Below are 57,671 nucleotides of genomic sequence, written 5' to 3'. Positions count from 1 at the left end.
CGTGGTTCATTATGTCGCGCGGACCGCGGAGAGCGTCGTCATCGACGATGCCCCGAGCCATCCGTCCTTCGCCTCCGACCCGTATGTCAGGGCCGCTCAGCCGAGGTCGATCCTCGCCTCGCCCATCTTTCATCAGGGGCGCGTGCTCGGGATCCTCTACCTGGAGAACGCGGTGGCCAGCGCTGCCTTCACGCGCGACCGCGTCGAGCTCCTCGGCCTCCTGTCGACCCAGATCGCCGTGTCGCTGGAGAACGCCCGCCTCTTCGCCCAGCTCGAGGACAAGGTGGAGGCCCGCACCGCCGAGCTCAGCGAGGCGCACGCCCAGCTCGGGGAGCTCTATGCGGCGCGGGAGCGCGAGCAGGAGGAGAGGATGCTGGAGCAGCGCGCCCTCATCGAGCAGCAGCGCGAGGTCATCCACGCCCTCTCCGCCCCCATCCTCCAGGTCTGGGACGGCGTGCTCGCCGTGCCGCTCGTCGGCGCGCTCGACAAGGAGCGCGCCGACGAGCTGATGCATAGCCTGCTGCTGGCGGTCTCGCGCGGCGACGCGCGCTTCGCCATCCTCGACACAACCGGCGTCGAGGCCATCGACGAGGCCGTCGCCGATCACCTCGTCCGCATCGTGCGCGCCGTCCAGCTCCTCGGCGTCCGGGCGATCGTGACCGGGATCCGCCCCGCTGTCGCGCGGACGATGACCTCTCTGGACATCGACATGCGCGCCCTGGGCACGCACGCCACGCTGCGCGAAGCCCTCAAGTTCTGCATGCGGAGCCTCACCGCCGCGCGGCGCGCGCCGCGCTGACCCCGCTCATCAGGGCGGGGAGGCGTCGGACGTGCCGGTGAGCTTCGCCTTCGCGAGATTGCTCGCCTCGAGCTTGGTCTCCGCGTCCTTCACCGCGGCCGTGCCGGAACCCGTGATCGTCACCGACTCCTCGCCGAGCGCGTAGATCGTGAACTCGTAGGTGTCGGTGTTGGCGTTCCCGCCGCCGAAGTTCGGGCAAGGCCCGAGGTAGTTGCTGTTCTGCATGGCGCCGATGGACGCCGCGTTCTTGAACTCCTCGGGCAGCGAGGTGACGTCGGCTGGAATGTTGTAGATGACCCAGTGATAGCCGTTCATGTTGGGCGGCGTCTTGGTCGTCAGGGTGACGTCGATGAAGGTGATGGCGTAGCTCTTCGTGCCCGGAGGCCCTGCGGTCCAGTGGAGCTCCGGCAGGAGGCTGCCGTTGAAGCCGGCGGCCGCGCAGGTGTACTTGTCGGCGAACTCCGCGCCTTCCGTGTGATTGGGGCTCGTGAGCGTGAATTCACCGGAGGACGTGTCGCCGCCGCCGCCGCCGTCGCCCGTCGAGCCGCCCGCGCCGCCGCTCCCCGACGCCGCCGTCGTCGAGCCATCCGCGCCGCCGCTGCCCGACGTCGCCGTCGAGGTGCTCGTGGGGCCGGCCGAGGTCGTGCTGCCGCTGGTGGTGCTCCCGCTGCTCGTCGCGCCGCTCCCGCCGTCCCCCGACGGATCGGGATCGCTGCTGGAGCAAGCCAGTGTGGCGAATGGCACGCCTGCCAGGACGAGGACTCGAACGGTACGAATGATCCTGTTCGTGATGGTCTGCATTGGCGGACTATGTCACGTTCGCGTTCTGGCAGCGATGACAGCGCGCCTCGCTTCACGATAAATATCCGCAAATCCGCGGCATATTTCCCGGAACAGCGCACAGTGGGTGTCGTTCGGTATTGCGTTCGGTATTGTGAACGTTCACTCGGTGCTGACCGGCCTCATCGACGACGCCAGAGAGCATGTTCGGCTGCGGAGGAGATTTGCAGAGACAGCCTTCGAAGCCGGGTGCCCTCGCTGGCGCCACGGTGCTTGTCACCGCGGGCGCCGGCGGCGTGGGGCACCTCGAGGTGCAGCTCGCGCGGCACCTCGGGCTGCGGGTCGTGGGCCGCACGATCGGCGAGATCGCGATCCGCGTGGCCGACGGGTGGTGAACCGCGGGGCGCGAGGGCCCGCCCGGCGGGCCCGGGATCAATCCGCCGGCGGGATGAAGAGGCCCGGGCACGGCTCGTCGCCGAAGACCCGCACGCCGAGCCGGTACATCGTGATCTTCGGGTTCGGCGCCCAGTTCCAGCTCAACCCGCCGTAGGAGCGGTCGTTCGACTGGTTGAACGCTTGCCAGCTCGACGCGTGGAACGCGACGCGGAACTGGTCGGTGGTGGACGACGGATCCACCGAGATCGAGGGGAGCTCCACGTCGAGGTAATGGGTCGCGCCCGCGCACCCTCCGCCGGGCACCTCATGAAAGCTCATCGTCGGCGTGCTCGAGCAACCCCAGCACTCGGCCGCGAGGGAGCCGGGCGGCTCCTGGGTGAAATAGTACCGTATGGTCGAACCCCAGAGGTACACGCTCTCGGTGCCGGTATTGCGCACCTGGATGCCCGGCGTCACCCAGTTCGGCTGCGGCGTGTGCTCGTCGTACAGCACCTCGAGCTGGCAGTCCGCCGGGCAAGAGGCCGTGTTCTCGCCGCTGCTGCAGATGCCGTCGCCGCAGGAGCAGTCGCCCGGGCACGAGGTCGGATTCTCGAGCGGGCCGCAGGCGCCGTCGCCGCAGGAGCACACGTCGGACACCGTCTTCTCGCACATGGCCTGGACCGCCTGGAAGGCATAGGTCGCGTCCTCGCCGCGGCAGGCGTTGTTGGCGCACGTGTTCGGGCGCGCGCAGCCGTCGTCCTCGTCCATCACGAAGTCCGCCGCGCCGCGGGACAGGACGCCCACGAGCTCGTGCGTGTCGAGATCGAACACGCCGGAGCCGGAGTTGCCCACGAACGTGTCCAGGTTGCTGACGAAGAACTCGAGATCCCCGTCGTTGCTGCGGACCGCGGCGCCGTCGGCCAGCTTGAGCGGCAGCCCGCGGGGGAAGCCGTGCACCACGAGCGGGGTGCCGACGGCCAGCGGCGCGCTCGACACGCGCACCGCGGCGGGCGTCCGCCCGACGACGGGCCGGTCGAGGCGCACGACCGTGTAGTCGGCGCCGCTCGGGTCCCGGTACCAGGTGATGAAATCCACGCAGCGATAGACGTCGTCGCTGGTGATCTGGCCGAGCTCGCCGGCCGGGGTCATCGCGTAATCGAAGACGAAGCGGCTGTCGCCGCAGTTGTTGATGCAATGCCCGGCCGTCAGCACCAGGTCCTCGTCGATCAGCGTGCCGCTGCAGTCGGCGAGCGCCGGCTGCGTGGCGAAGCGCTCGTCGGGGCACACGCCGTCGCGCTCGATCCACGTGGGCCCGGCGATCTGGATGTCGTTCGGGTCCGAGTCGTCGACGGCCGAGGCGGGGACCAGGGCCACGGTGAAGTCCCGCGCGCGCTGGGCCCACGTCGGATCCGAGTACGTGAACGGCTCTTCCCTGTCGTCGTCACCGTAGATGACCTCGGAGCGGATCTGGCCGGTGGTCTCGTCCTCGACGGGCACGGAGCACGCCGCGCCGGCCCCCGCGAAGATCAAGCCAGCGTGAACGAACAAACGGAATGTCTTCATGGCAAACTCCTGGTAGGCAATGCAAGGACGCTCGGGCCCGTCTCGCGCACGAATTCGACACCCGAAGAATGCTGACCTGCACAGGGCGCGTACGGCGCATCCGAGCAGGTCAGTCGGGGAGTCTATGGGGCCGCGCGTATCGCTCCAATGATCATGCGACATGGGCCTCATGCACACCGTGCATCGGATGAAGTCCGCCGACGCCCTCGAGCGGCCTCGACCGCAGCGCGGCGTGGCCTGCGCGAGCGCGCGGCGCTAGGCCCGTCGCGCGGCCGCCGCGGCGGCGCGAGGAGGGACGCCGATGCTCGTGCTGATCTCGATCGACCTGGAGGGGTGCGCGGGGGTGGTGCATGTCGACCAGACGCGCCGGGGCGGAGGCGACTACGAGCGCGCCCGGCGGTGGATGAGCCGCGAGGCGAACGCCGCCGCGCTCGGCGCTTTCGAGGCGGGGGCCACGCGGGTCGTCATCAACGACAGCCACGCGGACATGCGCAACCTCCTCTTCGAGGAGCTGGACCCCCGCGTCGAGGTGATCTCGGGCGCGTTGAAGCCGCTGTCGATGGTGCAGGGCCTGGACGCGGGGCAGCCCGTCGCCGCGTTCTTCGTCGGCTACCACGGCGGCGCGGGGCTGCGCGCCAGCGTGCTCGATCACACCTACCACGGCGCGGTCGTCGGCGAGATCCGCCTGCACCCCGCGAACAGCGCGGCGGACGACCCCGGGCTGTGGGTCGACGAGGCCGCCATCAACGCGCTCGTCGTGGGGGAGGCGGGGGTCCCGGTGGCGCTGGTCACGGGGGACGAGGCCGTGACCGCGCTCGCGCGCGAGCGGTTCCAGGGCGTGACGACCGTGGCGGTGAAGGCGTCGATCACGCGCTACAGCGCGCGGTCGATCCACCCCGACGAGGCGTGCCGGCGCATCCGCGCCGCGGCGAGCGAGGCGCTGCGCGGGCTCGCGCGCGTCGCGCCGTACACGCTCCCGCTGCCGATCGGCGTGACGCTCTCGCTGCTCACGACCGCGTACGCCGACGCCGCGGAGCTCGTGCCCGGGGTCGCCCGCCTGGACGCGCGCCGCGTGCGCTACGTCGCCCCGAGCGCGCGCGAGGTGCTCCGCGCCGTCCTCGCGATCACGAAGATCGCCGGCACCGTGGTGGTCTGACGGCGCGGCGCCCAGGAGGCGCGGCGCTGACGCGGACGCCACGGCATGATCGAAATCGAGACTTGCGGGAATGTATCTCTGCCACCCTTGCGACGTTGATGAGACCCCGTGAGCGATGCGCGTACTTGTGCACCGCATCACTGTCTTTTGCCGCATGCACGGGACGTCCATGTGATCTGAGGACTGCAGACCGAGACGGAAGTCGGCCCGTTTTCGGCTAGGATGGGCCCCATGATGAAGCAACGAACGACCCTGGCTTTCTGGCTGGCTCTCGCGCTCGTGAACGGCGCCTGTGGCGACGATGGCTCCTCCTCCAGCAGCGGCGATTCCTCGCAGGGCTCGGCGAGCTCCGGTACGGGTGTGCAGCCGGGGAGCAGCAGCTCCTCGGGCGGTGGAGGTTCACCGGCGGGCGGGACGAGTGGCACGAGCACAGGGACTGGAACGGAGGCGGGCACGACCGGGAGCGGCGGCGCGCCGCCGGCCGGCACGGGAGGCGGCGGAGGCGACGAGCCGCCGGTGTGCAACGCGACCGCGGCGCCCGACGTCGGGAAGCTCGCGCTCGCGCCGGTGGTCACCGGCGTCGACAGGCTGGTCTACGCTGCCCAGCCGAAGGGGTCGAGCGACTGGTACCTCGTGCAGCAGACGGGCAAGATCCGCGTGTTCACGGGCGGCGCGCTGCGCGAGGACAACTTCCTCGACGTGAGCAGCCAGATCCAGCTCAGCACGGGCGCCTTCGACGACGAGCGCGGACTCCTCAGCATCGCGTTCCCGCCCGACTACGCGACGAGCGGGAAGTTCTACATCGCCATGACGCCGACCACCGGCTCCAACATGAACCGCGATGTGGTGCTCGAGTACCAGCGCTCGGCGGGCAATCCTTACGTGGCGAGCGAGACGCCCACGAAGACGATCCTGCGGCTCGACGCCTCGGCGGTCAACCACAACGGCGGCCACGTCATGTTCGGGCCCGACGGCATGCTCTACGTCGGCACGGGCGACGGAGGCGGGAGCTGCAACAGCGACAAGCCCGGAGGATCGCAGGACATCAACTCGCTGTTCGGGAAGCTCCTGCGGCTCGATCCGAACGCGCCCGAGCCGTACGCGGCCGCCGGCAACCCCTTCGACGGCGGCGCCGCGCGGGTGTGGCATTACGGGCTGCGCAATCCGTATCGGTTCAGCTTCGATCGGCTGACCAAGGATCTCTACATCGGCGACGTCGGCCAGGATAGCTATGAAGAGGTCGACTTCGTCCCTGCCGGCGTGAGCGGGCTCAACTTCGGCTGGGCGGCCTTCGAGGGCAACCATGCGAATACCTGCAACGGGCGCACCCTGCGCGAGGGCACGACGGACACGAAGCCGATCGTCGACATCGACAGGCGCCGCTCCGCGACAGGGCCGTTCCGCGATTACGTGTCGGTGATCGGCGGCTACGTGTACCGGGGCGCCGCGCTGCCCCAGCTCCGGGGCGTGTACCTGTTCGGCGACTACACCGGAGAGCGCATGGGCGCGATCATGCAGTGCGACACGCAGACGTCGCCGATCACGCAGATCCTCAAGAACCGCGATCCGAACACGCCGAACGCTCCCGCGTTCGCGCGCCAGGGCGGCCTGCCGACGTTCGAGGACCTCACCGCGATCGTCGAGGACAACGACGGCGAGCTCTACTTCGTCGCGAACCGCGACAGCCTGGTGAAGATCGTCCCTGAGATGTGAACGGCTGCCCGGCGCTGGCCGCGGACGTGCGGCCAGCGCCGGGCGGTTTTATCCGCTCTCTTCGGGAGGGCGCGTCAGGGCCCGGGCGGCGGGTAGCTGGCCTCGGTCATGCCCTGGATCCAGCGCACGACCGCCTGCACGCCCGCTTCGTCGACCTTGTGAGTCCCGATGCGCGGCATCTGCCCCTCGAAGCCGCGCAGCTCCTGGCGGGCGACGAGCAGGCTGCGGGCCGGGTCGCCCGGGCGGATATCGTACCAGTAGCTGGGATCGGTGTTCTCGAGCCCCTCGTACTTGGCGTTGTCGGCAGGGCGCCTGTTGATGCCGGTCGTGACGGCGTCGGTCGTCGCCACGCTGCCGAGGTCGGCGGCCTCGAGCCGCAGGTAAAGGCCCGTGTCCCGCGCCGGCGCGTCCACGCTGTCGTTGTGGCAGCTCACGCCGCAGTTCGCGTGCATGTAGCCGAGCGCCAGGCGCTCCACCTCGTCGCCCGGGATCGACAGGGCGAGGTTGCTCCCGCCGTCGACCAGCCCGGCCTCGACCAGCTTCTCGCGCGTGAGCCCCTCGGCGCCCGGGCCGAGCATCAGCGCGTCCCAGCCGAGGACATAGTCGCCGCGCCCGGAGTGGCACTCCTTGCACTGATCGCGCGTCGGCACCGTGTGGCCGGTGCCGTACAGATCGACGACCCCCGTCTCGTTCTGCATCTGGATGGCCTCGCGCCCGTCCTCGGACCACACATAGCTCGTGTAGAGCCAGCCGTCCGGCGTCTTGCGCAGCAGGCGCGTCTCCGCGAGGCGCATCGCGCCGTCAGCGCCCTGCACCTGGAACTCCTTCCAGAACTGCGTCCCCTCCGGGTACACGAAGGCGTCGGGATCGCTCGCGTCCACCTTCTGGCCCGCCGGGATCGACACCCAGCGACGCTTCGCGGCGCCGTCGCTCCAGAGCTCGATCGCCGGCTTGTACTCGAGGACACCGCACGCGGGCTCGCGCCGGTCGAAGTCCCCGTAGAGGCCCGTACAGCGCAGGTCGGCCGGCAGCGCGCCGTCGGGCGGCGCATCGCAGTTCACGCCGGTGGGCATCACGAACTCGGCGCAGCCCGGGCCGCCACCTGAGCCGTCCACCTGCGTACCGCCTCCGCCATCACCCGCGGTGGCGCCCCCGCCGGAGCCCGTGCCGGCGTCGGACGGCCCCTCGCCATTGCCAGGATCACATGCGGCCGTAAATAGCAGCGCAAACAAGAACGTTCCTTTTCCCACAGCGCGAGTCAGCATGCGCGCGATTCTGCCACAGAACGGCGCGCTCGGCGCCGCTCCTGGCGATCTCGCCGAACAAAATGGTCTGGCCGGCCGGGGTGGATCTCCGAAGGAATCTTTTGCTCGAGCTGAATGACGGGCGGCCACATGAGCCAGCGAGTCGGCCGCGGTGAGCCGCGGTGACACGAGTCCGACAGACGCTGGCGCCTCGTCCGGCCCTCGCGCGGGGCCTGTACAGCGGCCGTCTCCCGACGTTAGCCTGGGCGCGGGCGCAGCGGATCGCGATGCCAGGCAGGCGGCGCCCGGGCGGCCAGCGAGGGAAGCGATGGAACTGACGGTGGTTGACGAGGGAGGCGTGCAGTTCGTGGAAGGCGCGCCGGATCAGGGGCTCATGGCGAGCGTTCACGACGTCGATCGCGTGCTCGAGGCATGTTTCTCGGGCGGCGTGAGCGGCGCCCTCCTCCATGCGCCGAACCTGACGGCGGCCTTCTTCGATCTCAGCTCGGGAGAGGCCGGGGCGATCCTGCAGAAGCTAAGGAACTACTGGATCCGGCTCGCCGTGGTGTGCCCGCCCGGCAGCGTCAGCCCCAGCAGTCGGTTCGGGGAGCTGGTGGCCGAGGAGCGCCGCGGCAAGCACTTCGGGGTGTTCGAGGCGCGCCACGACGCGGTCGAATGGCTCCGCCGCACGTCGGACACAGAGCCGGTCTGACCCTCGGGCGGCAGTGAGGGCGCGCCGCGGCCGCGCGTCGGCGGGCCGCTCTCGACCCGATCCGTGGTGATCCGGGGCCCCTGGCGGGAACGGCGGGCGACAGGGACGCGCCTCGTCGATCGTCGGTTGCCCTCCTTCGTGCATCAGCGAGCACTTGCGTTCAGGACGCATTTCGTGGGAAGCTGTGTTGTCTACCTTAGCGCCGGGGCCTACGTAGGGGGCAGGCCGAGAGGATCATCCTCCCGGCTGGAGCGCCGGTGTGTGCCTCGTTCGCGCGACGAACCGGGAGGCAGCCGCGATGAATTTCCCTGTCAATGTGTTGGCCCCAGAGCTGCGTGCGAATCCGTACCCTTATTTCGCCGAGATGCGGCGCGTGAGCCCGGTTTGCCAGGTCGAGCCAGGCGGGATGTGGGCAGTCACTCGGTACGAGGACGTGCTCTTCGTGATGAAGAACCCCGCGCTCTTCTCGTCCGAGGGCTTCAAGGTGGCGTGGCAGCCGCCCTGGGTGGGATACAACCCGTTCGCCAACTCGCTGCTCGCCATGGACCCGCCGTCGCACACGCGGCTGCGCGGCCTGATCCACCGCGCGTTCGGGGCCGCCACCGTGGCCCGCGTCGAGCCGCGCCTCCGCGCCGTCGCCGCCGATCTCACGAACCGGCTCGTGGAGGAGACCGATTTCGTGGAGGCCTTCGCGCACCCGCTGCCGGCTCATGCCATCGGTGAGATCCTCGGGCTCGATCACGCCCTTCACGCCCATTTCAAGCGGTGGGCCGACGAGTTCGTCGCGATCACGCCCGAGATCCCGAGCCCGGAGGACGCCGCGCGCGTGCGGACGACCATCGCGGAGCTGACAGGATACCTCATGGAGGTCATCGAGAAGCGGCGCCGCGCGCCCGTGGACGACACGGTGAGCGATCTCGTCCGCGCCGAGCTCGACGGACAGCGGCTGACGGACGCCGAGATCGTCGCGTTCCTCGTCACGCTCCTGATCGGCGGACTGGAGACCACGACGCACCTGCTCGGCAATTCGCTCCTGTTCCTCGCCGACCACCCGGACATGATGGATCGGCTGCACGCCGAGCCCGGCCTGACAGCCCTGTTCGTCGAGGAGATGCTCCGCTATGACGGCCCGGTCCAGACGCTCCCGCGCATCGCCACCGCGGACGTCGCGCTGTCCGGGGTGACCATCCCGCGCGGAGCGCTGGTGCTCCCGATCGTGGCCTCCGCCAACCGGGACGAGGCGAAGTTCAAGGATCCGGATCGGTTCGACCTGCACCGCGGCTCGCAGGGCGGGCTCAACTTCGGGCACGGTATCCACTTCTGCATCGGCGCGGCGCTGGCCCGCATGGAAGCCAGGGTGGCGCTGGACGCGGTGATCGCGCGGTTCGGGCGCGTCGAGCGCGTGCCGGGAGAGATCCGTTATAACCGCACGCTCACGATCCGCGGACCGATCGCCCTGCCGCTCCGGTTCACCTCGCGGCGGTGAGCGCGGCGCGCCGAGCTGACCACGGTCTCGGCGGCGCGGCCCGTACGAGGGTCCTCCGGGAGCAGCCGGGAGGAGCCAGGATGATGTAGATCGATGTATTCGACGATGATGCTCGCCTCCACCTGGGCGCGCGCCGCTCAGCCTGTTTGCTGTCACGCCCCGGGCGCGCGCCGCGCCGACGCACGTCCGTCGCTTCGTCGACATCCTTTATGAGCGCGTGCGCCAGCACCCACGATTGCTGGGCGCCGCCGCGTGAGGCGCCGGTCGATACAACCGATGTTCAATGGTTGCAACGAACTCATCAAGGCTCCGGAGCTCACCCGAGGCGCGGCGACGCTGGGTGCCCGCCGGACCGGGGCTGTGGTACAAGCAGGCGTCGCATGGCGAGGCAGCAGGGGGGGCATCTCGGCGCGGTCGAGGAGCGGAGATCGGCATGAGCCGGGCCGAGGCGGCGGGCGCCGGGAGCGGGCTGGATCCGGCCGGCGCCGCGCTGTCGGGCGGCGGGGAGATGGGGGCGCTCATCCGCTCGATCGACTGGTCGCGGTCGGCGCTCGGCCCCGTCGAGGCGTGGCCCCAGTCGCTGCGCACCGCGCTGTCCATCCTGCTCTCGTCCGAGCACCCGATGTTCCTGTGGTGGGGCCGGGAGCTGATCCAGTTCTACAACGACGGCTACCGCCCGATCCTGGGCTCCAGGAAGCACCCGGCCGCCATGGGGCAGGCGGGGCGCGTGTGCTGGAAGGAGATCTGGGACGTCATCGAGCCGATGATCGAGAAGGTCTTCTCGGGAGGGGCCACGTACATCCGCGATGGCCTGCTCATCCTCGATCGGAATGGCTTCCTGGAAGAGTGCTACTTCAACTACGGATATAGCCCCATCCGGGACGAGAGGGGCGCTGTCGCGGGCGTCTTCGTCGCGTGCTCCGAGAGCACCGGGCACATCCTCGGAAAGCGGCGGCTGCAGCTGCTCGGGGAGCTCGGGGCGCGGGCGGCCGACGCCAAGAACGTCGACGACGCCTGCCGCGTGATGATGGAGACCGTCGCGCAGGCCGGGCGCGATCTGCCGTTCGCCCTGCTCTACGTCGTCGACCAGGACGGCGCGCGGGCGTCCCTCGCCGCGAGCGCCGGGCTCGAGCCGGGCCACGCCGCGGCGCCGGCGGCGGTGAGCCTCGAGCCGGCGGAGGGCGCGGTGTGGCCGCTCCACCGCGCGCTGCGCGAGGAGGTCGACGTGGACCTGTCGGAGCTGCCAGCGCGCGCCCTCCCGCTGCCTGGCGGGCCGTGGCCGGACGCCGCGCGCCGGGCCGTGGTGCTGCCGCTCCACCGCGCCGGCGGCGGGGGGCCGGCCGGGTTGCTCGTCGCGGGCGCCAGCCCCCGGCTGGTGCTGGACGACGACTACCGCGGCTTCCTGCGGCTCGTCGCCGCGCACAGCGCGACGGCCCTCCAGAACGCCCGCGCCAGCGAGGAGGAGAAGCGCAGGCTCCTCGCGCTCGCCGAGCTCGACCGCGCCAAGACCGCGTTCTTCAGCAACGTCAGCCACGAGTTCCGCACGCCGCTGACGCTGATCCTCGGGCCCATGGACGACAGCCTCCGCGACGCGGAGCAGCCCTTGCCCCCGCGGCAGCGCGAGCGGCTCGCGATCGTCCACCGCAACAGCCTGCGGCTCCTCCGGCTGGTCAACACGCTGCTCGACTTCTCGCGCATCGAGGCGGGCCGCATCCGGGCCTGCTACCAGCCCACCGAGCTCGGCGCGTTCACCGCGGACCTGGCGAGCTCGTTCCGCTCGCTCCTCGAGCGGGCCGGCCTCTCCCTCTCGGTCGATTGCCCGCCGCTCCCCGAGCCCGCCTACGTCGACCGGGAGCTCTGGGAGAAGATCGTGCTCAACCTGGTCTCGAACGCCTTCAAGTTCACCTTCGCGGGCGGCGTCCGGGTCTGCGTCGAGGCGGTCGGCGGATCGGCCGTCCTGTCGGTCGCGGACACGGGCACCGGCATCCCGGAGGCGGAGCTGCCGCACCTGTTCGAGCGGTTCCACCGCGTCGAGGGGGCCAGGGGCCGGAGCTACGAGGGCAGCGGCATCGGCCTGGCCCTGGTGCAGGAGCTGGCGAAGCTCCACGGCGGCAGCGTGGCCGTGGAGAGCCGCGTCGGCGAGGGGAGCCGCTTCTCGGTCTCCATCCCGCTCGGGAAGGCGCACCTGCCCGAGGACCACGTCGAGGCGGCCGCGTCACCCGTCGAGGCGGCCGAGGCGACCGCGTCGCCGGTCGAGGCGGGGGGCGGCGCGGCGCCCTTCCTCGACGAGGCCGCGCAGTGGCTCCGCGGCGCGGAGGCGCGGTCTGCGCCGCCGCCGGCGGGCGCGATGTCGGCGGCGGGGGAGGGGCCGCGCATGCGGCTGCCAGGGCACCTCCTCGTGGCGGACGACAACGCGGACATGCGCGAGTACGTGCGGCGGCTGCTCGTCGCGGAGGGGTGGACGGTGGAGGCCGTGGCCGACGGCCTGGCCGCGCTGGAGAGCGCGCGCGCCCGCGCCCCGGACCTCGTGCTCACCGACGTGATGATGCCCCGGCTCGACGGCTTCGGGCTGCTGAGGGCGCTGCGCGCCGACGAGCGCACCCGCGGCGTGGCCGTGATGATGCTGTCCGCGCGCGCGGGCGAGGAGGAGCGCGTCGACAGCCTCGAGGCCGGCGCGGACGACTTCCTCGTGAAGCCGTTCTCCGCGAAGGAGCTCCTCGCGCGGGTCCGCATCCACGTGGAGCTCGCGCGGCGCCGGCGCGAGGCCGACGGGCAGCGCCAGTACATGAACGACCTGTTCATGCAGGCGCCGGGGCCGATCGCGATCCTGCGCGGGCCGGATCTCGTCTTCGAGGTGGTCAATCCGCTCTACCAGCAGGTCGTCGGCGGGCGCGCGCTCGTGGGCAAGCCGATCCGGGTCGCCCTGCCCGAGCTCGAGGGCCAGCGTGTCTGGGAGCTCCTGGACAGCGTGATGCGCACCGGCGAGCCCGTCGTCGGGAAGGAGTTCCTCGTGCGGCTCGACCGCCAGGGCACCGGCGCGGCGGAGGAGGTGTTCTTCAACTTCGTGTACCAGCCGATGCGCGACCGCGACGGGGCGATCGAGGGCGTCTTCGTGTTCGCCTTCGAGGTGACCGAGCAGGTGATCGCCCGCCGGCGCGTGGAGGCGCTCGTGGAGGCGCTGAAGCTCGCCGACCAGCGCAAGGACGAGTTCCTCGCGATGCTCGCGCACGAGCTCCGCAACCCGATGGCCTCGATCAGCCTGTCGCTGTCGCTGCTCGACGACGAGGAGGGCCAGGGGCCGGGGTCGGCGCGCTACCGGGAGATCGCGCGGCGGCAGATGGGCCACCTCGTGCGGCTGGTGGACGATCTGCTCGACGTGTCGCGCATCACGCGCGGCACGGTGGAGCTGCGCCTGGAGGACGTCGATCTCGCGGCGGTGGTGCAGAACGCCGTGGCCGCGGCGCAGCCGGCCGTGAAGGCGCGGCAGCACGCGCTCTCGGTCTCGGCGGGGGCGGGGGATTTCGGCATGCGCGCGGACGCCACGCGGCTGGAGCAGGTGGTGACGAACCTGCTGACGAACGCCGCGAAGTACACGCCGCCGGGGGGCGCGATCTCGGTGCGCCTCACGCGCGAGGCGGCGGGCGGCGCGCCGGAGGCCGTGCTGCGGGTGCGCGACACGGGGCGCGGCATCCCGGCGGCGATGCTGGAGCGGGTGTTCGAGCTGTTCACGCAGGTCGACCAGACCATCGACCGGAGCACGGGCGGGCTGGGGCTCGGGCTCACGCTGGTGCGGCGGCTCGTGGAGATGCACGGCGGCAGCGTGGTCGCGGCGAGCGACGGGCCGGGGCGCGGCAGCGAGTTCACGGTGCGCCTGCCGCTCGGCGCGGCCCCGGCGCCGCCCCTTGCGGCGCGGGACGAGCCGCCGCCCGCGCCTCGGAAGGAGCCGCCGCTCGCGGGGCGGGAGGCGCCGCGCGCGGAGGCGGCCGAGCGGCGCCGGGTGCTCGTCGTGGAGGACGCGGCGGACGTGCGCCGCATGCTGCGGGAGTTCCTCGAGGCCCTGGGGCACGAGGTGACGGTGGCGGCGGACGGGCTGGACGGCGTGGCGAAGCTGCTGGCGCTGCGGCCCGACGTGGCGTTCGTGGACGTCGGCCTGCCCGGCATCGACGGCCACGAGGTCGCCCGCCGCGCGCGGGCCGCGCCGGGCGGCGAGGCGCTCTACCTGGTGGCGCTCTCGGGCTACGGCGGAGCGGAGGATCAGGGCCGATCGAGGCGAGCCGGCTTCGACCTGCACCTGACGAAGCCCGTGACCGCCGCCACGCTGCAGCGGGTGCTCGCCGGGCCGCGAGGCGGCGTGAGGTAGAGCGGTGCTCGGAGCGTGAACATGCCCCTCCGCACCTGAGACATCCCCTCATGTTGCAGCCTTTTTCATCGGAGAAAATCAACAGGGAGGCGGGGAGGCGGGGAGTATTTGAGAATTTTTCCTGCCCGCCTCCCCGCCTCCCCGCCTCCCTGTGAATTTCTCCCATGAATCTGAGGGGACTCCTCGGCCTCTGGACCGCGCGAGGGCCCGCCGCCCGGCTCCGGGGAATCAGGCGCTGACGAACTGCCGCTCGACCAGCCGTCGATACAGCCCGTCCTGCGCGACGAGCGCCGCGTGGGCCCCGCTCTGCACGATCTGGCCGCCATCCATGACGAGCACGCGATCGGCGCCCATCACCGTCGAGAGCCGGTGGGCGATGATCAGCGTCGTGCGGCCCTTCATGAGCGTGTCGAGCGCCGCCTTCACGAGGTGCTCGCTCTCCGTGTCGAGCGCGCTCGTCGCCTCGTCGAGCACGAGCAGGCGAGGGTTCTTGAGCACGGCGCGGGCGATGGCCACGCGCTGCTTCTGCCCGCCGGAGAGCTGCACCCCGCGCTCGCCAACGAGCGTGCGATAGCCCCCCGGGAACCGCTGGATGAAATCGTGCGCGTTCGCCGCGCGCGCGGCCGCCTCGACCTCCTCGTCCGAGGCGCCCTCCCGGCCATAACGGATGTTGTCGGCGACGCTCGTGGCGAAGAGGATGGGCTCCTGCGCGACGATGCCGATCTGCCGGCGGAGCCAGCTCGGCGACAGCGCGCGGAGGTCGTGCCCGTCGAGGAGGATGCGCCCCTCGTCGGGATCGTAGAGCCGCAGGAGCAGCGAGGCGATCGTCGATTTGCCGGCGCCGGACGACCCGACCAGCGCGATGACCTCTCCGGGACGTACGGAGAGATCGATCCCCTTGAGGACAGGCACGTCCCTGCGCGCCGGATAGCTGAACTTGACCCGATCGAGCTCCAGCTTCCCCTGGACGCAGGGCGGCTCGAGGCCGCCCGAGAGCGGCATGGCCGGCGTCCGGTCGAGGAGATCGAAGACGCGCTCGGCGGCGCCGAGCGCCCTCATGAACGCGGCCCACAGGTCGCTCAGGCCGGCGAGCGAGAAGGCGACGAGGAGCGTGTAGACGAGGAAGGAGGTGAGCTTGCCGATCGTCATGCTCCCGGTGACGACGAGGTGGCCGCCGTACCAGAGCACGAGCCCCGTGGCCGCGTAGCCCGCGAACGTCACCAGCCCGGAGAACGCCCCCGAGGCGCGGACGCGGGTCCTGGCGCGATCGAAGGAGTCCGCCACCTGCCCGGCATAGCGCGCCACCTCCTGCTTCTCGGCGGCGAACGCGCGGACGGTGCGGATGCCCGAGAGCGCCTCCTCGGCGATCTCGCTGGAGCGCGCGAGCGAGTCCTGGACGGCGCGGGAGAGCTTGCGGACCTTGCGGCCATAGATCACGGCGCCCACCAGCACGGGGGGGACCACCGACAGCATCAGCAGCGTGAGCCGAGGGGACGTGTACACGAGGAACCCGAGGCCGCCGATGGCAGACGCGGTGAGCCGCAGCGCGACGGAGATGTCCACGCTGACGGCGTTCTGGAGGACGGTCGTGTCCGAGGCGAGCCGGCTCGTCAGCTCACCTGTCCTGTGATCATCGAAGAAGGCCATCTCCTGCCCGAGGACGTGCTCGAACAGGCGCGCGCGCAGCCGGGCGACGACGCGCTCGCCGGCGGTGGTGAAGAGGACGTACCGGAGCGCCACCGCGACGGCCTGGAGCGCGATGATGGGCACGAGCCAGAGCGCCATGCTGTCGATCGTCCCGGCGGCATTCCCGGGCCCGAGCGCGTCGTCGATGATCCGCTGGATCACCTGCGGAAGGAGGAGGCTCATTCCGCTGCCGATGGCCAGGAACAAGGTGCCGAGGGCGAGACTCCCGAGCTCGGGGCGGGCGAGGCGGAGGAGACGCAGGAGGTGTCCGGGGCTGCTCCGCCCCTCGTCTGAGCGCTGCATTGGCCTCCTTCAGCCTAGCAGGCGCCGCGCGATCGGGCGCGCGCCGCGGCGCCGGCGTGACACGCATGCACCCTGTCTGGTGCTACGCCGCTTTCGCTGTACATGGTTTGACCACCTCGCACGGTCGAGGCCGCTCTCGCTGGATATCTACTGACCACATGCTCGGTCGAGCCCGCCTGCGCTGGACAGCTGGTGACCACCGGAATGGGGTATCGAGCAGAGTCCCTGCGGGCTCAGCGTTGGGCGCGTGGCAGGGTGCTACAGATTGGCAATTTTGCCACCGCGTGCTTGGGGCATTTTGCCAGCTTCAATTACGCTGTGATGGATCCGATCTGTTTTGATGTGCAACCAATCTGATATAGCAGATATCGATGTTGGTTGTTGTGGTAATGTTTTGGTGGCGATGCAATCGCGGCGCGCGTTCCACCATCTCTGGCGGATCCGCGATGGCGCCGCGGTTTGGCCTCGCTCTTGCTGAACCCCTCCTCGACCAAAGGAGGTCAATTATGAAGAAGATCCTGTCGCTCCAGAAGCTTTCGACGAAGGGTACGACCACGGGCGGTGGCGGTGGCGGCGGTGGTGGCTCGCATGCCAGCCTGCTGCTCTGCGGGGACTCGTCGCTGAGCCTCACCAGCTGTAACTAGTCCTGCATAGAGGGCGATTGCAGCTACCGAAGTATGGAGCGAGCAGAGTCCTCTCCCGGGGGTAAGCCTTCGGGAGAGGACTCTGCTCCTCTGCTTTCTTGGTTCATGGTTCGAGACGCGTGGCCAGTGAGGGATCATGCAAGGCATCGACAGAAGGGCGAGAGAGCGCATCGTTGATTTCACGATCACTCACCCGGAGCGCTACGCGAACCTGGATAGCTACCGGTCCGAGAGGGCAGAGTTCAGGAACCTGGTGAAGGGCCTCGTGCCCGAGGGCTGGACGGTCGGAGAGAACCCGGGCCTGTGGTGCGAGGTCCACCCCCCGGAGAAGCGCGTGCCGGACGGCGGGTTCAAGATCCACCTGTCGACGACCCACGACCGCGCGAGGGACATGCTGGCGGCGGTGGCGCCCATCCTCGTGGAGGAGGGCGCGTCGTTCAAGGTCCTCGTCGACGAGCGGGTCCTCGACCTCGGCAACTCGACGTTCTGGGGTCGGGGCGCGTGCGGCAAGTTCATCACCATCTATCCAGCGGACGTCGATCAGCTCAAGCGGCTCATGGAGCGCGTCCACGACGTCACGAAGGGCTTCCGGGGCCCGTACATCCTGTCCGACAAGCGCTACAAGGACAGCAAGGTGCTGTTCTACCGTTACGGCGCCTTCAGGAAGGCGAGCCAGGTCAACGTGTTCGGCGAGCAGGTCCCCATGCTCCGGACCGCGGACGGCCAGATGATCCCCGACTACCGGCTACCCTACTTCGGCCTGCCCGAGGGGGTCAGCGATCCGTTCCCGGACACGGAGGAAGAGGACGACGAGCTCGTCCTGAAGGGCAGGTACAAGGCGACCGAGGCGCTGGGCACCTCGAGCAAGGGCGGCGTCTACCGGTGCCTCGATCTGGAGACGAACGCGGAGGTCGTGGTCAAGGAGGCCAGGCCGCTCGTGAACCGCGGGAGGAAGATCCCGCACGACGCCGTCGATTGTCTGAGAAACGAGCACCGCGTGCTGAAGCGCCTCGAGGGGACGGGCGTGACCCCTCGGCCGATCGAGCTCTTCGAGGAGTGGGAGCACAGCTTCCTCGCCATGGAGCTCGTGAAGGGCATGCCCCTCGGGCACTACCTCGGCTCCTGGCGGTCGTCGATCCTCCTCATGACGGATCCGACCGTCGATGACATCCGGAGGTACTGCCAGGAGTTCCTGGACATCGCGCGGAAGATCCTCGCCGGGGCGCGGAAGATCCACGAGCACGGGGTGGTGATCCAGGACATCTCGCCGCGAAACATCCTGTTCGACCCGGAGCAGGGGAAGGTGATGTTCATCGATTTCGAGGCGGCTTACATCCAGGACCGCGACGCCGACGGGCTGATCATCCCGATCCACACGGCTGGCTTCGGTGAGGAGCGGAAGATGGGTGAGGCCCCGACGGTCGCCGGCGACTACAGGGCGCTGAGCCGCATCCTCGGCGAGCTCGTGTACCCGCCCACGCCCTTCTTCACGCTCGCGCCGCAGCGCCGGGCGCCCATGCTGGCGCACGTCGCGAAGGAGCTCGGCGTCCCCGAGGCGTTCGTGCGGCTCATCGTCGGGGTGGGCGAGCAGCCGGAGCGCGCGGACGCCCTGCTCGCGGAGGCCGAGCGCAGCATCGAGGGCGTCGCCGCCGTCGAGCCGCTAAAGCCGCTCCGGAGCGACGACGACCGCCGGAAGGTCGTCGATTCGATCGCGAGCTACATCGTGGATCAGATCGGCAGCGGCGACGATCCGCTGGATCTGCCGATGGACTACCGGCGGTTCGCGACGAACCGGCTGAGCGTCGCGTATGGCGCGTCCGGCATCGCGCTCTTCCTGAAGCGCACGCGGGGAGAGGTCCCCGGGGCGCTCCTCGACGCGCTGGTGCGCGAGGCGTCGAAGATCGACAATGGCAGCTATGCGCCCGGGCTCTACGTGGGCAGCGCCGGGGTCGCGTGGACGCTCCTGGAGCTCGGGATGCGGAAGGAGGCAGAGGCGCTCATGGAGCTTTCGGCGAAGTCGCCGATCCTCTCCGAGAACGCCGACATGTTCTACGGCGCCGCGGGCTGGGGCCTCGCCAACCTCTTCTTCTTCGCGCAGCTCGGCGACGAGAGGTACCTCGAGAACGCGGTCGACGCGTTCGACCACATCAAGCCGAACCTGAAGCAGGACAGGGGCGGGTACTGTTACGAGAACACGGACACCGTGTATCACGGCCTCGCGCACGGCGCCTCCGGCATTGGCTACTTCCTGCTGCGGCTCTACCGGGCCTCCGGGAAGGCGGAGCACCTCGGCGTGGCGAAGGGGCTCCTCGACTTCGAGCTCGCGAGCGCCGAGCAGCAGGAGGGGAAGGAACACCTCGTGTTCCGGCGATCCATCGAGGAGAACGTCTACTATCCTTACTGGCGGATCGGGGGCGCGGGGGTCGGCACGGTCGCGCTGCGGTTCCACGCGGCGCTGGGGGACGCTCGCTACCTGGAGACGGCACGGAAGATCGCGCTCCACCTCGAGGGCGGCTACACCGTCTTCCCCACGAACTTCTCCGGCATGTCCGGGATCGGCAATTTCTTCGTCGACCTGCACCGCCGCACGGAAGACGGGCGCTACCTCGACGAGGCCCGCCGGTTCGTCGACAGGGTGATGCTGTTCGCGCTCGAGAAGCCGTCGGGGCTCGCGTTCCCCGGCGAGGAGCTCCTCCGCGTGTCCACCGATTATGGAACCGGCTCCGCCGGGATCGGGATGTTCATCCACCGGACCGTCGCCGGCGGCGGACTTCCGTATTTCGATTTCTGACGGCATCGGCCCCTGGCCGATCGCTCCGCCGCGCGCGGCCCGGACGGGCGCAGGAGAGAGGTATCCCATGACCCGTCGCGCACGGCAGTGGAGACGCCCCGCGACTCCTACGCTCCGAGCGTGAGCGCGACCTCCAGACCGAGGAACTCCCCGTAGCGCTGCGCGGCGTCGGCGACCGCCTGCTGCTCCTTCTTCGAGAGCGGCTCGAACGGGTTCACCTCGATCACGACCCTCCGCCGCGCGAGCGTGCGGCGCCAGACGCCGGCGACGCGACCGTCGATGACGACGCAGGGATCCAGCATTCCCCCTCCGGCGTTGATCCGCCTCGCGTGCGCGGGGTCGAGCACCGCGTCGCGCTTCCGGTAGGCCACGAGGTATTCGTCGAAGGCCGGCAACAGGTGCGCGGCCGTCGACGCGACCGGCGCGGGCGGCGCGTCAGAGCGCCAGGTCGTCTCCCCATCGGCGACCTCCGCGACGAGGGTGGATTCGACGGCCGCGAGGCCAGCGCGCGCCTCGGCCGCGGTCAGGCCGGCCCACCAGGCGTAATCGGCGACCGTGGCCGGGCCGCGGCTGCGGAAGTACCGCTGCGCGAGCTCCGCGAGCGCCTCGCCGCGCGGCAGCGGAGGGCGCGCGCCCGGCGCCCGGAGCTCGAGCAGCGCGTACGTCGCCTGCCTGTCGCGCGGCGCGCCGCTGCACACCAGCGCGTCGAGCTCGGCGCGCCCGAGGAGGTGCGACAGGCGCGGGCCCCGGGCGGGGATTTTCGCGCTCTCCAGCGCGGCGGCGAGCTCGTCGCGCGTGAGGTGCCGGCCGTCGCGGAGCGCCTTCTCGAGGGCGGCGTTGCTTCGCCGGAACGTCGCGGGGTCGAGCCCGAGCTCCAGGTGCCGCCGCTCGTTGCGGGCGATGAGGCGCGGGGCCACCAGCGCGAGGAGCCAGCGAACGTCGGCCGGGCTCACGAGCTGCCAGGTCCACCGCAGGACGTGGGTGCGGAGGATCGAGCCGTCGGCGAGCGCCAGATCGATGCTCGCCTCGGTGGCGGCGCCGCGCGGCAGGCGAAGCCCGACCGCCCACCGCGAGGCGGCCGGATCCTGCGCCTGCACCGCGACGAGCCGGGAGACGACGTCGGCCGGCGTGGAGCGCTCCGGCCGCGCGATCTGCTGCGCGCTCAGCCGGCGCGCCACGAGCGGGGTCGCGCCGGCAGCCCCGGCCGTCTTCCGTCGCATGCGGCGCCGATCCTGTCAGGGGCGCGGCAGGCGGACGATCTTGGCGCCTGGGCGGGGATCGATCGGGGGCAGCGCGAGCACGAGCCGCTCGATCTGCGGCAAGGCGTGCTGCACCGCGCCTTCCGCCTGGAGCTCGGAGAACGGGCCGGGGTAGGCGAGGACGAGGCGGTAGATGCTCGCGAAGGAGCGCGCGTAGATGCCGACCTGCTCGTCCTGGCCGACGAACCGGCCGTGCGTGGAGCCCTCGGAGGCCGCGGGCCCCCGCACCCGGTCGATGGCCCGCGCGATCGCGACCTGCCGCCTCCACGCGTTCGGGCTGCGTGAGCCGCGCTCCCGGATCTTCTGGAGGTGGCCGGCGATGGTCTCGCGCTCCCCAGGGCCGAGCGACGTTGTCGCGAGCGTCTGCTCCAGCGCGAGGTCGTCGAGCTCGAGCAGATCGATCAGGTTCACCCCGGCGCGCTCCACGTCGTCGGCCCACTGCGCGAGCAGCAGCGCGTAGTCGACGTCCGCCTCGTCCCGGCGCGGCTCCGAGGTCCCCCAGATCACCGGGGACTTGTCGTCCACGACGACCGCGCCGAGCGCCCCCGCGCGCAGCGCGAGCACCTCCAGCTCGTCGTCCAGGCGGTGCGTCGATCCGCCGTGCGCCGGCCGCTGGCCTCCACCCCCTGACGAGAGCCCTGCGAACGCCGCGGAGAGCTCCTCGAGCTGCCTCGAGACCTCGGCCGGCTCGCGGGGCGGCTCGGCGAAGCGCGCGACCAGCCGCGAGCCGTTCGGCAGCGCGCACCACACCGCGCGCGGGTCGGCGGGCGGCTTGCCGCCGAGCTCGATCAGGGCGTCATCGGCCGAGAGCTCGCGCTGCACGAGATCGAGGAAACGGAGCAGGGCTGAGTCCATGGCCGAGCAGCCTACTCCAGGACCGGGAGGCGGACGACCGTTGACGAGCGAGCCGGCGGCTTCGACTCCCTCGCCGATCGCGAGCGCCTCGACCGCGGGACCACGTCGCCCGCTCGGCGGCCGGCGCGGAGCCGCTTCCCGCGCCCGGCGGTTCGGGCGATCCTTGGGCGCATGAGCATCGACCGCGCCGTGCTGGAGCAGCTCGAACGGGTCGGCGGGCGCCTCGCGGAGGGCAAGGCCCTCAAGCTGCTCGACGACATCGCCTGGCCCCGCGAGGTGGAGGAGCGCTTCTTCGCCTCCGGCGAGGAGCGCCTCCCCGAGGTCGAGTACCGCGTCGACCGCGACGGCCTCGCGCGGCGCATCGCCGAGCTGCGCGAGCTCCTCGGGTCGATCGACGGCGACGCCCCGGCGCTCGAGTGGCTGCGGGACAGCGTGCGCGCGCAGATCCAGGCCGCGGAGCTGCTCGACGCCGCGGGCACGCGCGAGTTCTCCGCGCGCTCGCGGGAGCTCTACGGCGGCGCGCGCTCGCGGTTCTACGGGGGCGCGCTCAGGAACATCGATCTCGCCGAGCACCTCACCGAGCGCCTGCGCGTCCACGGCTGGGACGAGGCGAGCGACCTCGAGGAGGAGCCGCTCGACGCGGGCGCGCTCCGGGACCAGCTCGCCGCGCGCGTCGCCGCGCGGAGGCCGCACATCGACATCGAGATCGCGCTCGACCCGCGGATCACGGCCAAGGTGGTGGCCGGCATGAGCCGGGTCCGCGTCCGGCCGGAGGCCACCTTCGCGTCGTGGGAGGCCGAGGGGCTGTGGCACCACGAGGTCGAGACGCACGCGCTCACCGCGCACAACGGCGCGGCGCAGCCGAGGCTGTCGTTCCTGCGCTCGGGCGGCCCGCGCACCACGCGCACGCAGGAGGGGCTCGCCATCTTCGCCGAGCTGTACAGCCGCTCGCTCTCCATCGGCCGGCTCACCCGGCTCGCCGAGCGGGTGCGCCTCGTGGACATGGCCGAGCAGGGCGCGAGCTTCCTCGATCTCTACCGCCACCTGCGCGAGCGCGGCGCCGAGCGCCGCGACGCCTACTTCGACGCCCAGCGCGTCTGCCGCGGCGGGCTCTGCGAGGGCGGCGCGCCGTTCACCAAGGACGCCTGCTACCTGGCCGGGCTGCTCGAGGTCTACGCCTTCCTGGCCGCGGTCCTGCGCGGCGGGCTGCGCGACGAGGTGGAGCTGCTCGTGTGCGGCCGGATCGCGCTCGACGACATCGCGGTGCTCGCGGAGCTGCGCGCGGCCGGGGTGCTCGAGCGGCCGCGCTACCTGCCGGCCTGGCTGCGCGCCTGGCAGACGCTGCTGCCGTACTTCGCGTTCACGTCGTTCATGGACGGCATCGACCTCGGCCCCGTGGAGCGGCACTTCCAGGAGCTGCTCCGCGTGGCCGCGGACGCGCGGCCGGCCGGGGAGGGGCGGCGGCGCCGCCCCAGGCCGCCGGGATCGTGAACACATCCTGGTCGAGGTTGGCCGGTCCCGGAGCTCGGCACGGCGGGCCACTCCCCACCGCGGGCGCGCTGCACAAGGCTGCTCTCGGCGCGGAGGGGCCGCGACGGTGCCTGACGCGAGGGGGGACCCATGGCGGAGACGATCGACATCAACAAGGCGAGCGCGGAGGAGCTGCAGCGGGCGCTCCAGGTGAGCGAGGAGTGCGCGCGGATGATCCTCGACAGGCGCGAGCAGCTCGGGGGATTCAGTAGCTGGGAGCAGCTCAAGCAGGTGGCCGGCATCGATGATGCCATGGTGGAGAGCCTGAAGGACGGGGGCTTCATCAGGGTCGACACAGGCACGCCGCCGCGCGCGCCGTAGGTGATGCCACGGACGGGAGGGCTGATGCTGTTCCCGGCGGTGAGGCGCGGCGACACCGCGCGAGGCCCCGGCCGAAGGGGGCCAATCCGCCCTGGTTGCTTGACGCGCGCCGCGGGGGGCGGGCTGCGCGTCTGGCAGCGAGCGCTCGCCGGCGGTAGACCTGTCGAGAGCGCGCGCACGCTCGCGCCATGAAGCCCGGCCGTCCGGCTCGCACGGGGCGGCTTCCTGGTAGGCCGGGCGGCTCGATCGGGTACGCCGGGCAGCTCGATGACGCTCGATGACGCTCGAGGAGGGGAGGGCTCATGACCGATTCCATTGTTGCTACGCCGCCTCTGGACGTCCTGGTGCCGCCGGCGGCACCAGGACCGGACGCGATCGGCGGCCCGTCCGCCGAGGGGGGCACGATCCAGCGGCTCTTGCGCGTGGATCCCAGGACACGTGAGCCCGACGCCGAGGCCACGCTGCTCCTGTCCCTGGCGTCGGCGTGGATCTACTCGGATCTGGACACGCTGGAGAAGGCGATGTCCGTCTATGGCGAATGGGATCTCCAGCTGATCAGCGTACGGAACAACGCGCTCTTCCTGGCGAGCGACGTGTGCTTCATCCAGAGCAGGTGCAGGCGGGTGCTCATCCTGTGCGTCAAGGGGACCGAGCCGGGGAACATCTTCAACTGGCTCACGGATGCGAGCGTCGCGTCGCAGCGATTTCATGGGCTCGGACGCGTCCACGGCGGCTTCGCTCGCAACCTCGATGTGATGTGGGCGATCATCGACAGGTATCTCGGCGCGGCGCTGCGCGGCGAGAACGTCCGTGAGGTCCTTCCGAGCGTCGCGCTCACCCCGCGTTCCGGGGGCGGGTCGAGTCCAGAAGGCGGGCCGGCGCCCGAGGCCCCGGGCAAGCTGGAGGCGCTCTACATCACCGGACACAGCCTGGGCGCAGCGATGGCGGCGCTCGCCGCCGCGCGCCTGTTCACGGACACCAAGTACGGCGACATCCGGCGGCTCCTGCGCGGGGTCTACACCTTCGGGCAGCCCATGGTCGGCGACGCGGCCTTCGCCGCCCGGGCCGAAGAGCTCCTCGGCGACAGGTACTTTCGCTTCGTCTATGCGAACGACATCGTTCCGCGCCTGCCGCCGCTCTCGACGGGTCGCTTCGCGCACTTCGGGAGGGCGTACCGCTCGACGGGCGAGGGGTGGACGTACGAGAGCAGGGTGGCGGGCCAGACGCGCACGTTCCTCGTGAGCGCGTCGGTCGGCATCTTCGCCTGGATCAAGTATCAACTGCCGATCGTCCGGTGGATCCCGCTGCCCTTCTCCTGGGGCGACCACTCACCGGCCCCCTACGTGGAGGCGTCGCAGCAGGGCACGGCGCAGCCGGCCCTCTTCCGGTTCCGGCTCGACTAGCGCGGCGTCACACACGTCGGGCCGTGATTCCGCGGAGCGGCGAGGCTGGAGGACACCCGGCGCGCCGCGCGGGCGCGCGATGATCTCGTTGTGAAACGGGGGCCGTGCAACTAGATTCCGCGGCCGCACGCCCCATGAGCGACATCCCTGCTTCGCCCGAGCCCGCGGCCACGCCGCCTGAGCGCCGCCGGCCGCGCGTCTCCCGCCGCGCGGCGCACGCCGTCGCGGCCGGGATCCTCGCGCTCTCGGCGACCCTCATGGCGGTCGACATCGCGCGCGACTCTCCGACGTACGATGAGCCGTTCCACACGACGCGCGGGCTCGCGCTCTGGTGGGAGGGGGACAGCCGCCTCTCGTTCGCCCACCCGCCGCTCGCGAACGCCCTGCAGGCCGCGCCGGGCGCCGCGCGCGGGGCAGCGGCGGATCTCTCCGAGCTCCGCGGGTGGGAGCAGTCCGATCTGGTGGAGGTGGCGCGCGGGTACGGGGCGAAGAGCTACGCCCGCGCGCGCTCGGACATGCTGCTCGGGCGCGCGGTCACGGCGGCGCTCGCGCTGCTGCTCGGCGTCTACCTTTACGCCCGCGCGCTCCGGCACGGCGCGGCGCGCGCGCTCCTCGTCCTCGGCCTGTACGCGCTGCACCCCATGGTGCTCGCGCACGGCCACCTGACGACCACCGATCTGCCGATCGCCGTCGCCTTCGTGATCGCCGTGTGCGAGTGGCAGAGCTACCTCACGAGCGGCAGGCCGCTGCGGCTCGCCACGGCGGCCCTCGCGCTCGGCGCCGCGATGGTCACCAAGTTCAGCGCGCTGATACTCCCACCCGCCTTCGCGCTGGTCGCGCTGTACGCGGCCTTCCGGCGGGCCGGCCGGTTCTCCGGCCTCTCCTGGCCGCGCGTCGCCGGCGGGCTCGCGCGCGACGCCGCCGTGCTCCTCGCGGTCGTGCTCCTGGTGATCAACGCGTCGTACGGCTTCCAGCGGACGGGCTGGACGGTCGACCGCATCCTCGCGGAGCCCGAGCCGGCGCACTGGCTCAGCAGCAAGCAGAAGGGCAACCTGCTCGACCGATCGGCGCTCGCGGCGCTCCCGGGCGGCCTCCGCGTGCCGCTGCCGTACACCTATGTCTTCGGGACGTTCTCCGCCGCCGCCCACACCAAATCGAACCACGGCAATTACTTCTTCGGCGGCCTGCACGGCCCCTCGCCCGCGTACTTCCCTGTCCTGCTCGTCCTGAAGAGCCCTGTTGGATTCCTGTTCTTGCTCGGGGTCGGCGCGTCGCTCCTCCGCGTGCGCCGGCGCTGGCCTCGCCTGCGGACGGTGGCCCTCGCGACCGCTCCGGCGCTCTTCATGGCGCTCGCGGTCAGGTCGCAGATCAACCTGGGCGTGCGGCACGTCCTGCCCGTGGTGCCGTTCCTCGCGATGGTGGCGGCGCGCGGCGGCGCGTGGCTCGCGCTCCGCCCCCGGAGGGCGGCGACGCGCGTCCCCGTCCGGATCGCGAGGTTCGCGGCGGCGGGGGCCGCGGGCCTCGTGGCCGTGGAGGCGGCGGCGGCCACGCCCCACCACCTCAGCCATTTCAACTGGCTCGTGGGCGCGCGCGCCGGACACTGGGTCAGCATGGTGGGAGAGGACTGGGGCCAGGACATCGCGAGCCTCGGCGAGGCCCTGCGCGAGCGCGGCGCGTCGCCCGTGTACTACGAGCCTTACGGCGACTGGGCCTCCGCGGAGCTCTCGCGGGCGGGCGTCCGGCACCGGAGGCTCCGCTGCAATCAGGATCTGCCCCGCCCCGCCTGGGTGGCGATCCACGCGTCGGTCGACGTCCGGCGCCGGAAGCCGTGCGCGGCGCTCCGCGACGGCGCGGTGCGCGAGGCCGTCATCGATCACCACATCCTCGTGTACCGCCTGGAGGACGCGCCCGCGTCGCCGCCCACGAAGGCCCCCGACGACGCGACGGACGGCGACGACCTGAAGGAGTAGGCAGCAGCGCTGCGCGCGCGGGCGTGCCTCCGCAGAGGCTCGCTCGCGCGCCGTCCCTCAGAACCGCAGCTCGCTCGTGCTCACCTCGTGCTCCACGCGCGTCGCGCCGGCGACGTCGACGAGGCCGAGGGAGATCGTGTGGTCCGCCTCTCCCCAGGTGATCTCCACGACGCCGTAGTTGTTCTCCGCGACGGGCGAGCCCACCCGGTTCGCGTTCGCCTCGATCTCCGGCCACGTCTCGGTGATGCCGCTCGAGGTGAGGTCGTAGAGGGGATAGCCGCCGTCGGTCTCGAGCCGGGAGAGCTCCCCCCAGTGGACGTCGCCGCTGATGAAGAGGGTCGCCTCCGCGCGCGTCTTCCTGAGCAGATCCACCATCCTCTGGCGTTCATGGGGCATGTTGGTCCACGACTCGTAGCCGTTGTACTCATGGCCGAACTGCGTGCTCGTCCCGATGATGCGCACGTCCGCGGGCTTCTCCAGCTCGCCTTCGAGCCAGGCCCACTGGGCGTCTCCGAGCAGGGTCCGCGACGTGTCCGCCGTCGGCTGGTAGTCGTGCTTGTATCTCGTGGGATCGCTGTTCGCGTCGAGCGGATCGCGGAACCAGCGGGTGTCGAGGAGGATGATCTGGACGGTGCCGCCGGGCTCCTCGCGGAGGTACGAGGTGTAGATCCCCTCCCGCGCGCGCCGCGGCGAGCCCGCGGGCTCTCCCCAGAAATCGAGGAAGAGGGCCTTCGTGGCGGCCTTCTGGGGGAACTCCTTGCCGGCGTCGTTCGCGCCGTAGTCGTGGTCGTCCCATGTGGCGATGACGGGGACGGCCGCGAGGAGGCCCTGAAACTCGGGCGACGCCGCGAGCTTGTCGTACTTCGCCTGCAGCACGGCGATGTCCTCGGAGTCGCCGTAGATGTTGTCGCCCAGGAACACGAACAGGTCGGGCGCGCTCGCCGTCGCGAGCTCCAGGACAGGCTTCCTCTTGTCCTGGTGCATGCAGGAGCCGAAGGCGATGCGGGTCTTCAGCGACCCTGGGCCGCCCCCGCCTCCGCTGCCCCCCGTCCCCGCGCCGCCTCTGGGCGCATCGCTGGAACTGGCGTCGTCGGTGCCGCTGCACGCGAGCGTGGGAAGGAGGGGCACGAGGCCAAGGGCAAGGCCCAGGATCGTGGGGACCTTTTGCATGACGGCGAGGCTAACACGCAGATGGAGCGCTCCCCGCCGTCGGCGGACAGCGCCATCCGCTCGGCGCAAAGGGAGAGTCCAGACGGAAGTCTCGAGCTGGATCCGCGATGGCGAGGGCGGCGCGCGTTGACCCCCGGCGCTGTTGGGGTATGACGCCGCGCTCATGGAGCAGGCCCGTTCCCGTCTCGCGCCTCCGTGCGCGCCCTCTGCGCCTCGCCGGGCGGCGCGCCGTCGCCTCGTCGCGTGGGCGCTGGCCTTCGCCGCCGTGGCCCCCGCGTCGGCCGCTGTCGCGCAGACGCCGGCGGAAGGCGCGGCGACCGCGACGACCGCGCCGACTGCGGCGACCGCGCCGACTGCGGCGACCGCGCCGACTGCGCCGCCTCCGCCGCCCGCGCCGCCCGCGCCGCCCCCGCCGCCTGGCCTTCCGGGCCTCCCGCCGGGCGCCACGTGGGACGAGACGGTCGCTGCCTACGAGGCGCGCATCGCCTCCCTCGAGCGCCAGGCGCGCTCCGCCGCGACGCGCGGCTCCGGGGACGAGCTGCGCCGGATCGAGCTGGACCTCCAGGCGACGAGGCGGGCGTACCGCGACTTCGAGGAACGGACGACGGAGCGGAACAGCCCTTTCATGATGGTCTCGGGGATCGTCCTCTCCGGCCTCGGGGGCGTCGCCTTGATCAGCGGCCTGGTCCTGGTCATCGCGAACCACGACGACACGGGCGCCGACGCCCGCGACCGGTACACGGCGGCCCTCGTCACGGCGGCCGGGGGCGTGGCCGGGCTCGGCGTCGGCCTGCCGCTCTATGTGATCGGCAAGAAGCGGGTGCGGAAAGACCTCGAGTCGGACGCGCCTGTCGCCGCGCGCCTCCTCGTCGGCCCGGGGGCCGTCGCCGCGTCGCCCGGAGCAGGCCCTCTGAGCCTCGGCCTGCGCGTCGCGTTCTGACCGCAGCGCCCCAGCCGCGCGCCCCAGCCGCGCATGCGCCGGAGATTGTTGCTGGGCAAGCTCCCGGTCGAGTGCTAGTGTTCCTGTCGACGCGTCGCCCGCGTCGACCATGGACACCGAGCGCTAACGCCACCGCTCCGTCACGCGGCCCTCAGGGTTGATCGCCTGTTGCCCAGGTTGGCACGGCGTCCCTTGCTGCCGCGCGCGAGCAGCCACGACCGCGACCGCGGAACCCCGCGCGAGCGCGGTGTCGTGCGCTGTGGGGACGGAGCGGGGCCGACGAGCGAACGAGTCCGAGGCGCTGGAGATCATTGACTGGACGTCACTGATCTCCTGGTGGCCGCCCCCCGCTCGCTGGCCGCTCGCTCGACGCGCTGAGCCCGAGGGGTCGTGGCGCGGCGGGCCGACTCGCCATCTCTCCTGACGTCGTGGCGCCGAGGCGCCTCGACAGAGGGCGTGTGGCGCGCCGGGCCGCCCCGTCCCGACGCAGGGCCGAGGTGCGTCGCGAGAGCGCCAGTCGGGTGACCCGGGAGAGGCCTCCTGCGTCGACGTCCATCGCTGCATCGGTCTGCCTGCACTCCGGGGTCATGCGATGAATGGAGGATGTATGAGAGCCGGTTCTTCGATGGTTTCGCTGGGTGTTCTTCCTGCCGTGGTGATGACAGAGACGAGCGATCGAATGGAGGATTCCATGCAACGACGAGCGCAGTTCCCCGATGGTCACCTGGAGCTCGGCTCGGCCAGGACGCCCGTGCGGCGCCCGCCCCCGAGAGGGCCGCTCCCTGCGCAGAAGCCGATGGACCGGGAGCCCCGCCCGCCGGCCAGGCATCCCAACATGGATCGCGCGCGGCCGACGGTGAACATCCCGCAGAGGCGCCGCATGGGCGTGCAGCGGTAGCTCCCGGGCCGTCGGCCGCGCACGCGCCGCCGGAGCGACGGCCCGGCGGCGCGTGCGCGGCGGCGCCGGGCCGGAAGGCCGAGACTCCCGCGATTCCGCGTCGCCCGACGCGGCCGTCCCGGCTCGGATCGTGTTTGGGCCGGGCCGCAGGCTGCGGTAAGACCTCACCCGCTGCGCGGCCCCACGGCCGCGCCGCCCGAGCCCGCAGAAGCCCCCGACATGATCCACGCCGAACCGTTCGAAGCCCGCCTCGTCGCCGCCCGGCCTCTCAGCGCCCTCGTGCGCGAGCTCTCGTTCGAGCGCGCCGACGGCAAGGCGCTCCAGTTCGAGGCCGGGCAGTGGGTCAACCTCGTCCTCCCGCTCCCGGGCGGCGAGGTGAAGCGCGCCTACTCGATCGCCTCCGCCCCCGACGGCTCGCCGCGCTTCGATCTGGCGGTCACGCGCGTCGAGGGCGGTGCCGGCTCGGAGTTCCTGCACCGGCTCGAGCCCGGCGCCGCGCTCCGCGCCATCGGGCCGCACGGGCTCTTCACCCGGGATCCCGCGGATCCCGCGCCTTCCCTGTTCGTCGCCACCGGCACCGGCGTCACGCCGCTCCGGAGCATGCTGCACGCCTCCCTGCGCGCGGGGCTCGCCGCCCCCCACCTGTGGATCCTGTTCGGCGCGCGCTTCGAGGAGGACATCATCTACCGCGACGAGCTCGAGGCGCTCGCGCGCGGCTCCGATCGGATCCGCCACGAGATCACGCTGTCGCGCGGCGGCCCGTCGTGGGCCGGCCGCCGCGGCTACGTGCAGGCGCACGTGCCCGAGCTCTACCGCGAGCTCGCGGCGGCGAGCGGCGACCCGGCCCCGCACGTGTACATCTGCGGTCTCGATCGGATGGTCTCGACCGTGCGCGAGCTCGCCCGCGGTGAGCTCGGCGTCCCCCGCAAGCACGTCCACGTCGAGCGCTACGACTGAGCCGCCGGTCCCTCGACGACGGAGCCGCCGGCCTCGAGCGCGCGCGGCGTGGGTGCATGGATGGATCGCTGCCCGGCGGCGCGCCGCGCCTTGAGCGGCACCCTGGGTACGACGTAGGATGCTCGGCCCCGCGGGAGGTTCCTGCGGGGTCCGTTCTGCAGGTGACCACGTGACGACCAAGAAGACGTTCCGCACCATCGATCCCGCGACGCTCCCCAAGCACTTCGACTCGCCTGTCGCCGAGCAGCGCCTGGCCGAGGCGTGGGAGGCCGACGGGACGTACCGTTACGACCCGTCGCGCCCCCGCGAGGAGACCTTCGTCGTCGACACGCCCCCGCCGACGGCCTCGGGCTCGCTGCACATCGGCCACGTCTTCAGCTACACGCACACGGACGTCGTCGTCCGGCAGCGCCGCATGCGCGGGTTCAACATCTTCTACCCGATGGGCTGGGACGACAACGGCCTGCCCACCGAGCGGCGCGTGCAGAACTACTTCCACGTCCGCACGGACGTGCGCACGCCCTACGAGCGCGGCCTCACGCTGTCGCAGGCGACGCCGGAGGCGATGAAGAAGGACCCGCCGCGCATCGTCTCGCGGCCGAACTTCATCGAGCTCTGCCACAAGGTCACGCGCGAGGACGAGCAGGTGTTCAAGGCGCTCTTCCGCCGGGTGGGCCTCTCGGTCGACTGGCAGCACGAGTACGCCACGATCGATGATCACTGCCGCCGGACGGCGCAGCTCTCGTTCCTGGATCTCCACGAGAAGGGCCACCTCTACTCGGTCTTCGCCCCCACGATGTGGGACGTCGATTTCCAGACCGCGGTCGCCCAGGCCGAGGTCGAGGATCGCCCGCAGTCCGGCGCGTTCCACGACATCGCGTTCGCGGTGGAGGGGACGAGCGAGGAGCTCATCATCGCCACGACGCGCCCGGAGCTGCTCGCGGCCTGCGTCGGCGTCACGGCGCACCCGGACGATCCGCGGTACCAGCACCTCTTCGGCAAGACGGCGCTCACGCCGATCTTCCGCGCGCCGGTGCCGATCTTCCCGAGCCCGCTGGTCGATCGCGAGAAGGGCACGGGCATCCTGATGGTCTGCACGTTCGGCGACGCGACCGACGTGATCTGGTGGCGGGAGCAGAAGCTCCCGCTCCGGCAGATGCTCGGCAAGAACGGCCGGGTCCTCCCGGTCACGTTCGGCGAGGGCGACTTCCAGAGCCGCGACCCGGCCGCGGCGAACGCCGCCTACGCGCCGCTCCAGGGCAGGGGCGTGAAGCAGGCGCGCGCGGCGGTGGTCGAGCTGCTCCGCCGCGAGGAGCACGCGGCCGCGCCCGGCCGCGGCCCGGCGCTCCGCGGCGAGCCGAAGCCGATCGAGCGCGCGGTGAAGTTCTACGAGCGGGGCGACCAGCCGCTCGAGTTCGTGCCCACGCGGCAGTGGTTCGTGCGGCTCTCCGACAAGAAGGCCGACCTCCTCGAGTACGGCGACAAGATCGCGTGGCACCCGGATTACATGCGCCTCCGGTTCCGCAACTGGACCGAGGGTCTCCAGGGCGACTGGTGCATCAGCCGCCAGCGCTATTTCGGGGTGCAGTTCCCTGTCTGGTATCCGCTCGACGCCGAGGGCAACCCCGACCACAGCCGGCCGCTGCTCGCGACCCGCGAGATGCTCCCTGTCGACCCGACGGTCGACGTCCCGCCCGGGTACGAGGCGTCGCAGCGCGACCAGCCGGGCGGCTTCACGGCGGAGAGCGACGTGTTCGACACGTGGTTCACGAGCTCGCTCACGCCGCAGATCAGCTCGCACTGGGGGCTCGACGCCGGGCGCCACGCGCGGCTGTTCCCGGCCGATGTGCGCCCGCAGGCGCACGACATCATCAGGACGTGGGCGTTCTACACGATCGCGAAGGCGATGCTGCACGAGTCGTCGGTGCCGTGGCACCACATCGCGATCTCGGGGTGGATCCTCGATCCCGATCGAAAGAAGATGTCGAAGAGCAAGGGCAATGTCGTGACGCCCATGCACCTGCTCGACACGTATTCTTCCGACGCGGTCCGCTACTGGTCGGCGAGCGCGCGGCTCGGCACGGACACGGCCTTTGACGAGAAGGTGCTGAAGATCGGCAAGCGCCTCGTCACGAAGATCTGGAACGCGAGCAAGTACGTGCTCAGCCAGTCCGCGGAGGTCCATCCGATCTCCGAGGAGCTCGACCGGGCGTTCGTGCACAAGCTCGCGGCGGTGGTGGCGGACGCGACGCGCTCGTTCGATGAGCACGAGTTCGCGGCGGCGCTCGAGCGCACGGAGGATTTCTTCTGGCGCTGGTTCACCGACGCCTACCTGGAGCTCACCAAGGCCCGCGCGCGGGGTGAAGCCGGCTCCGGCGACGCGGCGCGCGGCTCGGCGGTGGCGGCGCTGCGGCTCGCGCTCTCGGTGCTGCTGCGGCTGTTCGCGCCGATGCTCCCGTACATCACCGACGAGGTCTGGCGCTGGGTGTACGCGGAGGAGACGGGGCAGCCGTCGATCCACCGGGCGGCGTGGCCGGCGGCGTCGGATTTCGCGCACGTGGCGGCGCCGGCGGATCCGGCGCTGCTGGATCTCGCGGCGGCGGCGATGGCGGCGGTCAACAAGCGGAAGAGCGAGCTCGGCGCGAGCGTGGGGCGCGTCGTGGCGGACCTCGCGCTGGGGGCGAACGCCGCGACGCTGGCGCGGCTGCGGCCTGCGCTGGCAGACGTGCTCACGTCGGTGCGGGCGAGCGCGCACGAGCTCGTGGAGCGGCCGGAGCTCGCGGACGGCGAGGTCGTGGTGGTGCGCTGCGAGGTGGAGCCGGCGGCGGCTGCGGCGGCTGCCGGGGCGGGGGAGGCGGCGGCCACGGAGTAGCGGCAGCGGGGCCGGGGGGGGGAGCGCGGAGGGGAGATCCGGGACAGCCGGCCTCGACGCGTGGGGGGGATTCTCCAACCCGGTGATGGAGTCCCACGTTCCGGGGCGACGGCCGCGGCTGGCCCGCGGAAAACCTGCGGTGTCATGCGCGAGAAACGGACACCCGGGGATTCGCGACGTACATAAGACAGCAATGCATGCCTTGGACTTGATCGAGGATCGGTTCGAGATCGAGCGGCTCGCCGGCTCCGGCGGCATGGGCGACGTCTATCGCGCGCGCGACCGGCTGTCGGGGGAGACGGTCGCGCTCAAGGTGCTGCAGCGGGCGAGCGTCCGCGACCTGAGCCGGCTTTCCCGCGAGGCGGAGGCGCTCGTCACGCTCCAGCTGCCGGGGGTCGTGCAGTACGTGGCGCACGGGATGACCGGCGCAGGGCGGCCGTACCTGGCCATGGAGTGGCTCGACGGCGTCACCCTGGAGGAGCGGCTCGCCGGAGGACCGCTCTCGATCGACGAGAGCGTGGGCCTGGCGATGCGGGTGGCGGCGACGCTCGGCGCGGTACACCGGCTCGGCATCGTCCACCGCGACCTGAAGCCGAGCAACCTGATGCTCGTGGGCGGCGCCGTCGAGCGCGCCACGCTGCTCGACTTCGGCCTCGCGCGCGACCTCCAGGTCACGCGCAGCCTGACGGCGCCCGGCGCGATCCTCGGCACGCCCGGGTACATGGCCCCCGAGCAGGCGCGCGGCGAGTCGTCGGTCGACGCCCGCGCCGACGTGTTCGCGCTCGGCTGCATGCTGTTCGGGTGCCTCGCGGGGCGCCCGCCGTTCGTGAGCGACAACGTGCTCGCGCTCCTCATGAAGGTCGTCCTGGAAGATCCGCCGCGGCTCGGGGAGCTCCGCGACGGCGTCCCCGAGCCGCTCGAGCGCCTCGTGGCGCGGATGCTGGCGAAGGAGCCGGGGCAGCGGCCGCGCGACGGCGCCGCCGTCGCAGAGGAGCTCGCGACCGTGGCGCACGCAGGGCTCCCCGCCGGAGCCAGCGTGAGCACCGTGCCGCCCGCGCCGGGCGTGGAGATCACGACGTCGGAGCGGCGGGTCATGTGCGTCATCCTGGCCGCCGACGGCCGCGCGGCGGCGGCCACGCTCACGGAGACCGAGGGCGGCTCGGGGACGGAGCCGCCGGGCCCGGACGCGGAGGCGCTGCGCCGGATCGCGGCGCGCCACGGCGGGCGCCTCGAGCTCCTGCGGTCGCAATGGCTGCTCATCGCCCTGTCCGGCGCCGAATCCCCGACGGACCTCGCCGCCCGCGCGGCGCACTGCGCGTTCGCCCTCCGGGCAGAGCTCGGGGATGTGCCCATGTCCATCGCGATGGGGCTGGCAGAGGTCGCAGGGAGGCTGCCGGTCGGCGCGCTGATCGATCGCGTCGTGCAGCTCTTCCCGCAGCAAGGCCGCGCGACGGGGTCGAGCATCCTGCTCGACAGCGCGACGGCGGGCCTGCTCGCGAGCCGCTTCGACACGACGCAGGAGCCCGATGGATACTGGCTCCGCGGCCCCCGGGAGGAGCCGGTCGCCGTCCCCAGGCTGCTCGGCAAGCCGACGCCCTGCGTGGGCCGCGACCGCGAGCTCGCGCAGCTCTCGACCGAGTGGCGCCACTGCGTCGACGAGCCCGCCGCGACCGCCGTGGTCGTCGTGGGCGCGCCGGGCCTCGGCAAGTCGCGCCTCGCCTGGGAGTTCCTCCGCGGCCTCGCGGAGCAGCGCGAGCCCGCCGAGATCTGGACCGGCAGGGCCGATCCGATGGCCGCCGGCTCCGCGTTCGGCCTCCTCGCCCACGCGCTCCGCCGCGCCATGGGCATCCTCGACGGCGAGCCGATCGAGGCGCGGCGGCGGAAGGTGCTCGACCGGGTCGAGCGGCTCGGCGGCCTCGGGGCCAGGGGCCCGCACGTCGCGGCGTTCCTCGGCGAGATCGTGGGGGCGACGTTCCCCGACGAGGGCGACGTCCAGCTCCGCGCGGCGCGCCAGAACCCGGTGCTGATGGGCGACCGCCTCCGCCTGGCGTTCGAGGAGCTCGTCCGGGCCGAGTGCCAGCGGCAACCGGTGCTGCTCGTGCTCGAGGACCTGCACTGGGGCGACCTGCCCACCGTGAACCTGGTCGACGCCGCGCTCCAGCACGCGAGGGAGCTGCCCTTCTTCGTGCTGGCGCTCGCCCGTCCGGAGGTCAACGAGCTCTTCCCTGCGCTCTGGGGCGAGCGCCATGGCCTCCGGATGCGCCTCGGGCCGCTCCCGCGGCGCGCGGGCGAGCGGCTCGTGCGGGAGGTCCTCGGCGACCGCACGGATGCCGGTCAGATCGAGCGGCTCCTCGCGCGCGCGGAGGGCAATGCGTTCGTCCTGGAGGAGCAGATCCGCGCGGTCGCCGAGGGCCGGAGCGAGGGCTTGCCCGAGACGGCGCTCGCGATGGTGCAGTCGCGCCTCGAGGCGCTGGGCATCGAGGAGCGGCGCGTCCTGCGCGCGGCGAGCCTCTTCGGCGAGACGTTCTGGGAGGGCGGTGTCGCGGCCCTCGTGGGCGGCGCGCCGGTGGCGCGGCGGCTCGCCGAGCTCGTGCGGCGGGAGATCATCCTCCGGCGGGACGAGGCGCGCATCGCGGGGGAGGTGGAGTACGGGTTCCGGCACGCCCTCGTGCGGGAGGCCGCCTACGGCATGCTCACGGAGCGCGATCGCCGGGTCGGCCACGCGCTCGCGGGCGAGTGGCTGGACCGGGCCGGCGGCGCCGACGCCATGGCGCTGGCCGAGCACTTCGAGATCGGCGGCGCGCCGGCGCGGGCGGCGGACGCGTACCTGCGCGCGGCCGAGGAGGCGCTCCGGGGCGGCGATCTCGCCGCGGCGCTCGCGCGGGCCGAGCGCGGGATCGGCTGCGGTGCCGCCGGAGACGTCGCGGGCAGGCTCCGCCTGGTCCAGGCGGAGGCCCATGTGTGGCGCGGCGAGCTCTCCCTGGCCGTGGAGCGAGGCACGGAGGCGATCGAGCGGCTCGCGGTCGGCTCGGCCGCGTGGTTCTCGGCCATCGCGCAGGTGGTCATCGCGACGTCCAAGCTGGGCCAGCTCGACGAGCTCGAGCGCTGGACGGCCCTGGCGGCGGGCGCGGTCCCCGCGGCCGACGCGCAGAGCGTCAGGCTCACGTGCCTCGCCATCAGCGCGGCGATGCTGACCGTGGTCGGTCGCTATGCAGAGGGGCGCGCGCTCATCGATGTCGTCGAGCGCGCGCTCACGAACACCGATGTACGGGACGCGGGGGCGGTCGCGCAGCTCCACGAGGCGCGCGCTTGCCATGCCGTGTGTACAGGCGATCTGGTCGCCGGCGCAGAGGGGATGGAAGCCGCGAGCCGTGCCTTCGACCAGACCGGTGATCGCCGCAGCGCCAGCACCGCACGCCTCAACCTGGGCTCCGTCAGCGCGGAGCTCGGCGACTTCGAGAAAGCGGAGTCGATGCTGCGTGCAGCCCTGGAGGAGGCCGAACGGATGCACCTGCATGAGCCGAAGCTCGCCACGGAGGCGAACCTCGCGCAGGTCCTGGTGTTTCGGGGTCAGCCCGCCGAGGCGCGGGCGCTCGCCGAGGCGGCCGCCTCGGCGAGCCGGCAAGCGGGCTTCGTGCGCACCGAGCTGTTTGCCCGCTGCTACCTCGTCAGGGCCTGCGTCGCCCTCGGCGATCTGGATGCCGCCGAGCGCGAGGCGCGCGCCGCGGTGGCGCTCTCGCCGAGCGCGCCGACGCTCGGCGTGCAGGCCTTCGCGCTCCTCGCGCGCGCGCTGCTGGGTCTCGGGCGCATCGACGAGGCTGTCGGGACAGCCACCGAGGCGAGCTCCATGCTGGAGTCGTTCGGCACGCTCGAAGAGGGCGAGTCGCTGGTCCGGCTGACCTTCGCCGAGGCGCTCGCCGCGGGCGGCAGGCAGGGCGAGGCCGCCGCCGCGATCGCGTCGGCGAAGGCTGCGCTGCTCGCGCGCGCCGACAAGCTCAGCGACCCGGCCTGGCGCGAGCGCTTCCTCCGCGACGTCCCGGACAACGCCCGCACGCTCGATCTCGCGCGGCAGTGGCTCGACGGCTGAGCCGCCCGGGCACCAGAACGCGCTGTGGTCGACCCAGGCGCTAACAGTATGAAGTTGCTTGTCTTTCGGGGCTCAACACGAGCTGTCTCACGCCGTGGCCCCGCCGGAGCCCCGCGGCATCACGCCTGCGAGCCCCTCGGCGCCCGCCCCCCCCGCTCGATCTCTCCCGCCCGCCCTCACTTCGTGGCGAGCTTCGTCAGGTCGAGCATCTCGTCCACGTCCGGCATCACGATCAGGTCGCACCGGCGGTTCTTCTGCTTGCCGGCCGGCGTGGCGTTGTTCGCGATGGGGTCGGTGTCCCCGAACCCTGCCGCGCTCCAGTGCCGCGTCGGGAGCTGGCCTTCCTTGCCGATCAGGAACAGCAGCACGGCCCGCGCGCGCATCAGCGAGAGACCCCAGTTGTCGTAGTACGGGCCGTTCTTGTACGGCTGGCTGTCCGTGTGCCCGGCGACCTGGTAATCGCGGTCCACGAGCGACTTGTCGCCCCGGATGACGTCCGCGATCTTCTTCAGGATCTCCTGGCCGTCCTTGCTCAGGGTGTCCTTCCCCGAGTCGAACAGGACGTCGCCGGGCAGCGAGATGACCATCCGGTTCCTGCGGACCTGCACCTCGAGGCCGAGCTTGGTCAGCTCCTCGAGCTTCTTCCGGAGCAGGTCGAACCGCGCCTGGATCGCCTCGAGCTGCTTCGCGCGCGCCTTGTACTCCGCCAGCGCCTTCTCGCGGTCCTCCAGGGTCGAGCTCATCTTCGAGATGTCGGCGCCCTGCGCCTCGAGCTGCTTCTCGAGCTCCTCGACGCGCTGCTTCGCCGCGGCGAGCTCCTTCTCGAGGTCGGCCTCCCTCTTCTGGCTCCGGCTCTGGAGGTCGTTGTACTTGGCGAGCTGCGCCTTCCACTCCTGCTCGGAGTGGCCGCAGCCCGCGGCGAACAGCGACGACAGCGCGAGGGGTAGTGCAATGAGTGTCCGATTCATGAACGCTTTCTCCATGGCTCCGTCAGGCGGAGCGGGATGCTGCGGCCGGCAGCCTCGCTCAGCTCGGCCGAGAGATCCAGAGGGGAGGACGGCGAGCCCCGGCCGTCCAGGCGGCCGGGCGCGGAGGGCGGAGATCAGGGCATGGCGCGGAGCGCGGGAGATCAGGGCTTCGGCGGCGGGGGCGCGAGCGGCAGCGGGGCCGCCGGCGACGGCGCTGCCCGAGGCGGCGTTGCCGCAGGCGGGGCTGCCGGCGGCGGCGATGCCGCTGGCGCGCCTGCCGCCGGCGCGGGCGCTGTTCCCGCCGGCGCGGGCGCTGTTCCCGCCGGCGCGGGCGCCGCTCCCGCCGGCGTCGTCTCCGTCGCGCCCGGCGCCAGCGGTTTGCCGACCGAGTGCAGGATGACGAACTCGACGCGCCGGTTCTTCTGGCGCCCGAGGGCGCTCTTGTTGTCCTCGATCGGCCTGTCCGGGCCGTAGCCCCTCGCCACGAGCTGCTTCGGATCGATGCCCTTGCTCGTCAGGTAGGCGACCACGGCCTCGGCGCGCTTCTGCGACAGCGCGCGGTTCATGTCCGCCGGCCCGGCGTTGTCGGTGTGGCCTGCCACCTCCACCTTGAAGATCTCCGGGTGGAGCTTCAGCGCCGAGACCACGGCGTCGAGCACCGCGAAGCTCTGCCGGCCCTGGATCTTGTCGCTGTTCAGCGCGAACTCGACCCGCTGGAGGATCGTGATGCTCTCCTCGCCGACCTGCACCAGGCTCGCGCCGCGGTCCGGGCAGCCGTCCAGATCCTCGACGCCGTTCAGGTTCTCCGGCTGCGTCGGGCACTTGTCCCGCTCGTCCGGGATGCCGTCTGCGTCCGCGTCGGGCAGCTCGTCGGGGCAGCCGTCCTCGTCCTTGAAGCCGTTCTTGACCTCGGGCTGATCGACGCACTCGTCCTGCTGGTCGAGGACGCCGTCGCGGTCGTTGTCCGCGTCGGGGCAGCCGTCCTCGTCCTCGAACCCGTCGGTGTCCTCGACAGCGTCCGGGCACCTGTCGACCGGATCCGGCACGCCGTCCTCGTCCGTGTCGGGGCAGCCGTAGTGCTCGGGCGTGAGCACGCGTCCCGCCTGATCCGGGCACTTGTCCCGCGCGTCGGCGACGCGATCCTTGTCGCGGTCGGGCAGCTCGTCGGGGCAGCCGTCCTTGTCGTCGAGGCCGTTGATGACCTCCGCCTTGACCGGGCAGCGGTCGCTCTCGTCCGGCACGCCGTCCGCGTCCGCGTCGTCCTCGGGGCAGCCGTCCTCGTCGGCGATCCCGTCCCTGTCCTCGGGCTGCGCCGGGCACCGGTCCGCCGCGTCGCGCACGCCGTCCCCGTCCTCGTCTCCGGGCTCGTGCACGAAGAGGATCCCCGCGATCGCGCGCGCGGCGGGCACCCCGATGCCCTGGACCACGCCCGCGCCGCCGCCGACCGTGAACACAAGGCCGAGGTCGCGCGGCGCGATCTGGAGCGCGCCGTCCACCTCGAGCGAGTTCGTCCCGCCCTGCGCGCTGAACTCGGTCGCGCCGTACCCCTCGGCGACCGCGCGGAGCGCCGGGGTGATCTGGTAGCCGAGCCCCGCGCCGTACCGGAATTCCACCGGCCCGACCTCCGTCGCCGCGATGCGCGCCGTCTCCGGCAGCAGCTTGCCGCGCAGGTTGAGCCCGAACGACAGCGGCCCCGCGCTGCCGTCCACGATGAGGCGCAGCCCCGCGGTCACCGGCGACGAGCTGCCGAGGTAGCTCCCCGCGCTGGTCGCGTGCCCGAGCGGGAAGCTCACGTCGGCCGCGGCGCCGAGCACCAGCGGATCCCGCGGCCCGCCGAAGAACCGCACCTTCGCCTCGAGGGTCGGGTCGCCCGCGCCGAACGCCTTCAGCCCCTCCACCGCCGGCGCGCCCGTCGCGGCGTCGATGCCCTGGCCGCTCACGTAGGCGACGGGGAAGCGCAGGCCGGCCTGGAGCCACGGCGTCGGCGTGATCGACGCGAGCAGGTTCCAGGTCAGCATGTCCGAGATGACCGGCACCTCGCGCCTGTTCAGCGCGTCGGGGGCGGAGCAGTCGGTCGCCGAGACGCAGCTCTCCACGACGAACGGCGCCCGCGCGTAGTCGAACACGAGCCCCGCCGTGACCCCGAGCGGCGCCTCCATCCGGGCGCCCTCGACGCTCAGGTAGTTCCTCGATCCCGGCGCCGGCTCGAACCGCTGCGCCGAGAACTCCCCGTCGAGGACCGCCTCCTGCGCGCGCGCCACGCCCGCGGCGAGCCCCACCCCAGCGCCCACGATCGACACCAGACACAGCGCTCGCAGCCTTCTCATCTATCCCCTTTCAGGCATCTTCCCGGTGAGCGTCCTGCACGCGCGGCGCGCTGCAGGGCCGACGTGCGCTGGGTACAGAGGCGCTCCGCGCGGTCGGTGAGGCGAGTACGGCAGCCGAGGCGCGCGGCGGCACCCAACGCAACGTGGTCGAATCTTCCCGGATCGCGCGCAGATTTCCAAGGGGGCTCAACTCGCGCGCCGCGCGCAGGTGCGCGCGGATCAGCCCGGTATCCGCGGCGCCGCGCCGACGTGCGCGCATCAGGGCGCCGGCTCGGGCGCCGCGCCGACGTGCGCGCATCAGGGCGCCGGCTCGGGCGCGGCCCGGGGGACCCGGGCGCATTCCCCGGCCCCGGTTCCAGGGGTCGGGGCCGAGCGGCGCCTTGACCACACAGGCCGGGCATGAGACATCGGCCCCCGGCCTCCGGGCCACCGAGAGCTCGGAACTTCAACCTCTTCCTGCGCGCGGGGCAGAAAACGCGCGAACGAACCAAGCAGATGCCCATCTCGTCGCGGTCTCCGGGAACGTCGTGCAGCCCTGGCACCCCTCGCCGTCGCCTCCGGTCGGGCCTCGCGCTCGCGCTCGTGCTGGGCGCGTCCTCCGCGTCCGCCCAGCAGCCGGCGCGCCGGCCGGCCCAGCCGCCGGCGGCCCCAGCGCAGCCGCCTGCCGGACCGGCGGGCGCTCCTGCGCCGCAGCCCGGCGCAGCGCCCGCGCAGCCCGGCGCGGCGCCGGCCGCCCCGGCGCAGCCTGCCCCGGCGCAGCCTGCCCCGGCGCAGCCTGCCCCGGCGCAGCCCGGCGCGGCGCCGGTCGGCGGAGCCGGCGACGGCGTGGAGGCCCTCGAGCCCGCCGCGCCGGCGGCCGAGCCGCTCATGCCCCCGGCCGGTACGGCCGCTCCCTCTGCCCCGCAGCCGGCCAGCCCCGCGGCTCCGGCAGGAGCGGCGGCGGCCGGGGCGACCGAGCCGGAGGAGCGACAGGCCACCCAGGGGGAGATCGGCGCCCGGCCCAGCGAGGTCTACGCCGAGGACTGGTGGTCTCACGCGCGGCCGACGTTCGAGGTCCACGGCTACTATCGGCTCCGGTGGGAGCTCTTCAACAGCTTTGCCCTCGGCCGCGTCGATGCGCGCAACCAGGCGCTCTGGCCGCAGCCGGCCGACAACTCCTACAACCCGACCCACGTGGTCGATCTCTGCAACCCGAGCGAGGGCACGAGCGGCGGCTCGCGCTCTTTCGCGCCGTGCGAGAACGACACCCAGGCCGGCGCGAACATGCGGTTCCGGCTCAACCCCGAGCTGCACATCAGCGACAACCTGCGCATCCTCTCGCAGGTCGATCTCCTCGACAACGTGGTGCTCGGCTCGACGCCGGAGGGCTACGCGAACCGGCCGGGCGCGGACGGCTACGAGGTCGTCCGCCGGGGCGGCTACTCGCCGCTCGGGGCCTTCGCCGGCACCCAGTGGGCGCCGAGCGCCGGTATCAACTCGCCGAAGGACTCGATATCCGTCAAGCGGGTCTGGGGTGAGTACATGACCCCCATCGGTCTCCTCCGCTTCGGCCGCATGCCGAACCACTGGGGCCTCGGCATGGTGGCGAACAGCGGCGATGGGTACGACTCCGACTACCAGTCGACGGTCGACCGGCTGATGTTCGTCACCGGCATCAAGAAATACGACCTCTACTTTGCCGGCGCCTGGGACTGGACCAACGAGGGCGCGACGAGCGCCTCCCTCCAGGAGCTCGAGGGCCAGCCCTACGACCTCGCCCAGGCCGATGACGTCGATCAGTACGTGTTCGTCGCCGTCCGCCGCAAGAACCCGGAGCTCCAGAAGCTCGAGCTCGCCCGCGGCAACATGGTCCTGAACGGCGGCGTCTACTTCGCTTACCGGCAGCAGACGCTGGCCAACGACAACGCCGGCAACGACCCGAGGCCGGGCGCCTCGCTCGGCCAGACCGCCGACAACGTCGCGGCGGGGTACGTGCACCGGGGCGCGGAGATGGTCATCCCCGACGTGTGGTTCCAGCTCCTCTACAAGAAGTTCCGCTTCGAGCTCGAGGCCGCGATGATCTACGGCTCCCTCGACGTCCGCGGGAACGACGAGAGCGACTACGCCAACGTCCTCTCGCCGGACGACACGGGCTGGGGCATCCGGCAGTTCGGCCTCGCGACGCAGGCCGAGCTCATCGAGATGGAGGGCCGGCTGCGGGTGCACTTCGGCTTCGGGTACGCGACCGGCGACGACGACGCGCCCTCCCTCGAGCCCCGGGGCACCGCGATCGGGGCCATGGATCCCCAGAACTCGACCGATCGCACCTACTCGACCTTCCGCTTCCACCCGGATTACCGGGTCGACCAGATCCTCTTCAGGAACATCCTGTCTCGGGTCCAGGGGGCGTATTACTTCCGCCCTGGCGTGGACTGGGACTTCGCTCGTGACAAGAACGGCCAGCGCGCCGGCCTGGGCGCCTCGCTCATCTGGAGCCGCGCCTCGGAGTTCGTCCAGGCGCCCGGAAACTCCCGGGATCTCGGCGTCGAGCTGAACGGCCAGCTCTACTTCCAGTCGAAGGACGGGACGCTCAACGACGATCCGGACAAGATGGGCGGCTTCTACACGGCGGTGCAGTACGGCGTGCTGTTTCCGCTCGGCGGCCTCGGCCAGCTCCCGCGAGAGCAGGCCCTCCAGGAGGTCGACCTGCAGACCGCGCAGACGGTGCGCTGGTATCTCGGTATCCTCTTCTGAGCCGATAAGCCGACCCGGGCTCATCCGTCGCAGTGTGTCTGGAAATAAGCGCTCGGGGCGGCAAGATTGCCCGCGTTGACCACGTCTGCCGTGCTCGTCATGAGTCCTGCATGAGCCATTCGGGGCCAAACAGGCCTTGATCTCGCGACCGTCCTGGCCAAGGATAAGACCGTCTGGACGCCGGGCGCGTCACGAGATCTGAGTGGTTGACCGAGGTGAACGGACGGCGAAAGCCGCCGATCCCCGGAGGGACGTGATGGTTCGTCGTCTCTTCATTGCGATGCTCCTGGCGACTTCGATGATCCTCGGGGGCACGTCCCCGTCGATCGCCGAGGACGGCGACACCTCGGCTTTCCGCGACATCGCGGTCGGCAAGGACTACCGGCTCCGGGTGGCGGCGGCGCTGGCGCTCGGCAGGTCGAAGAGCCCGGGCGCGCGGCCGGCCCTCGAGAAGGCGCTCCGGGACGCGCACCCGGCGGTGCGCGCCTCGGCCGCGACAGCGCTCGGGGCGATGGGCAACCCCGCGGCCGTCCCGGCGCTCAAGGCGGCGCTCGACACCGAGCCTGCGCCCGGCCTGAAGCGCCAGATCCAGGCGGCCATCGAGCGGCTCTCGAAGTCGACGTCGAAGGCGCGCTTCCTCGTCAGCCTGGGCAAGTTCGAGAACCGCACCGGCGTGAAGGACGCGATGCTCGGGTCGCTGCTCCGGCAGCACACGCGGAGCCGCGTCGCGCAGTTCGCCGACATCGAGATCGTGGCCGACGGCACGGACGTGGCGGCGGCGGGCAAGAGCCGCAAGCTGCCGGCGTTCACGCTGGACGGCTCGGTCACGCAGCTCAGCAAGCGCCAGGGGGCTGACGGGATCGGCTTCGCGGCCAAGGTCGAGTACGTGATCCGCGAGATGCCCAGCCAGACGCTGAAGGGCTCGATGATCGGCTCGGCCCAGGCGGTCGCCGAGGCCCGGCGCGCCAAGGGCCTGCGCGAGCTCGCCCAGCTCCAGAGCGACGCTGTCGCCGGCGCGATCGAGAGCGCGCTCCAGAGGGCCCCCCTCGCCCTGGAGGCCGCTTCCGGCAGCAGCGTCGTCCCCTCCGGCCGCTGACCCCGAGGCGCCCGCCCGCGTGCCCCGGGGGCGGCGCGCTCGCGGTGGCCCTCTCGACGGCCCTCCTCGACGGCCCCCGGCGACGGCCCGCCACAGCCCCCCTCGACAGCCCCCCAACGGCCCCCCAACGGCCCCCCTGCGGCGCAGCCGCCGGTCAGCCCGACAGGCGGGCGCGGCGCGCGCGTCCTCCGCGGCGGCGGCGCGGCGCCCCTCGAGCGGGGGGAAGCCGCTCCGCGGTCGTGCTAGACCGCGCGTCCTCCTATGCCCATCGCAACGCCTGCCAGCTCCGATCTGATCCGACGCACGTTCCTCGAGTTCTTCGGCCAGCGCGGCCACGAGATCGTCCCGAGCGCGCCGCTCGTTCCCCAGAACGATCCGACGCTGATGTTCGTGAACGCGGGCATGGTGCCGTTCAAGGACGTCTTCACGGGCAAGGACAAGCGCCCTTACCAGCGCGCCGCCTCGAGCCAGAAGTGCATCCGGATCAGCGGCAAGCACAACGACCTCGAGAACGTCGGCGTCACCGCGCGCCATCAGACGTTCTTCGAGATGCTCGGCAACTTCAGCTTTGGCGACTACTTCAAGGAAGACGCGATCGCCTTCGCCTGGGAGCTCCTGACGAAGGTCTACGACATCTCTCCGTCGCGGCTCGTGGTCACCATCTACAACGGCGAGGGGGGCTTTCCGGCCGACGACGAGGCCGCGGCGATCTGGCGCAAGGTCACCGGGTTCGGCGACGACCGCATCCTGCGGCTCGGCCTGGCCGACAACTTCTGGACGATGGGCGACGTCGGCCCGTGCGGCCCCTGCTCGGAGATCCACTTCTTCCACGGGAACGAGCCCGACGTCTCGCGCTTCGGCGAGGAGCCGCGCATCGACGGCACCGGCTGGACCGAGATCTGGAACAACGTGTTCATGCAGTACGAGCGCGTCGAGAAGGACGGCCCGCTCGTCCCGCTGCCGGCGCCGAGCATCGACACCGGGATGGGCCTCGAGCGCATCGCGAGCGTGCTCCAGGGCGTGACGTCGAACTACGACACCGACCTGCTCCGGGGCCTCGTCGACAGGGCCGCGGAGCTCAGCGGCAAGCCGTACACGGGGAGCAACGCCGATGACGACGTGTCGATGCGGGTCATCGCGGATCACGCCCGGACGACGGCGTTCCTGATGGCCGAGGGGGTGATGCCCGAGCGGCAGCGGCGCGAGTACGTGCTCCGCCGGGTGATGCGCCGCGCGATCCGCCACGGCCACCGGCTCGGGATCGACCGGCCGTTCCTGCACGAGGTCGCGCTCGAGGTGGTCCGCCGGATGGGCGAGACGTACCCGGAGCTCCGCGATCGGCGGGAGCTCATCGCCCGCGTCACCGAGGACGAGGAGGTCCGGTTCCGCTCCACGCTGAAGCGCGGGATGAAGATCCTGGAGGAGCGCTTCGCCGAGATGCGCTCGTCGGGCGAGCGGACGCTCCCGGCCGCCGCGGCCGCGGATCTCTACACCACCTACGGCTTCCCGCTCGACCTGACGCAGGTCATCTGCGCCGAGTCGAACTTCGACGTCGACGTCCAGGGGGCCGAGGCGGTCATCCACGGCGCCGCCGAGGCCGACGGCCCGATCGATCCGACAGCGGCCGTGGATCCCGCGCACCGCTCGGCCCGCGCGGCGCTCGCGCACCCGGTCGTGTTCACGGGGTACGAGCACGAGGAGGGCGACAGCGAGATCGTCGCGATCATCCGGGTCGAGACGCAGGGCGAGGGCGACAAGGCGCGCAAGGTCCGCGCGCTCGTCGAGCGCGCGGAGGCGGGGTCGGCGGTGGAGATCGTGGTCCGCGAGACGCCGTTCTACGCCGAGTCGGGCGGCCAGGTCGGCGACGTCGGCGAGGTGACGGCGGACGGGGTGCGCGTCGAGGTGAAGGACACGCAGAAGCCGCTCGTCGGGCTGGTCGTGCACGAGGGCGTGGTCCGCGAGGGGGCGATCGCTGTGGGGCAGCGCGTGCGCCTGGCGGTCGACCACGCGGCGCGCTCGGCGACGCGCCGCAACCACTCGGCCACGCACGTCCTGCACTGGGCGCTGCGCAAGGTGCTCGGCGAGCACGCGCAGCAGAAGGGCTCGCGCGTCGGGCCGGACATGCTCCGCTTCGACTTCACGCACAACCGGCCGCTCACCCGCGAGGAGATCGCGCGGATCGAGGACCTCGTGAACGAGAAGGTCCTCACGAACGCCCGGGTGACGACCGAGATCCTGCCCATGGACGAGGCGCGGCGGCGGGGCGCGATGGCGATCTTCGAGGAGAAGTACGGCGACACGGTCCGGATGCTCACGATGACGCCCGAGGTCGTGGAGCTCTGCGGCGGCACGCACGCGCGCGCGCTCGGGGACATCGGGCTGTTCAAGATCACGAGCGAGGGCGGCGTGGCCGCGGGCGTGCGCCGGCTCCTGGCGTCGACGGGGCTGAACGCGCTCGCGTACGCGCGGAACGTGGAGGCCGAGCTCGCGCGGGCGCGGCAGGTCGCGAAGGCGCAGGGCGGCGATCTCGCCGAGAAGATCGGGAAGATCGTCGCGCACGAGCGGGAGCTCGAGAAGAAGGTCGCCGATCTCGAGCGGCGCATCCTGGAGGGCGCGGGCCCCGCGCAGGGCGGCGGCGGCGGCGGCATCGACGCGATGCTGGAGGGCGCCCGGGAGATCGGCGGCATCAAGGTGCTCGCGCGGCGGGTGCCGGACGGCACCAACCCGGGGGCGCTGCGCGATCTCGCGGAGAAGCTGCGCGACAAGCTCGGCGACCGCGCGGCGGTGCTGCTCGGCGCGGCCGTGGGCGACAAGGCGCAGCTCGCGGTGATGGTCTCCAAGTCGGCCACCGAGCGGCTCAAGGCCGGGGAGCTCATCAAGCCGATCGCCCGCATCGTGGGCGGCTCGGGCGGCGGCCGCCCCGACATGGCGCAGGCCGGCGGGACCGACGTCGCGCAGCTCGACGCGGCGATCGCCGCGATCTACGTCGAGGTCGAGCGGGCGCTCGCCTCGTAACGCCCCGCGGGCTGTCAGGCCAGGAGCGCCAGGGCGCGAGGACCTTCCTCTTCCGGCCCGGCGTTCCTGGCGGCTCTACCCTCTTCGCTCCACCCTTCACGCACGAGGCATCACGGGAGCCGGCGAGGCGGCGCGCCGCCGCGATCAGGCGTCACGCCATTTGGTGCGGGCGAGCGGGAGCAGCCGCGGGGCCTTCGCGCCCTTCGCGCGCCGCACCGGCAGCCGCACGGGCTCGCCCGGCGCGGCCGCGCGCGGCCGCGCGCCGGGGGCGTGGGCGCCGATGGTGGCGCGCACGATCGGCGGCAGGAACACGGATTCCAGGTCCACGCGCGCGAGCGCGCCCGCGACCGTGGCGATTCGATCCGGCAGCGACGCGTTGGCGTCGACAAGGATGAGCCGCCTGCCGAGCACCGTGCAGAGCCCGCCGCGCGGATTGCGCGCGTCCGACAGGTGCGGATCGAACGCCTCCATCCTGACGGCGATGCCGACCCTGTTGGCCGCCAGGGTGAGCTCGTCGAGCAACCGCGAAAGCTCCACCCATGCAGCGTAACCCTCTTATCCGGGCGATGGCAAAGCGCAAAAGCGATGTTGGCGCCGCGCCCGCCAGCGCGGGTTGCGCCGGCCGCCGGCGCGGCGTCCACGCCCGCCGGCCCGCTCGCCGCGCGCCCCGGCGAGGCGCGGCCGCGGCCCTGGAGGCGCGCCCTGCCCCGGGGGCGCTCTCCCGCGCTCTGCGCGCGGCGGTCGCAGCCGGCGTGACGCGCGCTGGCGGGCGCGCCACGTCCCAATCGCGTTCTCCAACATCCAATGAACGCGCCGCGACCGCGCGGCCACGCGCGCAGCCAGGTTGGCCAGGCGAGGAGAGATCAACCGATCTCCCGTCTTCGTCTTATCCCATGCTCCGGACTGGCCGACAGCCGCTCACGGACCACATCGATGCTCGTGGCGCTCGCGCGAGGTCGGCCCGCGCCTCCTCCTGGCCCGCCGCGCGCCGTGAGGGCCGCGCGCCCGCGGCCGCGCGGCCGATCCGGGCTTGGCGCCGCCGGCGTCCTGGTTCCATGCTCATCAGGCCGGTCAGCGGCTTGTCCTGAGCCAGAACGCGCTGCCCGTTGACCGCCGTTTCCGAGCATGCTACGAGCACGCCGTTCCGCGCGTCGTGGCCGAGTGGGAGCGAATGTGCGTTTCCCGGCTGCGGTGGGGTATCCCGCGCGCTTCGTCAGCCAGTTTGGACGGGGCGGCCGCGATGGGGACGACGAGGGCGCCCGCCGGGCGGCGCGCCCGAAGGGCGAACAAAATGACGTTCACGGATGCAGCCGCCGAGGTGCTTCGCCTCGTCGGTAGACCGCTTCATTATAAAGAGATCACCGATATCGCGATCGAGAAGAACCTCCTTAGCCACGTTGGAAAGAGCCCAGAGGTCACGATGGGCGCCCGCCTGGCCGCGACGCTCAAGAAGGACACGGCGGACAACCCCCTGGTGCGGGTGAAGCCGGGCGTCTTCGCGCTGCGCGAGTGGGACGAGAAGACGATCAAATCGGGGCTCGACGGCAAGAAGGCGAAGCGGGGCGGGAAGCCCGAGGCGGTCAAGGCGCGCAAGGACGAGGAGCAGCCGACCCTCTTCGAGACGGCCGCGGACGATGAGGCGGCGGAAGAGGGCGACTCGGGCGCTCTGGCGGCCGGGGCCGAGGCGGCCGAGGCCGCGGGCGACGACGCGCAGGCCGCGCCTGCGGGCGACGACGAGGACGAGGACGAGGTCGCGATCGGCGCGCCCGCCGCGGCCGGGATGAACGGCGTGGAGATCGCGGCAGCGCGCGAGCCCGTGCCGCCGCCGGCGCCCTCCTCCCCGCGCGCCGCGAGCACGTACGTCGACGAGGAAGAGGTCGATCTCGAGGACGCGGAGCCGCCGGGCCCGGACGAGGCGATGCGGGCAGAGGCCGTCGCCGGAGCGGCGGAGCTCTTCGACGAGGAGGACGACGACGACCAGCCGATCCTCGGCGGCGATGACCGCGCGACCCCTGGCTCGTCGGGCGAGCAGGGCGAGGGGCGCCGCCGCCGCCGCCGCCGCCGCCGCGGCCGCGGGACCGCCGAGGCCAACGTGAGCTCCTCCGGGGGGCTTCCTTCCTACGTGGCGACGCCTGTGTTCGAGGCGCGGCGCGAGAACGGCCGCGGCGAGCCGCCGCGCTCCGACCGCACCGAGCGCTTCGACCGCCCCGACCGCGGCGCCGAGCGCATCGATCGGCCCGAGCGCATCGATCGGCCCGAGCGCATCGATCGGCCCGAGCGCATCGATCGGCCCGAGCGCATCGATCGGCCCGAGCGCACCGACCGGGCCGAGCGGGTCGACAGCTTCGGCGCCGAGCCCGTTTACCGCGGTCCGCAGGTGATCGAGCTCACGGGCGGTGAGGGGCACGCGCTCGACGATCTGGCCGGCCGCGACCTCGCGGACGCCATCGCGGGCATCCTCTCGACCTTCGACCGGAACGCGGGCGCGGTCTCGCTCCGGCAGATCGCGGAGACGGCGCAGCGCCGCGGTCGCCTGGTCGGCGACGTGCAGCTCGTGCAGTCCCAGGTCGCTGCCGCCGTGCGCGCCGACAACGCGCGCCGCACGGCAGCGGGGCAGCGGCCCCGCTTCCGGTTCGCCGGCGGCCGGATCGCGCTGACGGACTGGCTGCTGCCGGGCGACCTCTCGCGGCTCGAGCAGGAGGCGCTCGCCGCGGTGGAGCGCTACCGCGAGGCTGCGCGGCGCGCGTTCGTGCGCAAGCTCTCCGAGCTCCCGGGCCATGCCTTCGTCGAGATCTGCGTCCTCGCCCTCGAGCGCATCGGGCTGGGCCAGCTCCGCGCCGTGCGCCGCGCCGGGGCGCCGGGCGGCGAGAGCCACTTCTCCGGGGCGCTCCGCACGGCGGGCGACGAGATCAAGCTGGCGCTGGTCGTCCGGCGGGACGGCCGCGAGGTCGGCCGCGAGCGGGTCACCGAGCTCCGCGGCTCGCTCCACCACTACGGCCCCGCCACCGCCGGCTGGATCCTGACCGCCGGTCAGATGCTCTCCGGCGCCCGTGAAGAGGCGGCGATCCCGGGGACCGCGCCGATCTCGCTCTTCGACGGCCTCGCGGTGGCGCGCCTCTGTGAGGACAACGATGTCGCTGTCCTCCGCGCCCGCCTCCCGATCGCGATCCCCGACGTCGATCTGCTCGAGGCGCTCCGGGCCTCCTGATCCTTGTCGCTCGCGTCCGGCCGGGGGCTCGCTCCGGCCGGGCGCGCCGCGCCCTCCTGTTCTCTCCCTCGCCGGCGCCTCCCTCGCCGGCGCCTCCCTCGGCGCGCCGTCTCCGCTCGCACCCATCCTCGGCGCGCCCTCCCACCTCGCCAGCGCCTCTCTCGACGCTTCCGCGGTTGACGGGCTCGGCGATCCTTGTCAGCGTCCGCGCCCATGCGCCATCGCGCGATCGCCTGGGTCGCGACCCTCGCCGTGCTCGTGACCGGCTGTGCTTCCGTGGATCCCCCTGCGTCCCGGTTCCCGACCGCCGACGCGGCGCTCGGCCGGATGAAGGACACGTATGCCTGCGTGAACGGCGTTCAGGGCACCGCCAAGATCGACCACTTCTCCCGCCAGGGGCGGATCCGCGGCGACGTGTACATCCTGGCGGTCAATCCCGATCGGGTCCGCTTCGACATCGTGAGCCCCTTCGGCGCAAACCTCTACACGCTCACGTCGAATGGGACCCTGTTCCAGATGCTCGACGTCGGGGAGAAGCAGCTTTTGCATGGGCCGGCGAGCGCGTGCAACCTGGCGCGGCTCACCCAGGTGCCCATCCCCGGGCACGCGCTCGTCTCGCTGCTCCGCGGCGAGGCGCCCGTGCTCGTTCACGAGCCGCGCAACGCCTCGATCGCGTGGGACGGCGACGGCTTCTATCGCGTGCTGATCCAGAGCACCCGCGACGCGACCCAGGAGATCCACCTCGAGCCGCGCCCGGACGACTGGCGTCTACCGTGGAGCCAGCAGCGCCTGCGCGTCAGGCAGGTCCGGGTCGGGCAGCGCGGGATCGACCTCTATCACGCCGAGCTGAGCCATCATGAGGTGATCCACACCGCGCCGCCGCGCGTCGATCCGGAGGGGATCGACGATCCGATCCCCCCGAGCGGCGGGGTCTGCGACGCCGAGGTCCCGCGTTCGATCCGCATGCGGGTGCCGAACACCGAGGACGACGTCATCTTTCAATACAAAGAGGCGAAGTGGAATCCGCCCCTCATCTCGGGGGCATTCACGCAGCCGATCCCTGGCGGGGTCATCCGTCGTTATGTCGACTGCCAGGACTGAGTCGGTGCACTCAGGTTATTCCTGAGAGGCTGCGTCCACCCTCGTTCGTCTCACGCGTGGTTACGCGTGGACGCCGCCCTCGCGAACGTCTAGAAAGGCACAATCCACCTCGCCTTGGCGGGAGGAGTCGGCGATGGACGTCGAGCCGGGAACGATCGTCGGCGAAAAGTACCGGCTGGAGGGGCCGCTCTCGCGGGGCGGGATGGGCTCCGTGTGGGTGGCCCGCCATCTCCAGCTCGGCGCGCCGGTGGCCATCAAGTTCATGGACCCGGAGCACGCCGCCTCGCCCGAGTTCCGCGCGCGCTTCTACCGCGAGGCGCGCACGGCGGCGAACCTCGAGAGCCCGCACGTGGTGAGCGTGCAGGACTACGGCATCCAGGGGACGGTCCCGTACCTCGTCATGGAGCTGCTCCGGGGCGAGGACCTCAGCCGTCGCCTGAGGAGGGTCCGGCGCCTCGCGCTCGCCGACGCCGCGCGCGTCGCGATCCAGACCGGCAAGGCGCTGCGCCGCGCGCACGAGTCCGGGCTCGTCCACCGCGACCTCAAGCCTGGCAATCTGTTCCTCGCGCGCGTCGACGACGAGGAGGAGATCGTCAAGGTCCTCGACTTCGGCATCGCCAAGCAGCTCACCGGCAAGCTCCTCAGCGACGAGACCACGAAGACGGGCGAGCTCCTGGGCTCGCCGTTCTACATGAGCCCGGAGCAGGCGCGCGGCGACAAGGACCTCGACGCGCGCAGCGACCTCTGGTCGCTCGGGGTCATCCTCTTCCGCGCGGTCACGGGCAAGCTCCCGTTCGAGGGCGACGTGCTCGGCGCGGTGCTGTCGAGGATCCTCGTCGAGCCGATCCCCGCGGTGACGCAGATCGCGCCCGACCTGCCCATGGATCTCGACGGGTTCTTCCTGCGCGCGCTCTCGCGCGACAGGTCCCAGCGGTTCCAGTCGGCGCAGGAGATGGTGCTCGCCTTCGTGGCCGCGGCGGGCGACATCGGCGTCCCGCTGCCGGTGCCCTCCGCGCCCCGGCCGCCGCCGTCGGCGTCGCGCACGGGGACGCTGCTCGGGCTGTCGCCGGGCGGCACCGCCGAGCCCGAGGGGCCCGGCGACGTCCGGTCGATGTCGCTGTCCTGGCGCGGCGACGAGGCGCCGCGTCCGCCGAAGGACGCGCTCACGCCGCTGCCCGATCCGTCGCAGCCCGGCACGCTCACGGCCGCTGCGTCCGGGGAGGTCCACGACGTGCGCAGGCCGCGCGCGACCGCGACGCGCTGGCTGCTCGCGTGCGGCGCGCTCTCCGTGATCAGCGGGACGATCGCGATCACGGCGCTGCGGCCGGTCGCCGAGGAGGGCGCCGCTTCCGTCATCGCGCCGGCGCGCTCCTCGGCCGTGAGCGCGGCCGCGCCGCAGGCGGAGTTGGCCCGCGCATCGACGCCGGCGGTCGGCCGCCCGCCCGCGGTCGAGGGCGTGCCCGTGATCGACCGCGCGCCGGTCGTCGAGGGCGTGCCTGTCGCGAACACCACGTCGCCCTCGCGCCCGGTGGAGCCCGAAGCGGCCGTCGCGCCGCAGCCCTCGCCGTCGCGCCCGTCGCCGCGCCGGAGCCCGCGCCGGACGACCGAGATCGTCGATCCCTGGCGCGGGAGGTAGCGCCGGCGGTCGATCACGCGAGCGCGTCGCGGATGCGGCGCGGCGCGTCCGTGATCAGCCCGTCGACGCCGAGCGCCGCGAGATCCCGCGCCTCCCGCGGATCGTTCACCGTCCACACGTTGACCACGCGCCCCTGCCGCTTCAGCAGCGCGATGCGCTCGGGCGACGCGATCGTCCGCTCGATGTGCGCGGCGAGCGCCCCGAGCGCCGGCGTGAGGCGCACGGCCGCGTCGTGGTAGCGGCTGCGGTGCACGAGGAGCGCGCGCGGGACGGCCGGCGCCAGGACCCCGAAGGACGCCAGCATGACCGGATCGAACGACGACACGAGCACCGCGTGGCGGGGATCCCACGCGCGCAGCAGCCGCGCGGTCGCGCGCACGACGGCGGCGCGGTCGGGCACGTCCCGCTTCATCTCGACGTTGACGGCGAGCCGCCGGCCGCGCGCGAGCGCGAGCACCTCGGAGAGGAGCGGCACCCGGTCGCCGCCCAGGTCGACCTGCCGGAGCTCGTCCCAGCGGAGCGCAGCGGCGTGGCGCGTGTCCGCGCCGCGCGTCACCCGCTCGAGGTCCGGGTCGTGCAGCGCCACGACCTCGCCCGAGCAGCACACCCGCACGTCGAGCTCGAGCCCGTCGGCCCCCTGCGCGGCCGCCTCCTCGAAGGAGGCGAGGGTGTTCTCCGGGGGCGCTCCCTCGCCGCGCACGCCCCGGTGCCCGAAGACGAGCGGCGCGCGCGCGGCCCCGCCCGGCGACGCCGCCGCCGGGCCGCGCGCGCTCCGGCGGAAGCGCTGCTCGGCCCAGGTCACCGCGCGGGCTCCTCGTCGAGCTCCTGCGCGATGGTGCGGGCGGCCTCGCGCGCGCGCTCCAGCGCCGAGAGCGGGAACGACGCCGCGCCGACGGCCGGGTGCCCGCCCCCGTCGTAGCGGCGGCAGATCGGCGCGATGTCGCGATCGCGCGGGACGCCGCACCACGGGTTGTAGCCCACCGAGAGCTTGTAGTGCTGCTTCTGCCGGGAGAGCGTCACCGAGTACACGCAGTCCGGGTACATCGCGTACGTCATGAACTTGCCGACCGCCTCGAGCGGCGCGTCGGAGAGGTCGACCAGCACGACGCGGCCGAGCTTGCGCGCGCCGCGCTCGATGCGCGCGACGAACGTCTGCCGCGACAGGGAGAGCGGGCGCCAGAGATCCTGGATGTCGGGCGCGCGCGCCACCTCGCTCACGGGCTGATCGACGAGCCGGGGCACCACCGAGGCGAGGAACGGCCCGTCCCCGTGGTGCTCCACGACGGACGCGAGCTGCATGATCGGCTCCTCGCGGCTCACGGCGGCCTCGGCCGAAGGGAAGCGCGCGGTGTCGATGACATCGGCCCACCGGATGAGCTCGTCGACGCCGGACATCTCGACGCCGAAGTGGTCTCGGCTGACGTCCGCGATGAGCTTCGTGCACGAGCCGTACGCGGCGTCGTAGAAGACGTGCGGGGCGTCGCCGGCGCTGCGCGACCGCGTCGCGCCGGCGAGCGCCGCGTCGCGCTCGTCGTCCGAGCCGAACCCGGTGACGTGGTGGTCGAAGTACCAGGTCAGCTTCTTCGTCGGCGTGTAGCGGAAGTCGAGGATCGCGTTCTCGTCGCCGTCGAGCCACGAGGGCGGGATCATCGTCATGCCCGGGCCGTACCCGCAGGAGCGGTACCGGAGGGCGAGCGGCTCGCCGGGGTGGAGCGCCTGCATCAGGCGGGTGAACAGCGCCGCGCTCGCCATGCCGTCGAAGCAGTGGCCGTGCGTCGCGACGACGATGTCCCTGGGTTTCATCGGGCGAGGGGGTAGCACGCCGCATGGCCGGCCGCTCGCGGGCCGAGCATCGCGCGGCGGTTCTGGTAGTCTCCGCGCCGTGCGGCGCGTCCTCGCTCTCCTCGATCTGCATCCGTTCAGGCCGGCGCGTCGCTTGCTCGCGGCGTCGCTCGCGCTCGCCGCGTCGGGCTGCGGCGCCGGCGCGTCCGGGTCCAGCGCCGAGGTCCTGGTACCGAGCCCGCCGCCCGCGCCGGCCCCGGCGCCCGCGCCCGAGGTGCGGAACCCGCCGCCGCCGAGCGATGCGCCCGAGCCGGACCCGGAAGCGGCGCGCCTGTTCCTGAGCCGCGTGGGGCAGCAGCGGCCGCCGACGACCGCGCCGGTGCCGCGCGTGACCGCGCTCGCGCTCGACAACACCGCGCGCGGCGAGGCGAGGGGGATGGCGGCGCAGGGCGACGTCGTGTCGCTCCAGATCGCGGAAGGGGAGAGCGCCGCGATCCCCGCGCGCGTCGCGCCGGGGGAGTGCGCGGTGTTCATCGCGCAGGGCGGGCTCGGCGTGATCGAGGTCGACCTCTTCGTCACGAAGGGCGCGCCGCCGGCGCTCGCGATCGCCGCCCAGGACGCGGACAGCGGGCCGGTCGCGGTGATCGGCGGCAGGGGCGCGTGCTTCTCCGTTCCCGGCAGCGCGCCGCCTCCCGGCGACGCGCCGGCTCCCGGCAACGCGCCGGTCGCGGTGAGCCTCCACGCGCAGGTGCGGCGCGGCGCGGGCGTCGTGCTCGTGCGGGGCTACCGGGGCCCGCGCCCGCCCGCGCCCCCCGCGGCGCCGCCGAGCGCGACCCCGCCCAACACGGCGCCGCCGAGCGCGACCCCGCCCAACACGGCGCCGCCGAGCGCGACCCCGCCCAACACGGCGCCGCCGAGCGCGACCCCGCCCAGCACGGAGGCGAGCGCAGCGCCGCCGAACGCGACGCCGCCGCGCGCGGCGCCGCCCGGCCCCGCGCGCGACGTGCCGCCCCGGTAGCTCGGGCGCGCTCGACCGCGCGCTCCTCATTTCGCGCAACTCGGCCCGGGCGCCTGTCGACACGCCGCGTATGGCGTCGATCGAGATCCACCCTTCCGATCCATCCTACCCCGCGCCGCTCTGGGCCCTCGTGACCGAGTCCGAGGCCGCACCGCCGACGCTCTACGTGCGCGGCGCGCTCCCCGCGCGCCCGGGCATCGCCATCGTCGGGACGCGCGCCGCGAGCGACGAGGCGCTCCGCTTCACCCGCGAGCTCGCCGCGGCGCTCGGCGAGGCGGGCTACTCGATCTGGTCGGGCGGCGCGCGCGGCGTCGACGCCGCCGCGCACGAGGGCGCGCTCGAGGCGCGCGCGCCGACCGTGGTCGTCAGCGGCGGCGGCCACGCGCACCCCTATCCGCGGGAGCACGCGGCGCTCTTCGATCGCGTCGTCGCCGCGGGCGGCGCGCTGCTCGCGCGCGTCCCCGACGACACGCCGCCGCTGCCGGCGCTGTTCCTCCAGCGCAACGCGGTGCTCGCCGCGCTCACGCGCGCGACCGTCGTGATCGAGGCGGGCATCGAGAGCGGCGCCCGGTCCGCCGCCGCCGCCGCCCGTCGCCTCGGCCGTCACCTCTGCGTCGTCCCGCACGCGCCGTGGAGCCCGCGCGGCGTCGGCTGCGCGCTGGAGCTCCTCGGCGGCGCGCGCCCCATCATGCGCGCGGCCGACGTGATAGACATCCTCGGCGGGCCGGCGCCGCCGCCCCGCCGGCGGCCGCGGCGCTCGCCGCGCAACAGCTCGCCCGCCGCCGGCACGCTGCCGCTGCCGGACGCGGCCTTCGCGGCCCGCACGGCCGCCTCGAGCGAGAAAAACGCGCTCGCGCGGGCGATCGACCCGGAGGCCCGCGAGGGCAGCGCGGGAGCTCGCGCAGAAAGCGCC

Annotated in this window: 38 protein-coding genes (2 of these 38 only partly in view); 26 read left to right on the top strand and 12 right to left on the bottom strand. The window is 72.5% G+C overall.

The genetic code is table 11. From position 1 onward, the window contains the following. Positions 1–799, top strand: partial view of an AAA family ATPase gene (locus WME76_RS24085; RefSeq protein WP_437954626.1) — the 3' end only. The gene continues 4,097 nt to the left of window position 1, outside the view; only the last 799 of its 4,896 coding nucleotides appear in the window; the start codon falls outside the window, past its left edge; the stop codon is at positions 797–799. 9 nt (positions 800–808) lie between these two features. On the opposite strand, the gene WME76_RS24080 is transcribed toward WME76_RS24085, so the two are convergent. Continuing rightward, on the bottom strand, positions 809–1,543 hold the full coding sequence (locus tag WME76_RS24080) for a YbhB/YbcL family Raf kinase inhibitor-like protein (protein WP_437954625.1): 735 nt from the start codon (positions 1,541–1,543) through the stop codon (positions 809–811). A gap of 260 nt (positions 1,544–1,803) precedes the next feature. On the opposite strand from WME76_RS24080, the gene WME76_RS24075 reads away from it, so the two are divergent. Further along, the gene (locus WME76_RS24075; RefSeq protein ID WP_437954624.1) at positions 1,804–1,974 is read left to right on the top strand and encodes a hypothetical protein; all 171 of its coding nucleotides are present in this window, start codon (positions 1,804–1,806) and stop codon (positions 1,972–1,974) included. A 37-nt stretch (positions 1,975–2,011) separates the two neighbouring features. Here the strand turns inward: WME76_RS24075 and WME76_RS24070 are convergent, their stop codons facing one another. Further along, on the bottom strand, positions 2,012–3,517 hold the full coding sequence (locus WME76_RS24070) for a trypsin-like peptidase domain-containing protein (RefSeq protein WP_437954623.1): 1,506 nt from the start codon (positions 3,515–3,517) through the stop codon (positions 2,012–2,014). A gap of 301 nt (positions 3,518–3,818) precedes the next feature. On the opposite strand from WME76_RS24070, the gene WME76_RS24065 reads away from it, so the two are divergent. Next, positions 3,819–4,673, top strand: coding sequence for a M55 family metallopeptidase (locus tag WME76_RS24065; RefSeq protein ID WP_437954622.1), 855 nt, complete (start codon positions 3,819–3,821; stop codon positions 4,671–4,673). 231 nt (positions 4,674–4,904) lie between these two features. Beyond that, on the top strand, positions 4,905–6,386 hold the full coding sequence (locus WME76_RS24060; RefSeq protein WP_437954621.1) for a PQQ-dependent sugar dehydrogenase: 1,482 nt from the start codon (positions 4,905–4,907) through the stop codon (positions 6,384–6,386). A 74-nt stretch (positions 6,387–6,460) separates the two neighbouring features. Here the strand turns inward: WME76_RS24060 and WME76_RS24055 are convergent, their stop codons facing one another. Continuing rightward, positions 6,461–7,501 (bottom strand): hypothetical protein, encoded by a 1,041-nt coding sequence (locus WME76_RS24055; RefSeq protein ID WP_437954620.1) that lies wholly within the window; start codon positions 7,499–7,501, stop codon positions 6,461–6,463. Positions 7,502–7,970: 469 nt separating this feature from the next. Between WME76_RS24055 and WME76_RS24050 the strand changes: the two genes are divergently transcribed. The 3 genes from WME76_RS24050 to WME76_RS24040 all read left to right on the top strand — a co-directional run bounded on the left by WME76_RS24050 (position 7,971) and on the right by WME76_RS24040 (position 14,188). Continuing rightward, positions 7,971–8,342 (top strand): DUF4180 domain-containing protein, encoded by a 372-nt coding sequence (locus WME76_RS24050; RefSeq protein WP_437954619.1) that lies wholly within the window; start codon positions 7,971–7,973, stop codon positions 8,340–8,342. 406 nt (positions 8,343–8,748) lie between these two features. Continuing rightward, positions 8,749–9,828, top strand: coding sequence for a cytochrome P450 (locus WME76_RS24045; protein WP_437954618.1), 1,080 nt, complete (start codon positions 8,749–8,751; stop codon positions 9,826–9,828). Positions 9,829–10,261: 433 nt separating this feature from the next. After that, positions 10,262–14,188 carry an ATP-binding protein gene (locus WME76_RS24040; RefSeq protein ID WP_437954617.1) on the top strand — a complete coding sequence of 1,309 codons (3,927 nt, stop codon included), beginning with the start codon at positions 10,262–10,264 and terminating at the stop codon, positions 14,186–14,188. A 228-nt stretch (positions 14,189–14,416) separates the two neighbouring features. On the opposite strand, the gene WME76_RS24035 is transcribed toward WME76_RS24040, so the two are convergent. Next, positions 14,417–16,177 (bottom strand): ABC transporter ATP-binding protein, encoded by a 1,761-nt coding sequence (locus WME76_RS24035; RefSeq protein ID WP_437954616.1) that lies wholly within the window; start codon positions 16,175–16,177, stop codon positions 14,417–14,419. A 506-nt stretch (positions 16,178–16,683) separates the two neighbouring features. Between WME76_RS24035 and WME76_RS24030 the strand changes: the two genes are divergently transcribed. Continuing rightward, positions 16,684–16,821 (top strand): SapB/AmfS family lanthipeptide, encoded by a 138-nt coding sequence (locus tag WME76_RS24030; protein WP_061614254.1) that lies wholly within the window; start codon positions 16,684–16,686, stop codon positions 16,819–16,821. A 136-nt stretch (positions 16,822–16,957) separates the two neighbouring features. Beyond that, positions 16,958–19,612, top strand: coding sequence for a class III lanthionine synthetase LanKC (gene lanKC / locus WME76_RS24025; protein ID WP_437954615.1), 2,655 nt, complete (start codon positions 16,958–16,960; stop codon positions 19,610–19,612). Positions 19,613–19,719: 107 nt separating this feature from the next. Here the strand turns inward: lanKC and WME76_RS24020 are convergent, their stop codons facing one another. Then, a complete protein-coding gene (locus WME76_RS24020; RefSeq protein WP_437954614.1) occupies positions 19,720–20,832 on the bottom strand; it encodes a winged helix DNA-binding domain-containing protein in 1,113 nt (370 codons plus the stop codon). Between the two features lie 15 nt (positions 20,833–20,847). After that, complete coding sequence (locus WME76_RS24015) at positions 20,848–21,726, bottom strand: hypothetical protein (protein WP_437954613.1); 879 nt, start codon at positions 21,724–21,726, stop codon at positions 20,848–20,850. A gap of 171 nt (positions 21,727–21,897) precedes the next feature. On the opposite strand from WME76_RS24015, the gene WME76_RS24010 reads away from it, so the two are divergent. The 4 genes from WME76_RS24010 (at position 21,898) to WME76_RS23995 (ending at position 26,950) form a co-directional block, all read left to right on the top strand. Next, entirely contained in the window at positions 21,898–23,217 is a 1,320-nt protein-coding gene (locus tag WME76_RS24010; RefSeq protein ID WP_437954612.1) for a flavohemoglobin expression-modulating QEGLA motif protein, read from the top strand. 129 nt (positions 23,218–23,346) lie between these two features. After that, on the top strand, positions 23,347–23,577 hold the full coding sequence (locus tag WME76_RS24005; RefSeq protein WP_437954611.1) for a ComEA family DNA-binding protein: 231 nt from the start codon (positions 23,347–23,349) through the stop codon (positions 23,575–23,577). A 302-nt stretch (positions 23,578–23,879) separates the two neighbouring features. After that, positions 23,880–24,980: a lipase family protein gene (locus WME76_RS24000; protein WP_437954610.1), complete on the top strand. Its 1,101-nt coding sequence runs from the start codon at positions 23,880–23,882 to the stop codon at positions 24,978–24,980. A gap of 134 nt (positions 24,981–25,114) precedes the next feature. After that, complete coding sequence (locus WME76_RS23995) at positions 25,115–26,950, top strand: glycosyltransferase family 39 protein (protein WP_437954609.1); 1,836 nt, start codon at positions 25,115–25,117, stop codon at positions 26,948–26,950. 57 nt (positions 26,951–27,007) lie between these two features. Here the strand turns inward: WME76_RS23995 and WME76_RS23990 are convergent, their stop codons facing one another. After that, on the bottom strand, positions 27,008–28,120 hold the full coding sequence (locus WME76_RS23990) for an alkaline phosphatase D family protein (RefSeq protein WP_437954608.1): 1,113 nt from the start codon (positions 28,118–28,120) through the stop codon (positions 27,008–27,010). 163 nt (positions 28,121–28,283) lie between these two features. Here WME76_RS23990 and WME76_RS23985 point away from each other — a divergent pair, with 163 nt between their 5' ends. From WME76_RS23985 to WME76_RS23965, 5 genes are all read left to right on the top strand, one after another. Next, positions 28,284–29,060: a hypothetical protein gene (locus WME76_RS23985; RefSeq protein ID WP_437954607.1), complete on the top strand. Its 777-nt coding sequence runs from the start codon at positions 28,284–28,286 to the stop codon at positions 29,058–29,060. Positions 29,061–29,751: 691 nt separating this feature from the next. Continuing rightward, positions 29,752–29,958, top strand: coding sequence for a hypothetical protein (locus WME76_RS23980; protein ID WP_437954606.1), 207 nt, complete (start codon positions 29,752–29,754; stop codon positions 29,956–29,958). 219 nt (positions 29,959–30,177) lie between these two features. After that, a complete protein-coding gene (locus tag WME76_RS23975; protein ID WP_437954605.1) occupies positions 30,178–30,915 on the top strand; it encodes a ferredoxin--NADP reductase in 738 nt (245 codons plus the stop codon). Between the two features lie 169 nt (positions 30,916–31,084). Further along, positions 31,085–33,787 carry a valine--tRNA ligase gene (gene valS / locus WME76_RS23970; RefSeq protein WP_437954604.1) on the top strand — a complete coding sequence of 901 codons (2,703 nt, stop codon included), beginning with the start codon at positions 31,085–31,087 and terminating at the stop codon, positions 33,785–33,787. A 193-nt stretch (positions 33,788–33,980) separates the two neighbouring features. After that, a complete protein-coding gene (locus tag WME76_RS23965) occupies positions 33,981–37,874 on the top strand; it encodes a protein kinase domain-containing protein (RefSeq protein WP_437954603.1) in 3,894 nt (1,297 codons plus the stop codon). Between the two features lie 176 nt (positions 37,875–38,050). On the opposite strand, the gene WME76_RS23960 is transcribed toward WME76_RS23965, so the two are convergent. Both WME76_RS23960 and WME76_RS23955 read right to left on the bottom strand, forming a co-directional pair. Next, positions 38,051–38,842, bottom strand: coding sequence for an OmpA family protein (locus tag WME76_RS23960; protein ID WP_061618553.1), 792 nt, complete (start codon positions 38,840–38,842; stop codon positions 38,051–38,053). Between the two features lie 161 nt (positions 38,843–39,003). Continuing rightward, the gene (locus WME76_RS23955) at positions 39,004–41,169 is read right to left on the bottom strand and encodes an OmpA family protein (RefSeq protein ID WP_437954602.1); all 2,166 of its coding nucleotides are present in this window, start codon (positions 41,167–41,169) and stop codon (positions 39,004–39,006) included. A gap of 495 nt (positions 41,170–41,664) precedes the next feature. On the opposite strand from WME76_RS23955, the gene WME76_RS23950 reads away from it, so the two are divergent. The 3 genes from WME76_RS23950 (at position 41,665) to alaS (ending at position 48,013) form a co-directional block, all read left to right on the top strand. Next, a complete protein-coding gene (locus tag WME76_RS23950) occupies positions 41,665–43,902 on the top strand; it encodes a TIGR04551 family protein (RefSeq protein ID WP_437954601.1) in 2,238 nt (745 codons plus the stop codon). Between the two features lie 280 nt (positions 43,903–44,182). Continuing rightward, positions 44,183–44,998 carry a HEAT repeat domain-containing protein gene (locus WME76_RS23945; protein WP_437954600.1) on the top strand — a complete coding sequence of 272 codons (816 nt, stop codon included), beginning with the start codon at positions 44,183–44,185 and terminating at the stop codon, positions 44,996–44,998. 261 nt (positions 44,999–45,259) lie between these two features. After that, positions 45,260–48,013 (top strand): alanine--tRNA ligase, encoded by a 2,754-nt coding sequence (gene alaS, locus WME76_RS23940; protein ID WP_437954599.1) that lies wholly within the window; start codon positions 45,260–45,262, stop codon positions 48,011–48,013. Positions 48,014–48,157: 144 nt separating this feature from the next. On the opposite strand, the gene WME76_RS23935 is transcribed toward alaS, so the two are convergent. Beyond that, positions 48,158–48,550: a hypothetical protein gene (locus WME76_RS23935; RefSeq protein ID WP_437954598.1), complete on the bottom strand. Its 393-nt coding sequence runs from the start codon at positions 48,548–48,550 to the stop codon at positions 48,158–48,160. 754 nt (positions 48,551–49,304) lie between these two features. On the opposite strand from WME76_RS23935, the gene WME76_RS23930 reads away from it, so the two are divergent. The 3 genes from WME76_RS23930 to WME76_RS23920 all read left to right on the top strand — a co-directional run bounded on the left by WME76_RS23930 (position 49,305) and on the right by WME76_RS23920 (position 53,958). Then, positions 49,305–51,221 (top strand): HTH domain-containing protein, encoded by a 1,917-nt coding sequence (locus WME76_RS23930; protein WP_437954597.1) that lies wholly within the window; start codon positions 49,305–49,307, stop codon positions 51,219–51,221. Between the two features lie 213 nt (positions 51,222–51,434). After that, a complete protein-coding gene (locus WME76_RS23925) occupies positions 51,435–52,322 on the top strand; it encodes a LolA family protein (RefSeq protein WP_437284512.1) in 888 nt (295 codons plus the stop codon). 133 nt (positions 52,323–52,455) lie between these two features. After that, positions 52,456–53,958 (top strand): serine/threonine-protein kinase, encoded by a 1,503-nt coding sequence (locus WME76_RS23920; protein ID WP_437954596.1) that lies wholly within the window; start codon positions 52,456–52,458, stop codon positions 53,956–53,958. Positions 53,959–53,971: 13 nt separating this feature from the next. Here the strand turns inward: WME76_RS23920 and WME76_RS23915 are convergent, their stop codons facing one another. Further along, positions 53,972–54,760: a glycerophosphodiester phosphodiesterase gene (locus WME76_RS23915; RefSeq protein ID WP_437954595.1), complete on the bottom strand. Its 789-nt coding sequence runs from the start codon at positions 54,758–54,760 to the stop codon at positions 53,972–53,974. Further along, complete coding sequence (locus WME76_RS23910) at positions 54,757–55,761, bottom strand: hypothetical protein (RefSeq protein WP_433926780.1); 1,005 nt, start codon at positions 55,759–55,761, stop codon at positions 54,757–54,759. Before WME76_RS23910 ends, WME76_RS23915 begins: the two co-directional genes overlap by 4 nt. Positions 55,762–55,840: 79 nt before the next feature. On the opposite strand from WME76_RS23910, the gene WME76_RS23905 reads away from it, so the two are divergent. Continuing rightward, positions 55,841–56,758, top strand: a complete 918-nt coding sequence (locus tag WME76_RS23905) for a hypothetical protein (RefSeq protein ID WP_437954594.1) — start codon at positions 55,841–55,843, stop codon at positions 56,756–56,758. Between the two features lie 70 nt (positions 56,759–56,828). Next, positions 56,829–57,671, top strand: partial view of a DNA-processing protein DprA gene (locus WME76_RS23900; protein ID WP_437954593.1) — the 5' portion only. It continues 192 nt past the right edge of the window; only the first 843 of its 1,035 coding nucleotides appear in the window; the start codon lies at positions 56,829–56,831; its stop codon lies off the right edge, out of view.

Origin of the sequence: Sorangium sp. So ce119 (assembly GCF_051524405.1) — a bacterium.
Lineage (GTDB): Bacteria > Myxococcota_A > Polyangia > Polyangiales > Polyangiaceae > Sorangium > Sorangium cellulosum_G.
The sequence above is the reverse complement of the archived record's forward strand: the minus strand, read 5'-3'. Positions and strand labels throughout refer to the sequence as shown.

Excerpts from the sequence above, each read along its gene's own strand:
- WME76_RS23955 (WP_437954602.1), bottom strand. The coding sequence starts at position 41,169 with ATGAGAAGGCTGCGAGCGCTGTGTCTGGTGTCGATCGTGGGCGCTGGG.
- WME76_RS23975 (WP_437954605.1), top strand. The coding sequence starts at position 30,178 with ATGATCCACGCCGAACCGTTCGAAGCCCGCCTCGTCGCCGCCCGGCCT.
- WME76_RS24000 (WP_437954610.1), top strand. The coding sequence starts at position 23,880 with ATGACCGATTCCATTGTTGCTACGCCGCCTCTGGACGTCCTGGTGCCG.
- WME76_RS23960 (WP_061618553.1), bottom strand. The coding sequence starts at position 38,842 with ATGAATCGGACACTCATTGCACTACCCCTCGCGCTGTCGTCGCTGTTC.
- WME76_RS24045 (WP_437954618.1), top strand. The coding sequence starts at position 8,749 with ATGTGGGCAGTCACTCGGTACGAGGACGTGCTCTTCGTGATGAAGAAC.
- WME76_RS23920 (WP_437954596.1), top strand. The coding sequence starts at position 52,456 with ATGGACGTCGAGCCGGGAACGATCGTCGGCGAAAAGTACCGGCTGGAG.
- WME76_RS23910 (WP_433926780.1), bottom strand. The coding sequence starts at position 55,761 with ATGAAACCCAGGGACATCGTCGTCGCGACGCACGGCCACTGCTTCGAC.
- WME76_RS24010 (WP_437954612.1), top strand. The coding sequence starts at position 21,898 with ATGAGCATCGACCGCGCCGTGCTGGAGCAGCTCGAACGGGTCGGCGGG.
- WME76_RS23990 (WP_437954608.1), bottom strand. The coding sequence starts at position 28,120 with ATGCAAAAGGTCCCCACGATCCTGGGCCTTGCCCTTGGCCTCGTGCCC.
- alaS (WP_437954599.1), top strand. The coding sequence starts at position 45,260 with ATGCCCATCGCAACGCCTGCCAGCTCCGATCTGATCCGACGCACGTTC.
- WME76_RS24020 (WP_437954614.1), bottom strand. The coding sequence starts at position 20,832 with ATGCGACGGAAGACGGCCGGGGCTGCCGGCGCGACCCCGCTCGTGGCG.
- WME76_RS23995 (WP_437954609.1), top strand. The coding sequence starts at position 25,115 with ATGAGCGACATCCCTGCTTCGCCCGAGCCCGCGGCCACGCCGCCTGAG.
- WME76_RS23925 (WP_437284512.1), top strand. The coding sequence starts at position 51,435 with ATGCGCCATCGCGCGATCGCCTGGGTCGCGACCCTCGCCGTGCTCGTG.
- WME76_RS24005 (WP_437954611.1), top strand. The coding sequence starts at position 23,347 with ATGGCGGAGACGATCGACATCAACAAGGCGAGCGCGGAGGAGCTGCAG.
- WME76_RS24065 (WP_437954622.1), top strand. The coding sequence starts at position 3,819 with ATGCTCGTGCTGATCTCGATCGACCTGGAGGGGTGCGCGGGGGTGGTG.
- WME76_RS23985 (WP_437954607.1), top strand. The coding sequence starts at position 28,284 with ATGGAGCAGGCCCGTTCCCGTCTCGCGCCTCCGTGCGCGCCCTCTGCG.
- WME76_RS24070 (WP_437954623.1), bottom strand. The coding sequence starts at position 3,517 with ATGAAGACATTCCGTTTGTTCGTTCACGCTGGCTTGATCTTCGCGGGG.
- WME76_RS23945 (WP_437954600.1), top strand. The coding sequence starts at position 44,183 with ATGCTCCTGGCGACTTCGATGATCCTCGGGGGCACGTCCCCGTCGATC.
- WME76_RS24015 (WP_437954613.1), bottom strand. The coding sequence starts at position 21,726 with ATGGACTCAGCCCTGCTCCGTTTCCTCGATCTCGTGCAGCGCGAGCTC.
- WME76_RS24060 (WP_437954621.1), top strand. The coding sequence starts at position 4,905 with ATGATGAAGCAACGAACGACCCTGGCTTTCTGGCTGGCTCTCGCGCTC.
- WME76_RS23950 (WP_437954601.1), top strand. The coding sequence starts at position 41,665 with ATGCCCATCTCGTCGCGGTCTCCGGGAACGTCGTGCAGCCCTGGCACC.
- WME76_RS23965 (WP_437954603.1), top strand. The coding sequence starts at position 33,981 with ATGCATGCCTTGGACTTGATCGAGGATCGGTTCGAGATCGAGCGGCTC.
- WME76_RS24040 (WP_437954617.1), top strand. The coding sequence starts at position 10,262 with ATGAGCCGGGCCGAGGCGGCGGGCGCCGGGAGCGGGCTGGATCCGGCC.
- WME76_RS24030 (WP_061614254.1), top strand. The coding sequence starts at position 16,684 with ATGAAGAAGATCCTGTCGCTCCAGAAGCTTTCGACGAAGGGTACGACC.
- WME76_RS23930 (WP_437954597.1), top strand. The coding sequence starts at position 49,305 with ATGACGTTCACGGATGCAGCCGCCGAGGTGCTTCGCCTCGTCGGTAGA.
- WME76_RS24035 (WP_437954616.1), bottom strand. The coding sequence starts at position 16,177 with ATGCAGCGCTCAGACGAGGGGCGGAGCAGCCCCGGACACCTCCTGCGT.
- WME76_RS23980 (WP_437954606.1), top strand. The coding sequence starts at position 29,752 with ATGCAACGACGAGCGCAGTTCCCCGATGGTCACCTGGAGCTCGGCTCG.
- lanKC (WP_437954615.1), top strand. The coding sequence starts at position 16,958 with ATGCAAGGCATCGACAGAAGGGCGAGAGAGCGCATCGTTGATTTCACG.